A 57,671-nucleotide genomic window follows, 5' to 3' on the forward strand; every position below is an offset into this window, starting at 1 on the left:
AGAACTCGACGTTGGTTTTTGGAAGCGGCAGGAGACAATGGGGGCAGCGATGCCAGAAGCAGCCGTTCACAAAAATGGCAACCTGCCTGCCGGGAAAGCAGATATCAGGCTTGCCTGGCGCCTTCTTCCAGTGCAGCCTGTAGCCGGTGTAGCCGGCCTCGCGAAGCCTTGCCCGCACGAGAAGTTCTGGCTTGGTGTTCTTGCTCCTGTTCGCCTGCATCACATGGCGCGTAGCCTCACTCGTCAAGACGCCGCAGCCTCCGTGCCATGAGACAAGGGGAAACTCTCCTCGTCTCGCGCACCCCCGAAGTTGATGTTGCCTGTGAGCGCGTACGACGCCGCACTGTCAAAGCCGGGAGAGAGCACGGACGCAACCACCGAGGTCGCGCGATCGAGAGCGCGTTCGTAGAGGTTCGCAAACGATTCCCTGCTCACAATGCCAGTCGCGGGGTTGGTCCATGCACGGTGCTCAGAGTTGTCAAACTCCGAGGAGGCAGACGCCCGCACGCGATGCGAAAGGGCGCTGTAGGTGGAGTAAGGGGCACCGGAAATAGCACGCTCAAGAGCAGCGATCGCGCTGCGATGGTGCTCGCGCGTGGCATAGAGCAGGCGCATCATGGTTCGATAACATCCCACCGAAGCCGAGAACGTCGTGGGGTCGATGGGCCTGCCATAGGTCCACAGGGCAGCATAGAAGTAGAGCTTGTCGATAATGGCAAGCGCCTCTCGCGAAGCCCGCAGGGTATTTGCAAACGGGCGGTACTCGGCAATCGTCTTGCCGGTCTTACGGAAAAGCACAGCCTCGTCGAGGTCACGCTCGACCTCCATGTGGACCTTGCTGTCACACTCCGGTCCTAGCCCGGCAACCCCCGCGTGCGTCAGGTCATAGGCCCAGGCGTTGATAAAAGGGTGGACCGTCGAGTCCAAGAGCCAATGGCACGAGAAGCCCGCCAGATATGCTGCACCAACCGCCCTCTCGCGCTTGGACAGGCGGTCAACGGCCTCGCGCATGGCTGCAAGGAGCCTGGCGGGGCGCTTGTCGTGCATGAGGCCTCCCATCTCGGCCCACTTCGCCATGAGGGGGTACAGCTCGATGTAGAAGAGCGGATCGGGGCCTTGGCTCCCCAAGAGGAAGGCGTCGCGCTCGTCCAGGGTTGCCAGGGGAAGCTCCGCCTTCGCGCACTCGGCAACGTCGCGTGCAAAGAAGTCGTGCGTGAGAATGGCCGGCATCGTAACCCCTTTCTGGTTCCGGTGAGCGGCGCGAGAGGCGCCGTTGTGCCGCTCCGCCATTATGCCCCATCCAAGGGACATCTGGCGCACACGCGCCGAGGCGACGCCATCTCTTGCACGTCTACGGTTGCGGTGCGGCCGCACGGCGGCGCATGGATGACGCATCGGGCAAGCCATTACATAATCCTGACAGAAGCCGGGAGTTTCGCCGCCATTCCAGCGATACCGTTTTGGTTTGTCTGAGCGCGATTCCAGGAGGGCCAACGGAGAGGATTGCTATGTCTTTTAAGATGACGAAGGCCGAGAAAAGCTGGGTTATGTATGACGTGGGTAACTCCGCGCTGGTGCTTCTCGCCACGAGCGTCATTCCCATCTACTTCAAGTCGCTGGCAGATGGCCCCGCTCTTGTCGCGTGGAGCTATGCAGAGACGGTTGCATCGCTGGTCATCGCACTGCTCATGCCCATCCTCGGCTCCATTGCCGACCAGCAGGGCATGAAGAAGAAGTTCGTCATCGGCTCCGTAGGAACGGGTGCCGTGGCTTGCGTGGCCATGGGCTTCCCCACAAACGCCATGGCGTTTCTCGTGATCTACGTCATCTCCTCCGTGGCGCTCAACACGTCGTTCGTGTTCTATGACGCGCTGCTTGTGGACGCCACGACGGATGACCGCATGGATGACGTTTCCAGTCGGGGGTATGCGTGGGGCTACATTGGTAGCTGCGTGCCGTTCCTCGCTTGCCTTGCCTTTGTACTGGCAAGGCCCTTTGGCATGAGCCTGCAGGTGGCCATGCAGATTTCATTTTTCATTACGGCTGCCTGGTGGGTGGCGTTTACGATCCCCATGCTCAAGAACGTCGAACAGACCCACTACAAGCCGCGCGAGAAGCACGCCCTTGCCAACGCAGTGCGCGGCATCGGAGCCACGGCGGGGCGCATCTGGCGCGACCCGTCCATCAGGAACTACATCATTGCGTACTTCTTCTACATCGACGGCGTACACACCATCATCAAGCTCTCGACCTCGTACGGAGCGGACCTTGGCATCGACGGTACGCAGCTGGTGCTGGCCTTGCTCGTCACGCAGTTTGTGGCGTTCCCCTCGGCGATCGCATACGGCAGGCTGGGACACAAGCTTGGCACGCGCACGATGATTCTTGTGGGTATCGCCGGCTACACCCTTATCACGCTGTTTGCTGCCTTCTTCCTGCGCTCCGCCGTCGAGTTCTGGATTCTGGCCATCATGGTCGGCCTCTTCCAGGGCGGACTGCAGGCGCTTTCGCGCTCCGAGTTTGGCAAGCTCTGCCCCAAGGAGCATGCAAACGAGTACTTTGGGTTCTTCGACATCTTTGGCAAGTACGCCGCCATTCTCGGCACCCTTATCGTGGGCACCATGACGGCCATCACGAGCAACGGCTCGCTGGGCGTGCTTTCGATCGTGGTGCTGTTCGTGATTGGCTTCGTGGTCATGCTGCGCGTTCCAGAGCGCACGGGCGCCAAGTCGGAGCAATAGCATTCCCCATCGGCGAGGGGCGCAGTGCTAGGGTGGCCAAATCTGAGCCGCTGCCCTTCGCCGATGGCCGTGGCATTTTTTTCGCCACGCCTGAATGCCACGATTTCCACGATTTTGATGACAGCATCCATCGATACTTGTTCTTCGCAGTGCAACGAGCGTGGAATGCCGAGGGTTTTCTTCGGAGAAGCCGAAGTTACGGCTAACGGGGTAGCCCACAGTCAAATCGTCCTGCATGAAAACGCGATATCGTACGGTTTTCTAGCGGCCTCTGCATGAAATCGCGTTATCGCGGGGCCTCTTCCGCACCCCAAGATAAAAGTTACAACTATATTTGCATATATTTCTATATTTCACAACAAATATGCATAAATGTGCAAATATACTTCAATGTTTTATGTCGGAACGCCAAAACCACCCCGCGATAGCGCGATTTCATGCAGCGAAGAGCAAAAAGCCGTACGATATCGCGTTTTCATGCAACAGAACTCCGACTGGGGCATTGAGGCCAGCCCGCTTCAATGCCCCCGGTCTGTAGCTAATCGAGAAGTTCGAAAAGCCTGTCGCAGACCTCGTCCACCTGCTCCTCGGTAATCACCAGCGGAGGAAGGAAGCGCAGGATCGAATCACCTATGTGGTTGAGAACGAGTCCCTGCTCAAGGCCCTTGTCGACAAGTTCGTTGGCCATGGGCACGTCAAGCTGCGCGCCAAGGAGGAGCCCGTGCCCACGCACTTCGGTCACGTGCGGCAGCGCTTCAAGGCGCTGGCGCAGGCGTGCGCCGCAGGCAATAACGTGCTCCCCTATCCCCTCGGAGACCAGCACCTCCACCGTGACGCGGCCGGCAGCCGCCGCAAGTGCGTTGCCCCCAAAGGTAGAGCCGTGATCCCCCAGCCCCATGAGGTCCGCAACCTCAGCCTTTGCCGCAACGGCTCCCATGGGAAAGCCATCTGCGATGCCCTTGGCCATACTCACCACATCCGGCTCGATGCCGGCAAGCTGGTAGCAGAACGGCGCCCCGCAACGGAAGAAGCCGGTCTGGACCTCGTCAATGATGAGAAGCACGCCGCGCCTCTCACACTCCGCAGAAACAAAGCGCAGGTAGTCGTAGTCGGCAGGCCACACGCCGCCCTCGCCCTGCACGCACTCGAGCATCACGGCGCACACGGGACCGCATGACGCCGGCGGGTTGTCCAACGCCGCCACAAGTGCGTCCGCGTCGTTCAGGGGAACCGCTGCAAAGCCGGCGGGCATGGGGAGGAATGCCTTGTGGAAAACAGCCTGACCGGTCGCCGCCAGCGTCGCAAGCGTACGGCCGTGGAAGCTCTTCTGCGCCGTGATGATGCCGGACGCGCCACCAAGCCTCTTCTCACCCCAACGTCTTGCAACCTTGATGGCTCCCTCGTTTGCCTCGGCACCCGAGTTCGCAAAGAAGGTCTTCCACGCAGAGCCCGTGGAGCCAACCACATGGCCCTCCTCGTCGCACGTGGATGAGAGAAACCCCGAGAGGTCACGGGCGAGCTCGCCGCGGTTCTCGACGTAGAAGTAGTTGCCAACCTGCCATACCCTGTCGACCTGCGCGTGAAGTGCCGCTGCCACCACGGGGTTGCGGTGTCCCAGGCTCACGGAGCCAATGCCGCCCAGGCAGTCGATGTAGGCCTTGCCGGTCGAGTCGGTAAGCGTCGCCCCCTCGCCCGAGACAAACTCAACGGGGAGACGCCCGTAGGTATGCATCACATACGTATCATCAAGGGCCTTGGCGCTCTCGAAGCTGGTGTCTGCCATGTTGCTCTCCTTGTTCTAGTCCTGGGTGAAAAGGGTGCCCACACCGGTGTCAGTGAAGATTTCGACGAGGAGCGAATGCGGTGTCTTGCCGTTGAGAATGACAACCTCATGGACGCCGTTCTCCATTGCCTCCTCAATCGAGCGAATCTTTGGAATCATGCCGCCGTCCAACTCTCCAGAGGCAAGGACCTCTTTTGTCTCAGATAGCGTAAGTGACGAGATAAGGCTGTCCTTGTCGCGATAGTCACCAAAGAGTCCATCAACATCCGTGAGGTAGATGAGCTTGTCGGCATGGAGCGCTTCCGCCACCTTGCCCGCAGCGATGTCGGCATTGATGTTGTAGAACCCATCGGGGCCACAACCAACGCTTGCAACCACGGGGGTGTATCCGTCATCAAGGATGGAATTGATGAGCTCCGGGCTCACTTCGCGAATGCGGCCAACACGGCCAAGCTCGGCCGAGACGGGCTCGCTCTTGAAGGTCTTCCCGTCGGCACCCGAAATGCCCACCGCGTTGTGACCGTATTCGTTCAACGCCCACACCAGTTGCTGGTTCACCTTGCCGACGAGCACTTCCTGTACGGCCTCCATTGTGGCGTCATCCGTCACGCGCAGGCCATCCTTGAACTTTGTGGGAATGCCCAGCTTGCCGAGAAGCGCACTTATCGCCTTCCCACCACCGTGCACGAGAACAACGCGCATGCCCATGAGCTTGAGAAGCTCGATGTCCCCGACCACCTGGACCATGAGCTCAAGATCTTCCATGGCAGATCCGCCGTACTTCACAACGATGGTCTTCCCGCGCATCCTGTTGATCCACGGGAGCGCCTCGGTGAGAACCTCTGCCTTCTTCTGGGCAAGCTCGAGCTCGCCTTCCTCGCGACCTTGCATGTGTACCTCCTGCCGTGGGTTTTGTTGGTCATGGGCCGCGGACGCACGTGGCCGGGCAATACGAAGCCCTAGGTTCGGTACTCTCCGTTGATTTTGACGTAGTCGTGCGTGAGATCGCAGGTCCACACCCGCGAGCATGCCTTTCCCGCACCAAGCGAGATGGCAATGTCTATCTCGGGCTGCTCAAAGCGGCGTAGCATGTCGTCCTCGTCCATGGGAACGGGAAGCCCCGCACGGAGCACAGGCACGCCCATGAAGTCGATGTCGACGGCTTCCTGCGAGAAGGGCACGCCGCACTTGCCGGCAGCCGCAGCCACGCGGCCCCAGTTGGCATCGTGTCCAAAGATGGCGGTCTTGACCAACGGCGAGTTTGCAATGGCAAAGGCAACCTTATCGGCGTCCTCCTGGCTGGTCGCTCCAAGGACGTCCACGGTCACGAGTTTGGTCGAGCCCTCGCCGTCCGCAGCAATCTGCCGGGCAAGGTTGGTGCAGACGCCCCTGATGGCCGCAGCGACAGCCGGATACGCAGGCGAGCCCTCGTCGATGGCGGCGCCACCGGCGGCACCCGTGGCAAAAAGGATGCAGGTGTCGTTGGTGGAAGTGTCAGAGTCCACCGTCACCTTGTTGAAGGTCTGGCGAACGGCTGAGAGGAGCGCGGCATGCGCGGCCTCGGGCGTAAGCGGGGCATCGGTCGAGAGCACGCAGAGCATGGTCGCCATGTTTGGCTGAATCATGCCCGAGCCCTTCACAAAGCCGCCCACATGCACCGTGACAGAGCCGCCGTCCGCCTGATGGGCGGGCCCCACAAGGGCCGCCTCTTTGGGGTGCGTGTCTGTGGTCATGACCGCACAGGCAGCGTCATGGGCGGCCTCGGGCGTCGCCGCAAGCGCTTCGACGGCAGCTGGCACGCCTGTCACGTAGGGCTCGAGGGGGAGCCGCACGCCGATGACGCCTGTCGACGCCACAAGCACGTCCTTCTCGTCACAGCCCAGAGCCTGGGCGACAAGGGCGCAGGCCTTCTCGGCACAGCGCAGGCCCGGCTCACCGGTGGCCGCATTGGCGTTGCCGGAGTTGAGAACCACGGCCCGGGCGTGGCCCGAGGCGGCACGCGCTCTGCTCACCTGCACCGGCGCGGCGCAGAAGCGGTTCTGCGTGAACGTTGCCGCGCAGACGCAGGTCTTATCGGCAACGACAAGCGCCATGTCCTTGCGCTCGGGATTCTTGCGAAATCCTGCAGAGATTCCGGCGGCACGCATGCCTGGGGCCGCGCAGACTCCTCCCTCGCAGGGGGCAAAGCCGAACGACTGGGGAGCGTCATCCTGCAAGGGGATGGCGAGAGGCTTGATGCTTGTCATGAAAGGACCCTTCTGGACGGGGACGCGCCGCATGCGCGTCCGGAATGGACAACGCGGTGGTCCTGCGCCAGCCGACGGACTCGGCCATGAGCCTAGATGAGCGGGGCGGTAGCCCCAATGCCTTGGGTCTCCGGAAGCCCCAGCACCAGGTTTGCACATTGCATGGCCTGGGCAGCAGCCCCCTTGCCGAGGTTGTCGATCGCGCAGGACGCGATGATGACCCTATGTCGTCGGTCATCAAGGGCCACGCCAACCTGGGCACGAGCGGTCGCCGCAACAGACGAGGTCTGTGGCATGCGCCCGGAGGGAAGCGTTGAGACCAGCGCCTCGTTGGCATAGCGACGCTCGTAGGCGCCCTGCACGTCATGTGCGGTGACGCCGTCTGCCGCCGTCATGTACACGGTGGCGAGAAGGCCTCGGGTGAGCGGGGCAAGGTGCGGCGTAAACACGACGTTCATCTCGCGATTCGCTGCCTGGGTGAGCGTCTGCTCGATCTCGGGGGTATGGCGGTGGCGCGCCACGCCGTAAGCCTCGACGGACTCGTTGGCGTGGCAGAAGTGCGTGCGCGCATTGGCCGCGCGACCTGCGCCAGAGACGCCGGAGATGGCGTCAGAGATTACGAGGTCCCCTGTGGCAAGGCCCGCCTCGAGCGCCGGGATGGCGGCAAGCGCCGTGGCCGTGGGATAGCAGCCCGGTACGGCAACAAGCACTGGCTCATCCTTCGCGTGCCGCTCCCCCAAGGCGAGAAGCTCAGAGCGATTGAGCTCGGGCAGGCCATAGGCCGTCTGGTTGAGAAGCTCAGGGCTCGTGTGCGGCGTGCCGTACCACTGCTCGTAGACGGCCGCGTCATGCAGGCGATAGTCCGCCGAGAGGTCGATCACGGTAACGCCCAGCGCAAGAAGCTGCGGCGTGATGGCAAGCGAGGCCGTATGGGGCACGGCGAGAAAGGCGACGTCCGCATTCTGGGCGATTGCCTCCGGCTCGGGAAGCGAGAGGACGATGTTGGTTGCACCCTCGAACGCAGGGTACACGTCGGCCAGCCTGGCACCAGCGGCCTTGCGGTCCGTTGCCATGACAAGCTCCATGGAGGGGTGCCCCAGGACAATGCGGCAGACCTCGACCCCGGCAAAGCCGGTTGCCCCCACGACACAGGCCCTTATGCGCTCCATTCCCTCAATCACCCCAGAATAATGCATAAACATAATCTAGTATGCAAAATTGCTTTTGTTTATTGGGTGCAGGATAGCACAGGCGCGCAGGGCTGCACCGCAAGGGGCAATCTGTTTTTCTCCCTGACACAATTGGAGATGACCGCCCGCCGCCCTAGCTCCGGCCGCGAAGCCCACGGCCAATCGACTTGAGCACCTCCCGGCGCGTGCTTCCCACAGGCGCGAGGGGGTCAACAATCTGACGGAGGGGGTTGTCCTCACCTACCGCGCGCTCGTGCCCTCCCATCCTTGTGCACTCGTTGTTGATGTAGTCCATCACCTGGGACTCCGCCTGGCGGACGTCGGCCCTGTGCAGCCCTGCAATGATGGCCTCATAGAACGGCGTCTCGCGGGCATAGTTCCAGAAGTGCTCGGAAAGGTCAATCCACCCATGGGTCCAAGGCTTTACGGCACCAGCAAAGTGGACGACCCTGGGATTGCTGCGCGACGCCAGGTAGGCATCGTAGGCAGCGGCGGGAGCGTTGGGGTAGAGCGCGGTTGTCCGGTGGAAGATGTCGTTTGTGACATTCCACGAGGCGTCGAGGTAGGTAGCTCTCCCCTCGCACTCGGTATTGAGGATGTCCTGGTCGTTATAGATGAAGTCAGAACGCTGAGAAACCTCCAGCCACTCCTGAACCGTATGCAGTTCTCGCATGGCACGCGTGTTGAGCACGAGCACACCAGCCTGGAAATAGTCGTACGGGCTCTTCATCTTGAGGACGCCGCGTGTGTAGCGCATGCGCTTGCCGTCTGGGAGATTAAGGTTGGCAAGGTAGTCGACATCGCGCGTTGCAGCAACCAGGTTGTCGCCCAGATCGGTATCGAAAAGCTGCGCAACGTCGCCCTCGACCACAAGGTCCGAGTCGAGATAGACCACCTTGTTGTAGGCCGAAAGGACATCCTGCACGAGGAAGCGATAGTAGGTCTCAACCGAGATGTGCTCATTGTTGGTATCGAGTTCAAAGCCTTCAACCATGCGCCATACGTCAAAGAAGGTGATGCGGACGTTCTCGTGGCGGCCAAGGAAGGCGCGCATGGCGGCTTGGTGGTCACCAGAGATGTCGCGCGTGAGCACCACAACGTCATAGAAGCGCTCGGGGCTGGCGTTTCTCAGCATCGACTCGATGGCAACCGTGAGCACCGGAACATAGGCGTCGTCGGAGGCGAAGACCACCGGCACCACCTTAGAAGCCTCAACGGATTCACGGTCGAGAAAGACCGGGGTGAACGTCTGTGCCGGCTCGGGATTTGTGAAGTGGACGCACTGGAGCTGCTTGGTCTTCCACGAAGCTCCCTCGCCTGCGCGCATGGCATGCAGGTACCACACGTTGAAGAGACGCTCTGCCAGGTGCCCGGGAGTACGAACCGCCTCGCGACTGTAGGTGGACATGTCCGTCTCGCGGACAAACTCGTCAAGGACGGGGAACAGGAACTCGCAGTAGGACGAGAAGAGCTCACGCCTCATGATGTACATGTTGCAGAAGCAGGACTTCTCGCCCCCAAGGAAGGCGTCGAAGTCCGGGGCATAATCGGGAAACAGACGGTGGACGATTGCCACGCAGCGGTTGAGGTCCTCGATGTGGAGTGACGGCGCAGCGGCATAGTGCTCTCGGGGCGTAGAGAAGTCACCGGGGAAGTCTGCCAGGCGCTTGAAGCCCGTGGTAACGAGGTCGTAACCCTCAATGCAGCGGCGGATGCTGGCGTCGTCCAGGCCGTAGAGCCTCACCGCATCGGCGTCGATGAAGTCATCCATGACCTCACCATAGGGGTTCTCCTCGTACGCGGTATCCGTGAAGTTGAAATAGCGTCGATAGTGGCAGAAGCCCACGTATGGGGAGGTGGTGTTCTTCCACGCCCAGTACTGGGTGGTGAGTTCGCAGTACATGGGATTCCTAGGCGAGATGTTATCCCCCTCGTCGTCGTGAAGAGCCCAGATAAAGCGGTTGGCCCTGTTGCCTGGCCCAACCTGGATGGGCTGAAGGATGTTGCTCTTTGGAACGTCAACGTCCTTGTGGGTGGTCACGAGTATGCGGATGTCCTGAGCGGAGAAGTCCGCTACATGCAGCTGAGAAAGGTGAATGTGCGCCTTCTCGCACATGGCGCGAGCACGGAGGAGGTCGGTCTGATTGGACGTGGCGACATCAATCTTTGAATCTACGCGCTCGGCAAGCGGGAGGAGCAGGTGCAGCTGGTCGTCCTCGGAGGGAAGCGCGCCCGCATCCACAAACGAGTACGCGCGGTCGCGCACGAGGCGCCAGAGCTCGCGGGCACAGGCGGCAGGCCCAAACGTGCGCGAAAGATGCAGGGCGGCACCGGGCTTCTCGTCATCTGGAACACGAACGAGCAGGTCATTCGAGAGAAGCTCGAGCATCTTGTGACGCATGCCCACAAAGGACGAAAAGAGCGCTGCCGTCTCGTGCCCATGGACGTAGTCGCCCGCCGCCTCAACGCAGGCGAGGAACTGGTCACAGAATGCTCCGAAGCGAGCGGAAGTGATAGGGCTCACTCCTGTAATCCCCTCGCCGTAGTGGTAGATGTAGCCCCGGTTCTCCTCGATGCCGACACTGCGTTCGGCAAGGTCGGAGATGACGAATACCTCGTAGCCGTCCTCCGCACGCTCCAGTCGCTCAGAGGTCATCGCTGCAAACGCACGCCTCAAAAGCTCGGTGCGATAGAGGCGCTGGGTCGCACGCCAGTCAACAAGCTGTCCGTGCTTCTCGTCAAAGATGTCGAGGAGCACATCATCACCCTCGGCCACACCGCTTGGCCTGTTGACAAAGCCTGCAAACCCCTGAGCGCCTTGGTCCGTCACACCGTTTTCGGCAATGACGGTAATGCCTACATGAAAGACGTCGGCCTTGGGGTCTTGCTCGGCGGCACGGGCAATCCCCTCGAGAAAATCGGGCGCAAAGGAGTCGTCGCCGTCAAGGAAGAACGAATACTCTCCCCTCACAGCCTCGACACCCGTCTTGCGCGCAAGGTGAAGTCCCTTGTTCTCCTCGTGGCGGATCACGCGGAAGCGCGAGTCGCTTGACGCAAAGCGCTCAGCGATGCTGCCAGACTGGTCCGGCGAGCAGTCATCCACCACGATTGCCTCCCAGTCCTTGAAGGACTGCCCCTCCACGCTGGCAAGGCAGCGCTCAAGGTAGGCATCCACATTGTAGGCCGGGATGATCACGGAGATTCTGGGCATGATGCCTCCCAAGGGCATATTGCTGGACGGTGTTCGCTAACGGCATAATGATACCAGCCCAGGGCATGCGCCCCGACTCCTTCACATCACGGGTGGCCGCGTCATGCCGCAGGACCCATCCCGCATTCCTAGTCAACGCTCTTCAGGCTCTCGACCATGTCAACGGTATCGAGGCGCCGACGCATGGCAAGCATCACCAGAAGTGCGAATGCCATCGTGAGCGCAAACGCCGCACCGTAGCTTGCCGCATGGATGGTGCGGCCAAACATCACATAGTCCACCTCGGCCGTCGTGACCACGAAGCTCTCGAGCCATGTGCCCAAGGCAAGCCCCACCGCATCGCCAAGGAGTGCGGTGATCACTATCTCGCGTAAGATGTAGGCGTGTATTTCTCGGCGAGTAAAGCCGAGCACCTTGAGGCTTGCGATCTCACGCATGCGCTCGGAGACGTTGATGTTCGTGAGGTTGTACAGCACGATGAAGGCAAGTGCGGCGGCAGACACCACGAGCACCACCACAACGGCATCAACGACCGAGAGCATGGAGCGGTACTGCTCGATGGTCGCTGTCGAGAAGGACACCGTCGAGACCGCGCCCCCGTCGTGGAGGGCCTCGGAGACCTGCAAGCGGCCCTCCTCGTCAAGTGAGGTCTGGGCGAGAAGCGTGGAGAAGGCCGGCGTGGCATCGTCCACCTGGGCCCAGGCGTTGCGCCCCACGTAGACACTATTGCCTACGTAGTTCTCGCAGACGCCGGTCACCGTGAGGGCATGCCCCTCCCCTGTCGAGTTGCCCACATCGTCAACGTCAAAGAGCACCACCTCGTCACCCACGCCGATCTTCAGGCGCACTGAGAGCTTCTCGGTGATAACCACGGCATTGTCGCCAAAGGCAACCTGCTGGTGCGTGACCCTGTCGCGCAGCGTTACGGCACCGTCAAACGACGAGGAGTCCTGTGGTACCACGGTACTCACGTGGAGCGTGTCCGACGTGTTCCGGGAGCCCGCACGCATGGTCACCTGCTGCACTCGTTCGATGCGCCACACCTCGCCGGTGGCCTCAAGCGCATCCTCAGCCGCCTTGACGTCACCTTCCGTCGAGCCGTCCTTGAGGCCCACCGCAGCGTCGTAGTGGACGATTGGCCCGTACTGGCAGTCGATGATGTCCCAGATGGCATCGTGCAGGCCAAACCCCACAAGAAGCAGCGCCGTGCAGCCGGCAACGCCCGCGACCGTCATGGCGAGGCGCCGCTTGTAGCGGAAGAGGTTCCTGCACGTGACCTTCCACGAGAACGAGAGCCGCCGCCAAACAGGGCCAATATGCTCCAGGAGGATGCGCTTGCCCGGTCTGGGCGCAAGCGGCAGCATGAGGCTTGCCGGCGTCTCTCGAAGGCTTGACGCAACGGCACCCCACGTGGCAACGAGCGTGACACCCACGCCCGCGCCGCCGGCAACGAGCGCGACCGCAGGCTCAATGGGCAGTGGGAAGGGCATGGCGGGGACCGCGTAGATTACGCTGTAGGAGGACATGATGATACGTGGCAGCGCCTGCGAGAGCACGGCTATGCCGAGAACCGCACCACTCACGCTTGCGATGGCCGCATACGTGAGGTAGCGAGAGGCGATGCGCGCCTTGGAGTAGCCAAGGGCCTTGAGCGTGCCGATGAGCACGCGGTCATCGTCCACCATGCGCGTCATGGTGGTGAGCGCCACGAGCGCTGCCACGAGGAAGAAGAAGACAGGGAACACGTTGGCGATGCCGTCCATGCGCCGCGTGTCTTGCATGTAGGTCTCCACGCCCTCGTCCTGCGTGCGGTCGAGGAGATACACGTCGGGCTTCTCGAGGGCGTCTACCTGCGCCTGTGCGTCGTCAATCTGTGCCTGGGCGTCTGCCAGCTCGGAGTTGGCCTGTGCCTCCTGCTCCTGGTACTGGGCAAGACCGTCCTCGTAGCTTTCCTTCGCATCCGCAAGCTGGGCCTCGGCATCTGCGAGTTGGGCCGCACTCTCGTCGAGTGTGGCCTGGGCAGATGCCAGCTCTGACTCGGCGCTCGCGCGGCTCTGCGAAAGCTCGTCCTTGGCGTCATCGAGCTGCGCCTGGCCGTCCGCAAGCTGCTGCTCCGCAGCCTGGAGCTGGGCAACGCCGTCCGCGGCGGCCTGCAGCTGCGCCAACGCGGTCTGTGCCTGGGCAAGCTGCTCGCGTGCTGCAGCAAGTTGCGCCGGGTCCACCGCATCCCCCGCTGCCTCGAGGGCGGCCACCTGCTGTGCAAGCGCATCGGCCGCGGCACTTGTCTGCTCGAGCTGCGAGGCCAGCGTAGAGGCAGCCTCGTCAAGCGACGTGGCACCCAGGCCCTCGAGCGTCGAGGCCACAGACTCGTCAATCTGAGCAGACTGCGCATCAAGGTCTTGCTGCTTTGAGTCAAGCCGCTCCTGGGCAGATGCCAGCTCTGACTCGGCGCTCGCGCGGCTCTGCGCAAGCTCTTCCCTGCCCGCCTGAAGCTGTGACTTGCCGGACGAGACGTCGTCCTCGGCCTCCGCGATCTGAGCCGCAGCATCATCGAGCTGCGCCCTTGCGTCAGCAAGCCCAGAGTCTGCATCAGCGCGCTTCTCGTCGAGCGTTGCCTGGGCATTGTCCACCTTGGCCTGCGCGTCCGCGCGGAGGTCATCAAGGCGCGCCTCGGCAAGCTCGTCCAGGCTTGCAGAGAGCGCGTCTTTCACCGGGGCAACGGCGTCGTCGTATTCCGTCGTGCCATCCGTCTTCTCTGCTGCGCCGTCAACGGTGATGTAGAGCTCCGTCCACGGGTAGTCGTCCGCGAACGCGGAAGGCAACGCGTAGGCCACCTGCCTCATGGAGCCATCGCCCAGACTCGTTGTGCCAAAGGTGCCTGTGTAGGGATAGCTGGGAGAACTGACGAGCCCCACGACCGTGAACGTGCGAACGCCGAGCGCGTCACCCACGTCACTCGTACCGTAGAGGACCTCGACGGTGCCGCCTATCCCTAGGCCGGGCGTCACGGCATCCCCGTCGAGCACACACTCGTCTGACGACTCCGGCCAGCGACCCGACAGCAGCCGCACGCGGTTTTCGTAGTCCTTATCCGCGGAGTCAAACTCCTCGGAGGAGGCCACCGTTGCCGCGCGCGCCGCATCCACGTCAAGCGATGACACGCGCACGGCCATCTGCTCGTCACCAAGGCGAGCCATCACGTCCGCTGTCGCGGAAGGCATGACGGCCGTGACGCCCCCCTGGGCACCCACGCGCTCAACATCATTCTCGCCAAAGCCCTTTGTGGAAACAAGTCGCAGGTCATAGAGGTTGCAGCCATCAAACCAACGGTCTGCCGCCGTGCGCATGTCTCGCCCGCTCATCTGAAGGCCGGCGAGAAAACCGCAGCCCAAAGCTACGATGCCGGTGATGGCCAGGAAGCGACCGAGCGACCCCTTGATGGAGCGCCAGACCCCCTTCGAGAAGGCGGAGCGAGCGGCCATTGCTACCACTCGACTTCTGTGGCGGCAAGCGGACGTGCGTTTTTCTCAACGCTCTCGGCGCGGCCCTCGCGCACGCGAATCACGCGGTCGGCAATCTGGGTGAACGCCGTGTTGTGAGTCACGATGGCCACGGTGCGGCCATGCTCGTTGCACGTCTTCTGGAGAAGGCCGAGGACCTGCTTGCCCGTCACGTAGTCAAGGGCGCCCGTCGGCTCGTCGCAGAGCAGGAGCTTGGGGTTCTTGGCAAGCGCACGTGCAATGGCCACGCGCTGCTGCTCGCCACCGGAGAGCTGTGCGGGGAAGTTGGCCTTGCGCGAGGAGAGCCCCACCTCGTCCAAGACCTCGGCTGCGGGCAGTGGGTCATCGCAAATCTGGCTTGCCAGCTCGACGTTCTCGATAGCGGTGAGGTTCTGGACCAGGTTGTAGAACTGGAACACAAAGCCTATGTCATGGCGACGGTAAAGCGTGAGCTCGCGCTCCGAGAGGCCCGAGACCTCGTGGCCAGCCAGCATGATGGTACCCGACGTGCACGAGTCCATGCCGCCAAGCATGTTGAGCACAGTGGTCTTGCCAGCGCCGGAGGGTCCCACGATAACGCAGAGCTCACCCTCCTCGATGTCGAAGGTCATGCCGTCTACCGCATGGACCTCGACCGAGCCCATGCGGTAGACCTTGCCGACGTCTCTGAACTCAACAAATGCCATGTCATGTGCCCAATCTTCCGGGCGAGCTCCCGTTTGCGCCTACCTCTCCATTATGCCCGGGCCCGCGGTGTATTGCAGGGGGAGCTGGGTGAGGCCACGGTAAAGGCCCATGGACGTGCCCCTCCTCCTGCTGGCGCTCTCGTTCGACGAGCATGGCACGGTACCCCTTAAGCGGGTCGAACGGCATAAAGATCTTTGCGCGCTCTGAGAGGGGCATGGGCTGGCGCGCCGTGGGCACGTCGCCTGCAGGTGTGGGCGGCGTGCGAGGGCCGTCACTCTCCACTGCGATGGCCTCCAATCTGGAGGTTGCGCTCGCGCGTGGTGGCCTCGGGGAGAAGGTCCACGCCCTTGAGCAGAGAGTTCTTGCCAAACTTGCGCTTCACGGCGCTGATGGCCTCCTGACGGCGGCGTTCACGGGCATCTGCCTCGGGCGTGGCGAAGAGGCTGCCCTGTACGCCCGATGCATCCTCCGGCAGCACGGCCACTGCGGTAAGGCCCAGGCGATGGACCTTGCGCGAGGCATCAACGTTGGCATCGAAGAGCCGTGTTGTTGCCGCAAGAACCTGCTCGCGGGAGTTCGTAGGCACGAGGAATCGCTCAATGCCGCCCGTAGAGGCCACGGCACGATACCATGCACGCGGGTCCGAGCGGTCGCTGATGCCCGCGCGCTCCTCGGGCGAGAGGTCGTATCCAGCAAAGAGGCTCACGCCACTGGCAACGAGCCTCTGCTCAACGAGGTCAAGGGCGAGGGCATCGGCCATCGCACGACAGATGATGCGCGCGCCATCGAAGCCCCTGCTGCACCCTAGGACCTGAGCCGTCGAGACGGAATGCGAGCCCGAGCGGTAGGCCTTGATGTCTGCCATGGTCACAGGCTCAACACCCCAGGCGTGATCGATGAGAATCTCTGCGTCCACGCCGAACTCCTGGTAGAGAGGCTCCTGTGGGTAGGTGGCAACCTGTCCCATCGTATGGATGCCCATGGCCGAGAGCCTCTCGGCAATGCCAGGCCCCACGCGCCAGAAGTCCGTGATGGGGCGGTGGTCCCAAAGCGTAGCCCGGTAGGTCTCCTCGTCGAGCTCTCCAAAGAAGCCCGGACTGTGCTTGGCCGTGATGTCGAGCGCGGTCTTTGCTAGGTAGAGGTTGGTGCCAAGGCCGCACGTGGCAGGGATGCCCGTGGTTCTCACCACATCCTCGCGGATACGCTCGCCAAGCTCACGGGCCGAGCAGCCATAAAGGTCGAGATACCCCGTAACGTCCATGAAGGCTTCGTCTATCGAGTAGACGTGGATGTCTTCTGGGGCAATCCACCGCAGGTAGACGGCATATATGTCGCACGAACGCTCCATGTAGAGCGCCATCCTGGGAGGAACCATCACGTAGTCGATGGTCTGGGGAATCTCAAAGACGCGACAGCGGTTGCGCACCCCAAGCGCCTTCATGGCCGGCGAGACCGCCAGGCAGATGGTCTTCTCCGTGCGCGTTGGGTCCGCCACCACGAGGCGTGCGGCGAGCGGGTCAAGCCCACGCTCCACGCACTCGACGCTGGCATAGAAGCTCTTGAGGTCTATGCAGAGGTACTGGCGCTGAGAGGTGCGCGCCACAGGGGCATCTGCCACGCTAGTCCTCAAGCACGATGCGAGGCCTTAGGTCCTCGACAGCGGCATCCCCTAGGAACCAGCGGACGATCTCCAGGCCAAACGCGATGGCCGTTCCCATGCCCTTGCTCGTGATCACGTTGCCGTCCACAACGGCGGGCTCCTCCGAGAGGATGGCGCCGTTCTCGACAAGCACGTGCTGGAAGCTGGGGTTCGAGGTGGCAGGACGGTTGGAGAGCATGCCCAGCTCCGCCAGGATGGACGGGGCGGCGCAGATGGCAGCCACGCCCTTGCCAGCCCGGTCAAAGGCCTTGACGGCAGCGATGAGAGGCTCGCAGGCCCTGAGGTTGAGCGTCCCCGGCATGCCACCGGGAAGCACGAGCATGTCGTAGTCGTCGAAGGAGAAGTCCCCATCTGCAATCGAGCGATCGCACGTGATGGTGACCTGGTGTGAGGAGGTCACGGTGTGCTCGGGAGTGATGGATACGGTGTCTGCGGGAATGCCGGCTCGATAGAGCAGGTCCACCACCGTAAGACCCTCGATCTCCTCGAGGCCGTTTGCAATGAACACTGCAACGCGCTTGTCGGTCGACTGCCTGAACATGGCATGCTCCTCCCGGGGGGGCGGCGCCCCGCCACGATGCGAACCTTATCTCAACGCGTGGACGAAACGGGGACGGCCTACCGTATGCGACCGTCCCTCCAAAACACTGTGGCTGCAGGCACATTGGGCCAAGCTCGCGGAGCTAGCTCTGTTCGTCAATGCCCTTGTTGATGGCATCGGCGATGACCTGGGGATCATCGGAGTTGCGGACGAGGCTCTTGAAGTCGTCCTTCATGAGGAGCACGGCAGTCTTGGAGAGCAGCTTGATGTGGGTGGTACCCGCCTCGCCGGCAGGGACCAGGAGCGAGATTGCGATGTCGATGGGCTTCTCGTCGAAGGAGGGCCAATCGAGGGCGTGGTCGTTCTTGAAGACGATAACGGCAGCCTGCTTGATGGAGGCGTCCTTGGCGTGCGGCACCGCAAAGCCGTCGGTCATGCCCGTCTCGCCCATGTCCTCACGGGCGATGAAAGCCTTGTAAACGGCGTCGGCATCATCGGCGACGCCAAGCTCGACTGCCTTCTGGGAGATGAAGCGCAGCACCTCGTCGCGACTCTTGGCGTGCTGGTTAACAAAAACGTCATTGGAAGTTACGAAATCGCTCACTGGTGCTCCTTTGTGACGTAGGAAGACATAGACTCTTGCGCGTGGGCACAATATCCCTTGCTCCATAATAGTAGCAGGGAGACGCGCCGCAATGAGGCAAGGGCACTCCCCTTGTCTCATTGCACATAGCGGCGAGACCCGGCTGGCGAGAAGCGTCGCTCGTGCGTACGCATACGTGCAAACTTCTACCACGACCCCTCTTGACAACTGGGCAAACTTGAAAGCACTGTCAAATCTCGTTGGTCGTGCGTACGCAGAAGGGAAACTCCTTGCCGGCGGAGGCCGCCGAGGCCCGCTTTTGGGCAGAAACCCACACGTGTGCGTACGCACGACGGACAGTCCCTGCCGCACTCGTAGCCTGCCACCACAATCAATCCGAGAGGCGCTGCCCCAGGGCCATTAGCGAGAAGACCCTTGCCGCGGCAAGGCGGTAGTTCCTCTCGGCATGAGCAAGCGCCTCTGCCACGTCACCGCAGTCGATGACCGTAGGCACAAGCACATCCACCCCAAGGTCAACGAGGCCAAGGGCACCGGAATCCATGCCGCCCACAACGGCAACGCAGGGCACGCCAGCCCGCTTGCAATGTGACGCCACGCCCGACACCACCTTGCCGTGGGCCGACTGCGCGTCTGCGTGCCCCTCTCCCGTGACGCAGAGATCTGCGCCGAGAAGTGCCTGGTCAAGCCCAACGACATCGAGAACCCAGTCAATCCCCCGAACCGACGTGGCGCCCAAGAAGAGGCGAACTGCCACACCAAGGCCGCCTGCGGCTCCGTCTCCCGGCTGGTCTGCGGCACGCCCAAAGGTGCGCTCGAGCACGCGGGCATACGACTCCATGCCCCGCTCAAGCCCCTCGACCTGCTGCGGCGTGGCCCCCTTCTGTGGGGCAAATACGCGGGTTGCGCCGCGAGGTCCAAGGAGGGGGTTGTCGACGTCGCACAAGAGGCGAAAGCTTGCGCGCGTGGCGAGAGGATCGAGCCCAGAGAGGTCAATGCGACCAACCCTCCCGAGGTCCGCACCCGTCCCTTCGAGTTCCCCTCCCGTCGAATCCAGGAATCGGACGCCCAGCGCACGCATGGCCCCCATGCCACCATCATTCGTTGCGCTTCCGCCAATGGCAAGCGTGACCTCGGTGGCACCGTTGTGAAGCGCATGGAAAACGAGCTGGCCCGTGCCATAGGTGCTGGTGAGAGCCGGATTGCGCTCTGCATGCATGAGCAGGGGCAGTCCAGAGGCGGCGGCCATCTCGATGACGGCGCGGTTCCCCGGCAACATGCCGTAGGACGCCTCGACCGGCCTGCCGAGAGGATCAGCCACACTGGCTTCGATACGTGTTCCGCCGAGGGAGGCAACCACGGCATCGACGGTCCCCTCGCCCCCGTCGGCAACGGCCAGCCGAGCACATTCGACGCGGGGAAACACGCGCATCGCCTCTTCTTCGAGAATGCTGGCCGCACGAGTCGAGCTGATGGTGCCCTTGAGCGTGTCGGACGCGAAGACGAACTTCATGTGCGCTCCCCTCTCTGCACGCAAATACAACAACGTGACCCCCTAGGAAGAAACCCGAGGTTACCTCTCATCCAGAGGCTCTCTCGTACATCTTCCCATTCTTGCCACAAGAAAGCGGGCCACCCGGGAATCCGGGCAGCCCACGCCTTTTAGCGTGCGTTCTTGAGGATGTTCACAATGTCGTCGACATGGAGTTGCATGAAGTTGCCGGCGTGATCGCCGCCACGTGCCTCCACGGCACCCTCGGCCATCTCCTTGATCTGCTCGTCCGTAGGATCAACCCCCAGCTCGTAGAGGCTCGTGGGCATCCCGATGGAATGGCACCACTGATCCCACGCCTCGATGCCCCGCAGGCCAGTTGACATGGGGTCATGGAAGTCATTCTGGACGCCCCATACATTGACAGCGAACTGCGCGAAGCGCTCGGGGTCGACGTGAATGACGTACTTAGCCCAACTGGACCAGATGGCCGTGAGGCCAGCTCCATGAGCAACGTCGAACATAGCACCGATTTCATGCTCGATGGCATGGCAGGCGAAGTCCCCCACCCTGCCGAGTCCAGTGAGCCCATCATGAGACTTGGCACCTGCCAAAAGCAGGTTTGCACGAGCGGTATAGCTCGTTGGATGGGCGAGCGCCTCGGGAACCATGGTCTTGACGGTGCGGAGAAGCCCCTCGGCAATCCCGTCAGTAAGCTCAACGTCACGCTCGGTCGTGAAGTAGCGCTCCATGGTGTGCATCATGATATCGGCACCTGGCGCGGCTGTCTGGAAGGGAGGCAGCGAGTAGGTGAGCTCGGGGTTCATGATGGCAAAGAGCGGGCGCGCGCATTCATGGTTGTAGGAGCGCTTGAGAATCTTGGGACCCATCGTATCGATGTCGATCACGGCCGAGTTGGAGGTCTCGGAGCCAGTACCCGCCAGGGTGGAGATTGCGCCAATCTTTGCGATCTTGTCAGTCGAGACCTTTCCGAGGAAGAGGTCCTCGAGATCGAAGTCATTGGCAAGGCCGTAGGCTATTGCCTTCGAGGAATCGATGGCAGAGCCACCGCCAATGGCCAGGACAAAGTCGACGCCCTCCTTCTTGCAGAGCCCGACACCCTTCTTGACAAGGGAGAGACGTGGGTTGGGGACAACGCCGTCGAGGTCAACGTACACAATGCCCTCAGCCTCGAGACCCTTGTGCACGCGATCGAGAAGCCCCGTGGTGCGCACGTAATCCCCACCCCAGTGGATAAGGGCCTTGTGGCCCCCAAACTCCTTGATGAGCCTGCCGGCCTCGTTTTCGGTCCCCTTGCCGAAGAGAATCTTCGTGGGGACGAGATACTCGAAGTTGACCATAGCGGTTCTCCTTTCGCTTCTCGCGATTTGTGGCTAGTCCTTCGTGAAGTACATCGAGATGCCCTGACCGCCGCCGATGCACATGGAGACCATCGCATCTCGCTTGTCGGTACGGGCGAGCTCGTAGGCGCACTTGATAACGAGAATGGCGCCGGTGGCTCCAATGGGGTGACCAAGGGAGATGCCACCACCGTAGATGTTGAGCTTCTCGGGATCGAGGCCGAGGTCACGGCTCACGGCAACCGACTGGGAGGCAAATGCCTCGTTGAGCTCGAACATGTCGATTGCCTGTACGTCGAGCCCAAGTTGGTTGCACAGCTGAACCGTGGAGAAGTAGGGGCTGTAGCCCATGAGCGTGGCATCGTAGCCCGCAACTGCCCATCCGCGGATGGCGAGCATGGGGGTGCACCCGAGCTCCTCCGCCTTGGAGCGCGTCATCATCACCACGGCAGCGGCGGCATCGTTCAGGCTCGAGGAGTTGCCCGCGGTCACGGTGCCCGTACCGTCCGTCACGAAGCAGGGCTTGAGCTTCGCGAGGCTCTCGGCGGTCGCGCCCTCGCGCGGACCCTCGTCGGTGTCGAAGACCGTCACGGCCCCATGGCGCCCCTTGATCTCGACGGGAACGATCTCGGGCTTGAACACGCCGGACGCGACTGCCGCGCAGGCACGCTGCTGCGAGCGGGCGGCAAAGGCGTCCTGCTCCTCGCGGCTCACGCCGAACTTCTTGGCGACGTTCTCGGCAGTGATGCCGTTGTGGTTGCCGTCGAGCGGCCAGACGAGGGCGTCGATGACCCCGTCCTCGAACTGCTTGTGGCCCATGCGGGCGCCCCAGCGCGCCGACGGAACGTAGTAAGGGAGCGTCGAGAGGGACTCGGCGCCGCCAGCGACGACGACGTCGCGAAAGCCCGTCTGGATCTCCTGCAGGCCGTCGGCGATTGCCTGGACGGACGACCCGCACTGACGGTTCACCGAGTATGCGGTGCACTCGTTGGGCATCCCTGCCTTGAGGGAGATCACACGGGCCAGAAAGCCGTTGGGTCCCCAGCCGCCAACGTTTCCGATGATGACCTCGCCCACCTCGCTCGGATTGACACCCGAGCGCTTGACCGCCTCCTTGACGGCAATGGCTCCCAGGTCAATCGTGGGGACACGGTCTTGAGGCTTCCGCCAAACTTGCCGATTGCGGTACGCGCGCCGGCAACGATTACGACGTCATCGGGGCTCTTCTCAAACTGCCTGTTGCTCATGAACTTTCCCTTCGTAGTGTCCGGATGGTCTTGGATTGATTGCGGCAGCTTCCGCTCCTCGCTACTCGTAGTCGTAGAAGCCGTGGCCGGTCTTGCGGCCAAGCTTGCCCGAGTCGAGCAGCTCCTTGAATATGGGGGCGGGCCGATACAGGTCATCATGGTCGTAGCCCTCGTAGAGGTTCATGAGCGAGGCGTACACCACGTCGATCCCCGAGAAGTCCATGAGCTCGCAGGGGCCCATCGGGTGGTTGCATGCAAGCTTCATCGCAGTGTCGACGTCCTTGGGAGAGACTCCCTCGGAGACGAGCCACGCGCCCATGTTCTCGTAGGGGTTGATGATGCGGTTGACGATGAAGCCGGGGGTGTTGGGGGCGTCGACGGTCGTCTTCCCAATCGCCTCCGCAAGCTCCTTTGCCTTCTCATGGGCCTCATCAGAGGTCTTCTCGCCGCGGACGAGCTCGACGAGCTTCATCACGGGGGCGGGATAGAAGAAGTGCATCCCCATGACCGACGCGTGACGCTTGGTCGCCGAGGCGATCTGGTCGATGTCGATGCCGGACGTGTTGGTGAGAAGCACCGCATCCGCGTCGGCGAGCTCGTCGACCTTCTCGAACGTCGACTGCTTGAAGTCTAGGCGCTCGGGGACGGCCTCGATCACGTACTTGGCACCTGCCAGCTCGCCGTAGTCGGTGGAGTACGTGAGGTTGCCCAGGATGGCGTCGCACTCCTCCTGCGTGATCTTGCCCTTCGTCACCTTCTTCTGCACGAGCTTGCCGACAAGCGCCTTTGCCTTGTCCAGTGGCTCCTGGGCGATGTCGATGTTCACGACCGGAAAGCCGGCGGTGGCGCACGCCTGGGCGATGCCTGCTCCCATGAGGCCCGAGCCGATGACCGCAACCTTGACCTTTTCCATGTTCTTGATCCTTTCCATGAGTATCTGCTGGGTGACGAAGCGTCCGGGAAATCTACTTTTTGCCGAAGCCTTCCAGGAGCCCGCAGGGGCCGTCCTGGGCAAAGAGGCTTGGGCTCATGGTCTTGAGGTCGTCTGCGACGATGGGCGTGAAGTCCATCATGTCGAGCACCTGCGTCTTGAGGTCGACGCCCGGCGCGATCTCGACGAGCTTGACCCCTACAGGCACCAGTTCGAACACGGCTCGCTCGGTCACCACGACGACGCGCTGACCGCTCTTGCGGGCCTGCGGGCCGCTGAAGGATATCTGGCGCACGTGGCTGACCATCTTCCTCACGGCGCCCTCCTTGAGGATGTGCAGCTCGTTGCCGTCGAAGCTGTACTCGGCGCCCTTGGCCGTGAACGTGCCTAGGTAGACGACGCACTTCGCGTTCTGGGTGATGTCGACGAAGCCACCAGCGCCCGTGCACCTCTCGCCCATCTTGGTGGAGTTGACGTTTCCCTCACCGTCGAGCTCGCCGAGCCCCATGTACGTGACGTCGACGCCGGCCCCGTCGTAGTAGTCGAACTGCTCGGGATGGCTCACCATCGCGTAGAGGTTCTGGCCGATTCCAAAGTCGATGCCGCCGAGCTGCACGCCGCCGTAGATGCCGCTCTCCACCGTGATCATGACCTTATCGGAGAGGCCCTCCTCCGCGCAGACACGTCCCACCATGTCATTGGGGATGCCCGTGCCGAGGTTGACGACACAACCGGGATAAAGCTCCTGGCAGCCACGACGTGCGATGAACTTGCGCACGTTGAACGGGGCCGGGTCGATGGCGGCCATGGGACGCCTGAGCTTACCGACGTATGAGGGGTCGAAGTAGATCGAGGAGGTCATGCGGTGGTCCTCCTCGGGGTTGGGGCAGACGACCACCTTGTCGATGAACACACCCGGCACCGTCACGTCCTTGGGGTTGAGCGTGCCGGTCTGCGCGACGTCTCGCACCTGGGCTATGACCTGTCCGCCGTAGCGTTTGGTGGCGAGGACCGCGTTGAAGACCTCGAGCTTCATCGCCTCATCCGTCGTGGTCATGTTCCCCATCTCGTCGCAGGTGGTGCCGCGGATGAGGAGGGTGTCGATGGGCACCTCGTTGTACATCATGTATTCCTCGCCGTGGTAGGTGACGATCTCCACGATGTCCGGCTCGCCTTGGGTGCGCTCGTTCATCTTGCCGCCCTCGATGCGCGGGTCGATGAAGGTGCCGAGGCCGACCTTGCTCATCTTCCCAGGCAGCCCGCAGGCCATAGCCCGGTAGAGCTGAGCGATTTGTCCCTGCGGAAGGCAGTACGCAATCACCTTGTTGTTGGCGATCATGTCCATCCACTTGGGCTGGAGACCCCAGTGGGAGCCGATGATGCGCGTCACCAGCCCCTCGTGAGCCAGGTGCTGTATGCCGCGCGCCCTGTCTGACTGGCCACACGAGTGAAGGAGCGTGAGTCCGCATGGGTGCCCCGTCTCGAGGAAGCGCCTCTCTATTGCCTTGAGGTTGGACTCCGAGGCAGAGACGAGCGTCATGCCGATGGTGCAGATGGCCGTTCCGTCAGCGATGGACGCAGCCGCCTCCTCCGGGGTCACGAAGTTTGCCTGAAGGTCCCTGCTAGCCATGAGTCAAGCCTCTCTCGGTGTCTTGTCTGAAAGGGATTGGCGAACGAGCTCGAGCGCGGCACGCCTGTCGGGCTTCTCGCCTCTCGTCTGGGGAATCTTTTCCGCAAAAGCGACGTGGACGGGAATCTTGAAGTGCGCGAGCCGCCCCTTGAGCGCGGCCTTGACGTCGTCCTCCGTGACATGCGAGCCCGCCTGTCTCACGCAGAGGGCGACGGGAACCTCGCCGTACAGGTCATCCGGCATCCCACAGGCGCAGGCCTCGCTGATGCCCGGGGTCTCGCAGAGCACCTCTTCGAGCGCGGAGCACCACACCTTCTCGCCGCCGCGGTTGATCATGTCCTTCTTGCGGTCGACGATCCAGACCATGCCCTCGTCGTTCGCATAGCCCATGTCGCCCGTGAGCAGCCACCCGCCAGGAAGCAGGTCGCCCGAGTCGTGGTGGAAGTAGCCTTCGGTCACGCAGGTGCCACGAAGGGCGAGCTCCCCCACCTCCCCCGTGGGAACCTCGTGGTGCTCCTCGTCGAGAAGGACGGCATCCACTCCGGGAACCGGCTTTCCCGTGGCACCCGCGTAGATGGAGGTGGCGGAGTCCCAGGGAAAGAGGAGCGCCGGGGAGCTCGTCTCGGTCATGCCATAGACCACCTGGAACGTGGCCGTTGGCATCCACTCGTGGAAGGCCCTCATCTTCGACACCGGCTCGTAGCTCGAGCCGGAAAGCATCGCGCGCACGCTTGGAAGCGAGGGGAACTCCTCCCGCAGTGGCAGGAGCTCGGCAAAGCTGGTGGGCGAGCCGTGCAGGTAGGTTATCCCCTCGTCCCGGACGCACTGGAGGACCCTTCTCGCATCGAACCTGCGATGGAGGTATACCGTCCCTCCAACGAAGACGAACTGCGCAAGGAGGGCCACCAGGCCCGTGACGTGGTAGATGGGGATGGGCACCAGGCAGGAGTCGTCCACCGTCGTCCCCATGAGACGCTGGTAGATCATGGTGGCAAAGACGAGGTTGTAGTTTCTCAGCACCACGCCCTTGGCAGCGGATGTGGTGCCGCTGGTGAACATCATTATGGCGGGGTCGCTGGCACTTCCGGAGGCACGTACCGCAGGGTAGGTGTAGCCGCAGACCCCGTCAAAGCCATAGCCGTCCTCGACCCCTCGAGACCAGACGCACATTTTGGGGTCAACGGGAAAGTCCGATGCCCAGTCCTCGAACTCCTCGCCAGCAATAACGGCGTCGGGCTTGGCGATGTCCAGAAGCGACGTCACCTCACGCTCGCGATACTTTGTCGGTATGGGCACGCACACAGCCCCAAGCTTTGAGATTGCATAGAGGGCAACCACGAACTCGAGGTCGGCGTGCATGATAAGGGCAACGAGGGAACCGTGCCCAAGCCCCTTCTCGGTAGCCAGGAAGGCTGCGAAGTCATCCGTCAGGGAGAGGAGACGCTCGTAGGTCGTTGGGCGGCCCCAGTCGTCGACAATGGCTGTCAGCTGGGGATATGAGGATGCCGTCTGCGCAAGCTGGTGGTAGAGGCTGGGCGCCATGTCGTCGAAGGCATACAGCTCCTTGCCCGACACGTATCGCGTCGACATCCCTCGCTGGAGCGATGGGCTCCAGCAGTTCTTTCCGGAAATCATCTTCTATCACCTCCGCGACGCATCTGCGCTCCAACGATCCAACCTGGGTTTCTGAGGGACATGGGCAGGGCTAGTCAGTCGCCTCCACCGTCTCCTCGCCAAACTGGTAGCGGCCCGAAGAGCCGAACAGCCGCATGTAGTGCCTGAGCCAATCGGAGGCCTTGCTCTCGACGGCACGGGAGAGAAGCATGTAGTCGGGCTTCTCCTGGCCAGCAAGCTCCTCGCGCAAGCCGCGAACGTACGCGGCGGAGTAGTCAGTCCAAAGGTTCACCTTGTTGATGCCGCCTTCGACGGCCTTCTTGAAGTTCTCGTCACCCGAGCCAGAGCCGCCATGCAGCACCAGCGGGTAGTCCCCCACCGCCTGCTTGATCTCGCGCAGGCGCTCGAAGTCGAGCTTGGGGACAAAGTCCTTGGGATAGTTGCCGTGCGCGGTACCAATGGCAACCGCCAGGGCATCGCACCCGGTCCTCTCGATGAACTCGACAGCCATGTCCACCTTGGTGTACATGTCCGCGCTGCGGCCGTCGCCAGCCGCAGCCTGGCCGACGTGGCCGAGCTCCGCCTCGACGCTCACGCCGTGGGCGTGCGCGAGGGAGACGATCTGGGACACGCGGCGAACGTTCTCCTCGAACGGCAGGCTCGAGGAATCCACCATGACCGACGTGTAGCCGGCCTTGATGCAGCGGCAGATGTCCTCGAACTCTGTGCCGTGGTCAAGCTGTAGGGCGACAGGCACGTCGAGGGGCTCTGCGGCGGCACGGACCATCGCCGCCGCGACCTCGGGAGCGATGTGCATGTGCATCTGCCTTGGCGAGATGTCGATGAGGACGGCAGAGCGCTCCTCCTGCGCCGCCATGAGGGCGGCCCTCATGGTGTTGAAGTCCGGGCAGTTGGGAGCGGGAACCGCGTAGTTGTTGGTGCTCGCGTGCTTGAGCATTTCGGAAACTGAGACGTACATGGAACTTTCCTTCCAGTGTTTGGATCAGCCTGTCTCTCCGGCTGCTCGCCAGCGAATGTGGGATGCCCCGAAAGAATGGAGGCGCCCGCAGGCGCCTCCATCAAACCGCTCTTGGTTAGCCCAACAGCTTGTCGAGGACGCCGTTCTGCCCCATCTCCTGCTCTTCGGCAACGGGCCTGCGAAGGAGGAAGTACAGGACACCTGTTACCAGCGCGCCAATGAACCAGAACAGGATGAACTGGAGGGGGTTGCTCATAAGGGCAATGACGAATACGCCGCCGTGAGGAGAGGGGGACCCCAGACCGGTCATGCCGCAGAGGCCACCAGAGATTGCGCCACCAATCATGCAAGGGACGAGACAACGCCAGGTATCCTGCACGAGGAACGGGATGACATATTCCTGAATGTAGCAGCAAGCAAGGACAAGGCCGGAGATGGTGGTATCACGCTCCTTCTGGGTGAACTTCTTCCTACCAGTGAAGCGGTCGATAATCTGGGCAATGCAGACGCCGAGCGGGTTTTGCATGCCACCGCACATCTTGCATGCGGTCGGTCCATAGATGCCGTCGGCGTTAAGGCCGTTCGTCACAAGAGCAACTGCCTTGGAGATAGGTCCGCCCTGGTCAATGGACATACCCACACCGATGGCAGCACCAAAGACAAAGCCGCCAACACCCTGCAGGTTGGTGAGAGCAGATGTGATGATGCCCATAAGCCAGCTGATGGGGACTCCTACCACATACCACATGAGCAAAGATGTCACCACAGTTGCAACCACAGGGATAACGAGGATTGGGAAAATAGACTGCAGCGAATCAGGTGCGTTCTTGGATAGTCCCTTGAGCCAGATGACAATATACCCGGCAATAATGCCACCGAGAACAGCCCCGAGAAAGCCCGCCTTAATGGTGTTGGAAATGACACCCACGGCGAAGCCAGGCGCCAGGCCAGGTTTGTCCGCCATTGCATAGGCAATGTAGGCACCGATAATTGGTACGCAGACATTGAAGATGGCGCTACCAATGGCATAAACAACCATTGCCGGAGTGTACTCGGTGTAGGCGAGGTTTGCCATCTCGTTGCCGACGTTGTAGCCACCCATCGCCTTTGCAATGCCCCAAAGGACGCCTCCTCCGACGATGAATGGAATCATGTAGGATATGCCTGTCAGCACCGCGTCCCACACGAACGCGTCCTGGGACTGCTTCTTGGCACCTTTGCGCTGAATCTCGGCCATCTAGCCAATCGCCTCCAATAGCTCCGCCACGACTTCCGCGGCCTTGTCCTTTGTCATGACTTCCTTGGTCTTGCAGCTGAGCGTGGGAACAGGATCAAAGCGCTCCTTGCCCTTGATCTTGATATCTGCGGCAATGATTGCGCCATCCGCGCGGGCAATGTCCCCGTCAGTGATGACGTCCTCGGCGCCGGTTGCCCCCTGCGTCTCAATCTTTGCCTCGCAGCCTGCTTCCTCGAGAGCTGCGCGCAGGGCGTCTGCCGCCATAAAGGTATGAGCGATACCAATCTGACAAGCCGTGATCCCACGATGTACATCTTCTTTGACATCTGTCTTTCCTCCTCTCCCAAATTCCTTGTACCGGCCGTCCCCTATCTGCTTGTGGTGGCTACACGCTGAGGGACGGTGTCGTATGGCTGAATCATATTTTCTTCATAGTAGTTTGCCTGTCATATTGCTGATTTGACCTCTATTCCATTATTTAAACATTTTTTGTTCTTATATTTGTTCGTATTAGTAGGGTTTTTATAAAATAACTAGATTTATAATACATATTTTTTACATATTTAATTGCTTGCAGTCACCAAAGGAGCTGGACATGTTTAGAATGCGGACCGTGGCATGCAGATTCGTCAGAAGGAGGCAACGTTGAGGGTCGAGGCGCGAGTTACGGACGAGAGCTTCACAGTGAACAATGGCGTCGTCATTCATCTGCTGCTTATATTCATGGGCGTCTGCATCTTGGTTGCGGCAATACTTGCTGCCACTCAGAGCCTTCCCTATGCCCCCAACCCAGCCCTCATGAAGTACACCACGGGTTACCTTGGCGTTCCCTTCGCGATACTCTTTGTCGCCTACAACGTGCATCGAATCGTCAACCGACGCAATGCCATCCTCATCGACGAGAAAGGCGTGACCGACCACACGACATCATTCTCAGCAGGGTTTATCGCTTGGGAAGATATCCAGGAGGTATATCTTCTTCGTCTCCACAACGATGACTACATGTGCGTTGTCCCCACCGATATCGACGGGTGGTATGCGGCGCTTAACAAGCGCCAGCAGCGTCTAGCAAAAGCGAACATGGATGCCGACTTTGCCCCCATCCGAATCCAATTCAAAAAAGTGACTGAGAAGGTCAAATCAAAGGAGGGTGTGGCCTTCTGCAAGAAGATTCGGCCGAAGAAGGTAACCCATGTCAGAAAGCCTCGGTACTGATGGAGGAAGCACTGCTCGGGGTACCGTCATTTGCTCCTGCTACCTGCCTTGGCGTCTTGCGTTGGCGGTTTCCTGAAGAAGGGCGCGGGGGGAAGCGCACATCCTGTGGAAACCCTCCTTCTCCCCCATCGCCTTTGATGCAATTGCCGTGTTACTATCTTTTCAGTCTCCCCGCTCCTGCCTTTTAGGCGATGAGACCCGCACTGTTCTCACAATTCTTGCGTGGGCACCTATCCCCTCCACCAAGCCAGTGCATACGCTTTGGTGTGGCGGAAACGAAGGGACAGCAGACATGGCAAACGCCGTCAGCGTGCTCATAGGGATTGTGGCCACCACGACTATCATCACGTCAACAAGGAGTTCTCGGTTGAATATTCTTTGCTTTGGCGAGCCCCTCATAAGACTGGCGACCATGGGCTACGAACGCCTCGAGGATGCCCATGCACTCGAAGTCACCTATGGCGGCAGCGAGGCAGTTGTGGCCGCCTCGTTGGCCTCCCAAGGGGAAAGCGTTGCTTTTGCTTCGAAGGTATCTGCAAATCGTCTAGGGACAAACTCCCTCATGATGCTTGCTCGCTGTGGAGTAGACACATCACGCGTCATTAGGTCGAGCGAACGAATGGGCCTCTACTATTCCGAGCGTGGGCGCTCAATTAGGCCTTCCATTGTCACGTATGACCGCAGCGGCACTGCCATGGCCATGGCTTCGCGCACCGATTTCAACTGGGATCGCATGCTCAACGGCGTCGACTTGCTATTCTTCTCCGGTGTGACACCTGCCATTTCAGAGGAGATGTTCGCTGCGTGCAAAGAAGGCTTGTACGCCTGCCGAGGTCGCGGAATCCATGTAGTGTGCGACCTAAATTACCGCAGCACAATGCTGGAGCCAAGCGTCGCTATGGAACGTATGCACCAGCTTCTCCCAAACATTGACGAACTCATTGCGTCTGAAGATGACATACTCTCAATAACGAGCGCCAACATTCCGAAGAACGAGACCTTTGACTACTGCCTCTCGGTGTTCAAGGGTCTTCTCCTTGATTATCCGCTCCATGAAGCTTGTTTTGTCGTAAGGCAGAGCGACCGCTATGACTTTGGCAGCTTCCGAGGCGCACTTCTCACCCGTGATGGAGAGTATCTCTCAAAGACACAGAGGGCTGCGGTAACAGACCTCTCCAGCAGCGGGACCATTTTTGCTGCAAGCATGGTTCACGCACAGAGCTGCAAATGGGACCCGCAGTTCTGCATCGATTATGCGGCCATGGCCAGCGCCTACAAGGCCACTGTGGCAGGAGACCTCTGCTTCGCAACCGAAACCGAGCTCGCAAGCCTCCTGGCAGATACCGCTCAGCCATCAATTCGCCAGTAGGCCCCTATTCGCTCCTCAGCGCCTCGACCGGGTCCTCGCGCGACGCCTTGGCCGCAGGGATAAGCCCCGCGATAAAGGTGAGCGCCACGGATATCGCGATGAGCCCCACCGCTGCCTGGGGTGGGAGCTGCGCGAGGTTGGACACGTCGAAGTTGTTCTCGATGATGGAGTTGGCAGGTATGAGCAGCATCAGCGTAATGCCAATACCCATTACACCTGCCATCAGCCCCTCGATGATGGTCTCGGCGTTGAACACCTCAGAGATGTTGAGCTTGCTCGCACCAATCGAGCGTAGGATGCCAATCTCCTTCTTGCGCTCGAGCACCGAGATGTATGTGACGATGCCGATCATGATCGACGAGACGACAAGCGAAATGGACACAAACGCCACAAGCATGGCAGTCACCATGTTGAGGATGTCCGAGACTGAGCTCATCATGGTGCCAACCATGTCGGACCAGGTCACGACCTTGTCTTCCTCCCCTGCTTGCCTCTGCATGTCGTTGTAGTCGTTGAGGATCGAGATGACTTTGTCCTTGGCGGTAAAGTCTGTGGGGTAGATGTCAATCTCTGAGGGCTTGTCCAGGTCACTGTACCCAAGCTTGGAGAGGTTGCCGTCGTAGGTCGCGCTGCCAGAGCCCAGAAGCGAGCTCATGATGGCCTTGAGGTCGTCCTCGGTAAGGTTGAACTGGAACGCACTTGCCAGCTTCGACTCGTCTACCTGCATCGCACTTGCCATGTTACCCATGAAGCTCTCCATGGAGGCCGTGAGCGCATCCTCGAGGCCCGCTTCGATCTGGCTGGCCGCCTGGGTCATGACCTGCGCCATGGCAGATTGCACGTACTGGCTCACCGCCGACGTGATTGCCGTGGTGAGGCTGTCCGCAACCTTCTCCTGGTAGAGTGCGACCACCTTGTTCACGACGTCTGTCATAACGCCCTCAGGCGTAGTCGCGCCGGAGCCTGCAAGCTTGCCCACGGCCTCGGCAAGCTGCTGCTTGAGGTCGTCGGTGTCGATGGAATCCACCACGGCGGTGCGGATCTTCTCGCTCACCGCATCCGAGGCGAGGTAGTCCGCAACGCTCCCGCTGGGGTTCTCCTGCTGCCAAGCCACCCATCCCTGCGCCACCTGGGTAAGGGCCTCGGCAAGGCGCTCCTGCCCACCGTCCTTGAACTTGATGCTCACGCCCGAGAGTGCCTCTCTGACCTGGCCTTCCGTGAGGTCGGGGAAGACCTGCCTGAGGTCATCGGCACTCAGCTGCGGCAAGTCGGGCGAGTCAAGCTGCAGCTCCGAGGGGTCCATCGCGGGCACAGTGATAGACGAGAGGTCCATGGGGGAGACGTCGAGCCCCGAGAGGTCAAGGCTAGAGGCGCTTGCCGCAAGTGCCGCGCTGTCAAACGAGAAGGCCGATTGGAACTTGGTCCCATCGATGGTGATGAACGAGGAGAAGTCGATGCTGTCCGTGTTGCCCGCCGCCTCGTCGGCAAAGGTCTCACCGGTGAAGACGTCCACATCGGGATTGGCAATCTGGTCCTGGACGATCTGCGACTGCGCAGCGTCAGAGATGACCTGCTCGGTCAGCGCCTTGGTGTAGTAGATGCCCGAGGAGAGCGTGTGCGCGCGGCTGGACTCCTTGGGCTGCACAACGCCCACGATGTGGAGTTTGGTGCCATTCTCAACCAGCGACCTCATGTATTCCTCGTCGTCGGAGCGGTCGGACCACACGCCTAGACTTTGCTCGTAGGAATACATGTCGCTGGCGTTGACCAGCGAGAACGTCGGCGACATAAGCTGGTCTGTGGTATAGGTTGCCGAGGCGTCGGCATCCTCCACAGCCTCCCCCGAGACAAACTCGCTCACCATCGTCTCGAGCTCGCTGTGGTCACGAAGGCCCATGTCGTAGGCGAGAAGGTCGAGCAGCCTCCCCTTGGAGTCAAGCACGAGCACCAGCTCGTCGGCCGTCTCGGGCCAACGGCCTGCCTTCACGTCGTACTGGTCCTCGAAGAGCGACAGCGTGCCAGGAAGCTGGGAGAACACATCGGTCGACATCCCCAAGGAAGAGGAGCCGGAGCCCATGCCAAGCGACGAGAAGGCTGACTCCGGATTCACTTGGACAACGCCCTCGGAGGTATCTGCGAGAAAGATCTGGGGTGTGACATCGTACTTGTAGTCAATCGCCGAGACCTGGCTTTCAATGTCACCACCATTGCCATCCAGGTACCCCTTGAGTGACGCGGTGTCGTTTGACCCGACGCTTGCCGCCATGTTCGAAATCATGGGCGCCGTGCTCACCGTCCCGTCACCCGTATCAGCACCGCCATCGTCGGAGGCATCACTCTTGTCCGCGCTCGCCGAGGAGAGCATCGACGCCATGTCCACGCTCTGCTCGGATATCTGGACCGGGTAGGCCGAGAGGGTCTCCTCCTCCACCGAGTTGATGTAGTTGTTGACACCGTTTGCAAGCGAGAGGATCGCGGCGATGCCGATAATGCCAATCGACCCCGCGAACGCTGTCATGATCGTGCGGCCCTTCTTGGTCATGAGGTTGTTGAACGAGAGGCCCATGGCGGTAAGGAATGACATCGAGGTCTTGCGCGTGGGCTTAGCAGGGCGTCGCTCCTCCTCCGGCCCAAGCTCGAAGGGCGCGGAATCGCTCGTGATGTGGCCGTCGCGCAGCTCGACGATGCGCGTGGCGTACCGTCGAGCAAGGTCTGGGTTGTGAGTGACCATCACGACGAGCCGCTCGCGCGAGACCTCTTTGAGAAGGTCCATGACCTGCACGGATGTGGTCGAGTCAAGAGCTCCTGTGGGCTCATCGGCGAGAAGGATCTCGGGATCGTTGATGAGAGCGCGAGCGATGGCCACGCGCTGCATCTGCCCGCCGGAGAGTTGCGTCGGCCTCTTGTCCACATGGTCTGCCAGGCCCACGTCGGCAAGCGCCTTGAGGGCACGCTCGCGGCGTTCCGAGCGAGAGACGCCGGAGAGTGTGAGCGCCAGCTCGACGTTTGCAAGGACGGTCTGGTGTGGGATGAGGTTGTAGCTCTGGAACACGAATCCGATGCGATTGTTGCGGTAGGCGTCCCAGTCACGGTCGCGAAAGCGCTGCGTAGAGATGCCGTCGACGAGAAGGTCTCCGGAGTCAAAGTGGTCAAGGCCGCCCACGACGTTGAGCATCGTGGTCTTGCCCGAGCCCGAGGGGCCGAGAACCGCCACGAACTCCGAGTCCCTAAAGGCCACGCTCACGTGGTCAAGCGCCACCTGCGTGAAGTTCTCCGTCACGTACTTCTTGGAGATGTCCCTGAGTTCGAGCATGCGGTTCCTGTCAGTTGGGTTGCCTTGACTCTCTCCAGCTTACCCAAGGTAGCCTTTCGGGATCACACCCAAAGCCCTCCGTCCACGAAAGCGAGACCAAGTTTGAACGCCACGACGCGACGCCCGCCGGCGAGCGGCCATCCCGTGACCCTCTCGCATGCTGCGCCCTTGGGTAGAATTGAGCGTGCAACACACGCGCCGCTCGGCGGCGAGACGGAGAGGAACACCATGGCAGACGCCAACGAAGAGAAGATCAGGCAGGAGATGGACGAAGTCCTGCACGGCCACTCGAAGGCAACACAGGGCCCAGCCGGCTTCAAGCAGAACGAGTACACCAAGATTCACCACGTAATTGGGGTTATCTCTGGCAAGGGCGGCGTGGGCAAGTCGTTTGTCTGCGGCGGCGTTGCCATCACGCTCGCACGTGCCGGTGCGCGCGTGGGCATTCTGGACGCAGACATCACCGGCCCCTCAATCCCTAAGATGCTGGGCCTTGCCGGGAAGCGCGCCACCGCCGTGGACGACATGCTGATCCCCGCCGCCACCAAGGGCGGCATCAAGGTCATGAGCGCCAACCTCGTCCTCGAGAACGAGACCGACCCCATCGTGTGGCGCGGACCTGTCATTGCTGGCGCCTTGAGGCAGTTCTTCGAGGAGTGCGCCTGGGGCGAGCTGGACTACCTTTTCGTCGACATGCCCCCGGGAACCGGTGACGTGCCGCTCACCGTGTTCCAGTCGCTGCCCATCGAGGGCGTTGTGGTGGTCTCCTCGCCGCAGGACCTCGTGCAGATGGTCGTGGGCAAGGCGTTCAACATGGCGTCCATGATGCACGTGCCCGTGCTTGGCCTGGTCGAGAACATGGCCTACGTCACCTGCCCACACTGCGGCGAGAAGATCTGGCCATACGGGCCCAGCCGCCTCTCGCAGACGTCCGACGAGTACGGCATCGACGCACTGGGCGAGCTGCCCATCGACCCCACCCTGGCCGCCGCATGCGACCACGGCGCGCTCGAGGACGAGCTGCCGCAGGACTTCTTGTCCAAGGCCGTCCAGGCCGTGACCTCCGCCTGCGAGCCCGATGACGCAAAGGCGTCATCGGGGGCAACGGAGTAGCGCATGTCCTCTCGGCCGAGAAGCGCACCGCATACGGGCCGTGGGTCATCGCGCCTTGCGCGGGAGCGCGAGCTTGTCGCACGAGCGCGGGGGCTCGCGATGCCCAGCCAGGTAGACGTGGCTGTTGTCGGGGCCGGTGCCGCTGGCCTCGTGGCCTCCATCGCAGCTGCCGAGGCAGGTGCGCAGGTGGTTGCCATCGAGCGCGGGCTCGAGTGCGGGCGCAGCATCCTCGCCACCGGCGGTGGCCGCTGCAACCTTGCGAATGCGAGCCTCTCGATCGAGAGATACCGGCACCCGGGGTTTGTGTCCGCTGTCTCAGGGACGAGCTTCCTCGAGGACGTGCTTGGCTTCTTCTCGGCATGTGGGCTGGCCGTGGCCGAGGAAGAAGGCGGCAGACTCTACCCAGTGACTCGCGAGGCGGCTTCTGTGCGAGAGGTGCTTCTCGCGCGTGCCCTCAAGGCCGGCGCGGTACTGGCGTGCGGGCGTGAGGCAACCGACGTTGCGCGGACGGATGGCGGTTTCCGACTTGAGCTGCTGCCTGTCTTCGAAGGCGGTAGGAAAGAGACGCTTGCCGCATGTACGGTCGTGATTGCCACGGGAGGCAACGATGGCTCGCTTGCCGGCTCCTTGGGGCTTCCCCGGGTGCCCGCACGGCCTGTGCTCTGCCCGCTTGCGTGCGAGGGACTCGCCTTCGCTGCGCTCGACGGACGGCGCACGCGCGTCTCGGCGGTCCTTGTGCGGGATGGGGTGACGGTTGCGCGGGAGGCCGGCGAACTTCTCTTCAGGCCCTATGGGATCTCGGGCATCGTAAGCTTTGACCTCTCACGCACTGCACTGCCGGGAGACAAGCTGGTGCTCGACCTGTTGCCTGAGGTCGATGAGCACACCGCCCACGAGCTTGCCTCACGCGGAGGCACGGCAGGGCTTCTCGACGATGCGCTTGCTGCCCAGCTCGCACAGCGCGGCAGCTCACGCGCGGAGGATGTGGTGGCGCGGGCAAAGGCGGTCGAGCTTACTGTCACCGGTACCGCAGACGAGAAGCGCGCGCAGGTCATGGCAGGTGGCATCGACGTTGACGCGCTTGATCCCGCAACACTTGGCTGCCAAGACGTGCCTGGGGCGTTTGCCTGCGGCGAGGCCGTGGACGTAGACGGGGCCTGCGGGGGCTACAACCTCGCGTGGGCATGGAAGAGCGGCATGGTGGCAGGCACTTCGGCTGCCCGCTTCGTGCGGAGGGACTAGCATGATAGAGGTGTCCGGTATACGTGTGTCGCTCTCGCAGCTGGACGGCACAGACGTCCGTGAGCTGGCCGTCCTCCGCAAGGCGCTCGCCCGCCATCTGCGCCTGCGTCCAGAGGAGCTTGTCCACGTCACACGGCGCAAGCGCTCCGTCGATGCGAGGAAAAAGGGCGACGTCCAGCTCATCTTCACCCTGCGTGCGGAGCTTCCTGGCGGAGTGGCGGCAGAGAGGGCCCTTCTCGAGAGGCTCTCTTCTGCTCGCAAGGCAAACGGGGTGCATATGGTTGACGCCGCCGACAAGGAATTCCCTGCGCCGCTCGACCGCACGCCACGCGACCAAGGCCCCATCGTTGTTGTGGGCGCGGGGTGCGCCGGCCTCTTCTGCGCACTCTCGCTTGCGCGTGCCGGACTGGCACCCCTCCTCGTTGAGCGTGGCGACGGCGTCGCGCGGCGCGCGCAGGCAGTTCGCCATCATAACGAGACGGGCCAGCTTGACCCCGAGAGCAACATTCAGTTTGGCGTTGGCGGAGCCGGGACCTTCTCCGACGGAAAGCTGCAGACGGGCACGAAGAGCCCCTTCCATCGGCTTGTACTCAAGACCTTTGCGGAGGCCGGTGCCCAGCAGCGCATCCTCTGGGACGCGAAGCCCCACATTGGAAGCGACGTCCTTCCTGGCGTGGTGACCCGCATCATCGAGATGGTCGAGGAGGCGGGCGGTACCGTGCGGTACCGTTGCCGCCTGGTCGACCTTGAGATTGGTGACGGGCACGTACGCGCGGTGGCGCTGCGCTCCGAGAATCCGGAGACCGGGATTGCCACCGAGGAGCGCGTGCCGTGCTCGAGGGTGGTGTTGGCGTGTGGGCACTCGGCCCGCGACATCTTCGAGCTGCTGCGCGAGCGCGAGGTTCCCATGGAGCGCAAGACCTTCGCGATGGGCGTGCGCATCGAGCATCTCCAGGCAGACATTGACCGAGCGCTCTACGGACCATCGGCAGGCAACCCCACGCTGGGCGCCGCACCGTACAGCCTTGCCGTGCACCTGCCCTCGGGACGCTCGGCCTTCTCGTTCTGCATGTGCCCTGGCGGATATGTGGTCTCTGCCGCGAGCGAGCAGGGCGGCGTTGTCACCAACGGCATGAGCTACTCCGACCGTGCGGGCGACAACGCGAACTCGGGCCTGCTTGCCAACGTGTTCCCGGAAGACCTCCCCGGTGACGACGTCCTTGCCGGCATTGAGCTGCAGCGCGCGTGCGAACGGACAGCGTTCGGGGCCGGCGGCGGCGCCTTCGTTGCCCCAGCGCAGCTCGTGGGAGACTTTCTGCATGGCAGGCCGTCCCCTGCGGCAGGGGGCATCGAGCCAACCTATCCTCGGGGCGTTGCCTGGGGAGACGTCTCAGCCTGCCTCCCCTCCTACATCACCGAAACCCTGCGCGCCGCCGTCCCCGAGATGGGGCGCAAGCTCCGCGGGTTCGACCGACCGGACGCCGTGCTTACCGGCGTGGAGACAAGGTCGAGCTCTCCTGTGCGCGTGACGCGAGGTGATGACCTGCAAAGCGTGGGTATCCGCGGCCTTTGGCCTGTTGGCGAGGGTGCCGGCTATGCGGGAGGCATCATGAGCGCGGCCACCGACGGCCTGCGCGTGGCCGAGGCCGTTGTCACCAACGTAGCAGAAGGACTACACCGCTAGGAGGGAAGACCGCATCGCACGCTATCTCTGCCCAAACGTCACCCTCCTGTTGAGCAAGAACTGCATAAGCCCCGCTGACACGAGGGCGACAAGCTTCGCCACGAGCGACGTGGAGAAGGGCGCGGGAGCGCAGTTGGTAAAGGCGCCGATGACCAACTCCTGCACGCCCATGCCGCAGAGTCCCACGCCGATGAAGACCATGTAGCGCCGTGCCGGCCTGTCCGTCACATGGAAGGTGTGCCGCCGGTTGAGAACAAAGCTCAACGTAAGGCCGGCGGTCACGCTCGCCACGTTCGCGGCGAGCGGATTCCAGCCGCCCGCCGACGTAAGGGCGAGAAAGACGAGCATGTCGACGGTCGAGCAGACGCACCCAAAAAGCGCGTATGAGATGAGCTGTCTGAGTGCCTCGCGCATATCCCCGCAGATGCCCTATGGTTTCTTACTTGTCCCTAACCGCATCGGCAAGGCGCTTGAGCTCCTCGTCCTGGTTCATGCCGGTGAGGAACGCGACGCCGTTAAAGACGGGAACGTCGAACTCACGCTCGGGGCGGACCACGGCAACGTATGCGTCCGCGTCCTTGAGAGCCTCGTCGAGGTCGGAGACGGCAACCGCCTCAACGTCTGCGACAATCCCCTCGTCAGCCAGCAGCTTCTTGACCTTGTAGGCCACGGTCGCAGAGGTTGCGACCCCGGAACCACACGCAACAACAATCCTTGCAGCCATGATGCCTCCTCAGTGGGTTGGAAACCCGTCACGCAACCGCCACACAACACAAACCTGCTGTCCACATCATACTCCAGACCCGTCGTTAGGCCTCGGACTTGCTAGTGCTTCCCGCGGTACTTGCGCCTCGTGGCATGCGTGCTTCCCTTTCTCGCACCAGCCTTGAGCCGCTTCATGACTTCCTCCTCGCTCGTCCCCTCAAACTGGCTCTTAAGTTCGACGAGCTGGTCGCGAATGCGGGCCGCCTGTTCGTACTCCATCGCCTCGGACGCCGAGGCCAGCACCGCCTATATGCCATGCAGGAACGTCGTCCTCTTCATCGGACAGTCCCTTGAATGGAACGACCTGTTCAAGGACAGAAGGGCCAGGTTTGGGCGCGGCAACGGCTCCGTGCCGGACCCCAAGACCTACCAGACGGACGAACAGGACGTCTTCGTGTGAGGCGGTTTGACGCGAGCCACCTTTCGCGCGATGGACCCGAGACGTCCACCATGTACACCGCCGAGGACAAGATGAAGACCATAACGCCTTATCAGGCCAAGCGCGCCGCCAGGATCGTGCGCAATGAGGCTCGTGGGCGATAAGAACGAGGGCAGGAGGTAGAAGCGGAGCCGCTCATACACCACGAACAGGGGCACGGGATTCCGTAGCGAGATACGCTTCGCAATATATCGCCTTAGGAACCCTGAGCCCCTTACGTCACAAATGGCAGACTCGCAGACCGGTTCTGTCATCGACATTCCAGATGCCTACTCGCCCATGACCTCGACGTACACCATGCGACGCTGCGGCCCATCGAACTCGGCGAGGTACACGTCCTGGGCACCGCCCAGGAGCGCATTCCCCTCAGTTACGGGGAACATGCAATTGTTGCCCACGAGCGTCTGTTTGAGGTGTCCCTGTGAGTTATTGCCCGTAGCCCCATAGCTTGGCAGGAAGTGCGCGTGTGCATACGGGACGTCCAGCGGGACCATGCGCTCTAGCATCTCCTGCAGGTCGCGCTTCACGCAGGGCAGCCCCTCGTTCACGACGACGCCGCAGGTGGTGTGCACAGACATCACGGCAACGAGCCCCTCGCCCACGCCAGACTCCTCAACCTCGCGCCGCACGTCCTCCGTGATCTTGACGAGCTGCGTGGGTTCGCTCGTGAGGTACGAGAGCTTCCTCAGTACAACCATCGCTATTCGCCTCCCAGGTACTCGAGGGCGTTCGCGGTGAGAAGCGCCTCGCGCGCGTAGTCGGGAAGCCCCAGCGCATCGACGGCGCGTATCAGCTTGAAGGCCCGAAAGCGCGGCGTGTTACTGCCGAACATCACCTGGTGCAACAGACTGCGTTGGAACCACCGCGGTCCCATGTCCCGCTTGAAGAGGCGCTCGATCGACTCCTCCGGGGAGTCCAGGTAGAGCACGGAGCACTCCGTGTAGCAGTTGGGGTACTTCAGCATCAGCATCACCGTCTCCCTCACCCACGGCCACGCAAAGTGCGACAGGCACATGCGTACCTTCGGATGGTTCATGATGGCCTCCTCTATAGCGAGGGGATGGCCGTATTTCGTAGGCGCGTTCGGCTCCCACGAGAGTCCGGCGTCTACCATCATCGGTCGATCGTACTTCTGGCACAGCTCGAAGAGCGGCTCCGTGCAGGCATCGGTCATCCAGAAGCACTGTTTTGCAGGATGAAGTGACAGGCCACGCGCACCCAGTTCCATAAAGGCGCGCTCGAGCACCTCGGGCGCATCGGGGCGGTTGGGATCCACGCTCGCAAACCCGACGAACCGGTCCGGATAATCTGCGACGATGCTTGCCATCTGCTCGTTCGTAGCAATCCAGCCACCTGCCGTCGTGGTGAGGTCAAGCGGGAGGAGCACGCTCTTCTCGATGCCCCCGTAGTCAAGCTCAGCAAACACCTCGTCGTACTCCATGGGACCCATGTGCCCCATGCCAAACTCGCGCTCCCAGAATGCGAAGTCATCCTCGCTGTAGATCGACTTGTACAGAAGCGGATGGACGTTGACGTCAATTGCCACGGCACGCCTCCTAGTAGGGTTCGAACTTCGTGATGACCTGGCTTGCCAGCTCGGCACCGCGGCGCTGGCAGGCGGGTATGTCCCAGCCGTTTATGAGACCGAAGGTGAAGCCCGCGATATAGGAGTCTCCCGCGCCGACGGTGTTGACGATCTTGGGCGGCACGGCAATGCCTCCCTCGTAGTAGCGGCTGCCGTCATAGCTGAGTGACCCCCGCTCCCCCATCGTAGCGGTCACGATGCGCGGCCCAAAGCCCTGCACATGGCGTATCCAATCTCGGATGTGGCCCATGTCGTCTCCGTCGTAGCTCATGAAGGCGTAGTCGACGTAGGGGAAGTAGTCCTCGCAGTGGTGGGCAGGGTCTTCCGAGAAGACCGAGAAGTCCATCACGCCCATGATTCCGGCTTCGTGCCAAGGCTTTAGGTGGTCGAGCACGTTGCCGAAGAGATCCGTATGGAACATCTGGTGCGACCGCACGAAGGCATCGTCCTCCGGAGTGAGCGCATAGCCCGCCATCACGCCCTCGACCTCCTTAAAGTGCACCCGGTCGACGCCGTTCCTGAGGCCCATCAGCATCACGCAGGTATCGCCGTCCTCGATGCGCATGTGAGAGATGTCGATCTTCTCGCCCGCGAGGGCCTTTCGCATCCCCACTCCGTACTCATCCGTCCCGACGACGCTCACGACCGAGACGAGCACGCCCATGCGCGAAAGGTGGACGCCCCAGTCGACGCCGTTACCCGTTGGATAGAACCTCTCAAGGTCCTGGTACACGTCAGCGCAGCAGAATCCCACCGCCACGACGCTCCTCACATCCGTCGGCTCCATGATTGCCTCCAAAAGGCGGGCCCGCACGGGACCCGCCATCAGCTGCCGCTAGTACTTGAGACCGTGACCCCAGCTGCCATCCTGGGCGCAGCACACGTCGGAGGCGAACTCCGCCGCAAACGCGAGTCCAGCCGTGTACGCCTCCTGCCGCGAGGCGCCCCTCTTGATGCTGTCCACGGACTTGACCAGGAACGACGTCAGGAACGAGTCTCCCGCACCCATCGCGTCGCGCATGTGCTCGACGGGCTTGGACTCCTGGCGGTAGTAGCGCTCGCCGTCGTAGGCGTAGCACCCGTCCACGCCGCGAGTGGCAGAGACCCAGTTCGGCCCCAGCTCGTGAACCTTGCGCAGGCGCTCGCGCGTCTCGTCTACCGTGAGGTCGGAGGCCGAGAAGAACGCGTAGGTCACATTTGGCGCCACCTCCTGGAAGTACTCCCATGTGGAGTCGTCAGAGAAGTCGAACGAGAGCGGTATGCCGGCGTCGTGGATTTTGTGGAGCTGACGCTCCGTGTAGCAGTAGTTGCCAGAGTGGATGACGTCGAACTGGCGCAGATATTCGATGTCGAAGCGGTCGAGGACGTAGCTCGTCTCGCCCCTTATGCCGCCCTTGTTGTAGTCGCCCCAGATGCGGTCGCCGTCCGGCGCTATCGACACGCAGCTGTAGCCGTTCTCCCCCAGAAGCTGCTTGCACTTGACGGTTTCGACGTCCTCCTCGTGAAGGCTGCGAATGACGTGCTCCGCGCGGTCATCGCTCCCGAAGTAGCCCATGTAGGCAGCCCTGCACACGCCCGCCTTCTTCGCGTACACCGCGAAGTTGACGCAGTTGCCTCCCGGATACATGGTCCTCACATGCTCGTACACGTCCACCACGTTGTCACCAAAGCCGCACACGGCGACGTCGAGGTCCTGCTTCTGCATTACGCTGCCCCTTTCCCGCGTCCACGTGGGCGCGTCCTCATTCCCAATCGGGTCGAAGTCCCGAGTATCAGTTTTTCTTGCCTAGTACTCGACGACGCCCATATAGCGACGGACGTCGGGGTCGTGGTCGAACGCTTTACCACGCACGCCGCGTAGGGAGACGTTCATCTCGTAGAAGAAGATCGGGTCGAGGTAGGTGCGGACGGAGGCGTCCATGTCAGCCATGCCGTACTCGGCGGAGTCGAGCACCATGAGGGTGTCCGTGTGGGTCTTGAGGAAGCGCTCCGCGCGCTCGTCGATGGGACGGTTTACGCCGGACCCCTTCTGCAGGAAGTAGAAGACGCCGTCCTCGGTGCACTCGAAGGGACCATGGAAGTACTCGGCCGAGTTGATGTAGGAGCAGTTCTGCCACTGCATCTCCATGAGCGAGCAGATCGCGAAGCCGTAGGTCTGGCAGAAGTTCGGGCCGGAGCCAAGGACATAAAAGAAGTCATGCTTCTTGCAGAGCTCCGCAAAGCGGGGACCGAGTTCGGACTCGATGCGCGGCTTGGCTGCCGCGATGATGCTGTCGAGCTGGCCGATGCCCTTCACGAGCGCGTCGGTGTCGGCGTAGCCGTCCTGAGCCGCCATGAGGTCTGCCGCCAGAGTAAGCGAGAAGCCCGCGGGACGGGCGGACTGGGGCGTGTCGTCCTCCCACTCGTACACCCAGCAAGGCCATTCGCCGTTGTCAATCTTGGAACCAGCGCGGTTGGTCATGGTAACCACGCGAGCGCCTCGCTCCTTGGCCAGGGCGGTTGCCTCGATGGTCTCGGCCGTACCACCGGAGTGACTGCAGGTGACAACCAGGCTCGAGGGGCCAAGCTGTGCGGGCGGGAAGGTGTTGAACTCCGCCGCCGTGTGAATGGCGCTCATTATGCTCTTGCTGTTGGCGTTGATGAGGCAGTTGGCAGGATAGAGGTCGATGACCGACCCGCCGCAAGCCACCCAGTACACCTGGGACACGTCCCCATCGGCCAGGACCTGCTTTGCGAAATCATGTGCGTTCATGTTTTTCTCCTATTCCGTAACACACGGTTTTATGCCATTTACCTGCAATGATGCGTAGGCTCTGTTCGCCTTCGGCACGCCACGCCTAAAGCTCGTCTTCGAAGTAGCGTTCGAGATTGTGGAAGTTCCTGAAATCTGCCGCCGCGGGATCGATGAGATACCGTTCGTCCGTGATCTCCTGCCCCAGGAAGCCTGAGTAGCCATATTTGTCGAGTGTGGTCACCCAATCCCCTAGGTTGCGATTCCCATCGCCCCAAACGAAATGGCCGTAGGGATTGCAGTCCACAAAGTGCATGTTCCTGATATCGCTGCCCAGCGACTCAAACCATTGCTCGAGCGTCTCACCCGACACGCTCATGGCAACCGTGTCTACCATCGCCTTAAGGTTGGGATGTCCGACTTCCTCAAGCATGCGTTTCTCATCCTCAAGGGTGACGACGAGTTGGCTTTCCTGGGGCCTGAGAGTCTCGAGCGTCAGGACGATGCCCTCTTGCTCTGCAACCTCCGCAAGCGAACGGAGCATGTCTCGACTTCTCTTCCATGCCTCCTCGCGGCTCTCGTTCCAATAGCCCCATCCGGAGTTGATCGAAAGGTACGTGCAGCCCAGTTCGGCGGCACACCGTATTGCGTTGGCAAAGTAGTCATGACAACGTGATACATAGAGTTCCTCCTGCGGGTTCACCTGGTAGGGAGAAATAACGTTCTCGGAACAGAGGACGTTTGCCGTAAGCCCGCGCGACTCAATCTTGTGACGAATAGCCTTGGCATCGTAATAGCCTAGGCAGTCAATCCACAGGTGGGGCATGGCACCCCAGAGCTCGATTCCCGTGAAGCCAAGCCTTTCCTGACAATCAAGGAAGGCGTCCAGTGACCATTGGGACCAGTGGATGTTCATGCCGTCAATCTGGTCACGGCGAATGGTCGGCGCACTCATTCCGTTGCCTCCCCCACAATGAAGCGGCTAAGGGACTGGTAGTTACGGCGATCAGCCTCCTTGGGATTGTCAAGGTAACGGCCGTCCGTTATCTCCTGGCCGAGCAGCCCCTCGTATCCAAACTCGTTGAGCACGTCGATGTATCGCTCGAGCGGAAAGAGCCCATCGCCCCAGACGAGATGGCCGTAAGGCCGACCGTCCGCAAAATGGCAGTGCATGATCTTCTCACCCAGACGTTCGAACCACTGGCGAGGAGTCTCGCCCGCAACGCCCATGGCGACGGTATCGAGCGCGGCACCAAGGTTGGGATTCCTCACTGCGCCGACGAGTGTCGCCACATCATCCAGCGTGTTACAGACCTTGGACTCCTCCGGGCGGACAGACTCAAGCGCAATCGTCACCCCTGCCTCCCGGGCGTAAGAAGCAATTTGCTCGAAGTGCCTGACCGCACGGTCGAAGGCCACATCGTGATCCTCGTCCAGCGTCCCGCCGCAGGCATTTGTGAGCATCATGTCCGCGCCGAGCTTCCTGCACACGTCCATCGCTCGTTTGAGAAACTCCATCGAGCGCTCGTGCGCCGCCTCGTCTGCATAGTTGTTACGCCACTGCATGCAGGAGCACTCTGGGGTGAAGAGTGCAACCCTCATGCCTCGCGCCTCGACCTTGCGACGCACTTCGTCTGGATCCTGGTTCCAGGACTCATCCATGTAGAAGTGCGGTGCCTCTCCTACCAGCTCGATTGCCTCGTAGCCCGCCTCAGCATGTCCGTCCAGCATATAGTCGAGCGGGTACATGATGTAGTGAATTCCCAGCGCGCAAAGCTGGCTTCGCTTGATGTGCGCCATGGCCTCTACCCCAGCTCGTCGTACACGACGCAACCGTCGCTCACGGTGAGGGCGGCGTTCACGTCACGCGCATCCGCGGGATCCATGTGAAGCACATCACCCTGCAGCACAACTACGTCCGCGAGCTTGCCTGGCTCAAGCGTGCCCAGCCTGTCCTCCGAGTAGCAGTCATAGGCGCCGTTGGCGGTCCAGACCGTGAGCATCTGTGGAACGGAGAGCATGTTCTCGAGACGGGCGGTCCCGCCATCGTCGAAATACCCGCCACAGCCGCAGTAGATTGACTCCCCAATGGACGGCAGCATGAGCGGCAGGTCCGTGTCACCCACGACAACGCAGCCCGACTCCCACATCTTGCGGCGCATCCAGTAGTGGCGGTAGCGCTCTGAGCCAAGCTGCACCATCACCATCGACTCGAGGTCTCCCTTGCGGTCGAGCGACTGTATCTGCGGGTAGACCTCGCAGATTCCGCCCAGCGCACCGAGCCTCTCGATGTCCTCGGGGTCGCTGAACTCCATGTCCGTGATGGCGTGGCGCATCACGAGACGGCCACGGTCATCGCGGCGGCACTTCTCGTAGAGGTCCACGACATGCGCTACTGCAGCATTGCCCTGACAGTGCAGGGAGAACCTGAATCCCGCCTCGTCAGCCGCAAAGAGCTCGCGTTCGATGAGGTCCCACTCCACGGGAACGGCGCAGCGACTCGTCGGGTCCGAGAGGTACGGCTCCTTGAGTTCGGCCATGCCGGAGGCGATGGACCTGTCCGTCATGCGGTTGAACCCCGAGAAGGACAGGAAGTCTCCGTCCAGGCGTTTCCTCATCCTGCACCCATAATCCAGATCCATGCCGCGGCCTACGGGCTGGCTCATCAGCCTGACGCGCACGGTAAGCTCGTCGGACGCAGCCATTCGTTCCATGACGTCCACGAAGCCATAGTAGTCGTCGAACGACATCTCCTTTATCTGCGTGACGCCGCGGGCATTGAGCATGCGCATGTAATCGCGGTAGAGACCAGGCATCTCGGGCAGCGTGAGGTAGTCGCGCATCATGCGCCATATCTTCTCTGCGTAGCACTCCTCCGGTGTGAAGCCATATCGCTCGCGAGCCGCCGAGTTCATCCAACACGTGTCGCGATCCGACGTGAAGGCAACCACCGGCCTCTTGGGGAACGCAGCGTCCAGGGCGTCTTCCGCATCGTCACCGAACTCGTCCGCATTCCAACCGTGGCCGAACATCGGGGAATCCGCCGAAAGAGTCTCCGCATATGACGCAAGTGCCGCAATACCTGACTGTGTGTCATGGGCGTCGGAGAGGACGCATCCCAAGCGCTGGAGTGCCCAGCCAGTAAAGAAGGTGTGGTTGTCCGTCATGCCAGGGATAACTGTACGATTACCGGCATCGATTACGCGGGTCGCGTCGCACAAGTAGGCATCTGCGCCTGCCCTGTCACCCGACGCCACGATTCGGTCACCATTTGTTGCCACGAAGCCGTCGAAGGGTTCCGCTCCCGTCGCATCGAATACGTTCTTCGAGAGGATAACGAGCCTATCGGGTCTTTCCGTCATCGCCTTGCCTTTCGCCTCGTTGCGTCGTTTCACCCTGCCCTCTTCCGCATCACTCAAACCGCGAGGCTACGCAGGAAGAAGACCGGAGACTGCCGTCACCACAATGCCCAGAACCGCGATGAGCAGGATAAACTTCCAGCAGGTCTTCCACCACTGGCCAAAGCTGATCTTGGAGACCGAGAGGCCAGCAACTGTCATGCCTGCGGTGGGGCTGATGGAGTTGGTGGTCTGGTTAGCAAGGCAGAGCGCCGTGACCGCCGCCTCGGGGTTCACGCCCATGAGTTGGGTGAGGGGCCCAAGGATCGGCATCGTAAGCGCAGCGAGGCCAGAGGAACTGGGGACCAGGAACGAGAGCAGACCGAGCACGATGTAGAGGAGCGTTGTGTAGACGGGCGTCGGGACACCGGCAAGCGCAGTGGCCATGGCGTTGAGAATCGTGTCGATGATCATTCCATTCTCGGCGATGACGAGGATGGAGCGAGCAAGTCCGATGATGATGGCCGCATACGCAAAGTCCGCGAGACCCTTGACGAACTCCTCCGCTATCTCGCGCTCGCCGAGGCCGCCGACGATGCCTGAGAGGACGCCCATACCAAAGAAGACGGCACTGATCTCGTCCATGTACCAGCCCTGCGTGACAAGTCCCCAGATGATGATGCCCATGCCAACCGTAAACACGATGAGGACACCCTTCTGGCGTGCGGAGAACGGCTGCTGGATGGCATCGTCCTGAACGGAGAACTCGACGCGCTTGGCGATATCATCCTTGTAGGTAATGGAGCCCTGCGGGTCCTTCTTGACCTTCTTCGCATAGCGCATGACCCAGATGATTGCCAGGATGGTGAACACGACCCAGACGATGGCACGCAGCCACAGCTGGGGGTTGCCCTTGATGCCAACGATGCCCTGGGCGATGAGGACGTTGAACGGGTTGACGGTCGAGGCGATGTAGCCGATGTTGGGACCCATGAAGCAGATCAGGAAAGCCGTCATGGAGTCGTAGCCCAATGCCATCATGATGGGTATGAAGATCGCGTAGAACGGCAGCGCCTCCTCGGACATGCCGAACGTCGTTCCGCAGATGGAGAGCAGTACCATCACGACTGGGATTATGAGGATGTCCTTGTCCTTGAACTTGCCGATTACATGGCTGAGGCCTGCGTTGATTGCGTTTGTCTTCGTGATGATGGCAAAGGATCCGCCGATGAGAAGGACGAAGGCCACGACGTCGGCAGCTGCCTGGATACCCTGAGTCGGTGCCTCAAGCAACTGCATGACGCTGCAGCGGAGGTCGACCGTCTCGCCCGTCTCCTTATCTGTATAGACCTTGCTCGTAGGCTTGTAGGTACCTGCAACGGCGACTTCCTTTTCGCCCGCCGCGGTCTGCACCGTCTTGCGCTCATACGAGCCCGAGGGGATTATCCAGGTGAGAACCGCGAAGATAATCATGAGAAGGAACACAATCGTGTACACGTGCGGCAAGCGGAACTGATGCTTCTTCTTGGGTGAAGCGACCTCTTCTGCCATACGAGCCTCCCAAATGTCCTTGTTGCCACCCTTGTGCTGACAACTCGTTATATAAGGTTATAGTACGTCCTATAACGTGTTACAAATGAGACTCACGAAGTTTCGCCCGCTGAAACGTATCCTGCGGCGAGCGGTAGAAAATAGCGGCCGGATTGCGTCCAGCCGCCTTGTTACGCTATATGCGATTGTCCATTTGTCCTAAATGTTAAAGACGTATAAGCTGCACACGATGTACTGCTTGCCTATTAGGAACGGTTTACCGTCCTGGTCCGTAAAGTTGATCTTCTCGTAGAAGAGCGGCTCTCCCACGGCCACGTTCAGCTCAGACGCCTTGTCGGGGCTTGCCCGAACAACCTCGAGCGTGCAGAGGTCGTCCCCACGGGGTCTCCGGCCGCTCTTCGCCTCGACGTAATCGAAGATCGACGTATTGGACAGGTCAGCGTCGAGCAGGAACTCGAATCCCTCGAGTGGGAAGTAGTTATTCTCTAACATGATGGGCACGCCATCGGCAGTGCGAAGTCGTCTCACGTGAACGAGCTCAGCACCTTCCCTCAAGCCAAGAAACGATGCCTCGCTCTCGTGGGCCTTTACGATCTCGATGCCCAGGACCTTTGCGCCCGCCACACGACCGTCCTCGGCACAGGTATCGGTAAAGCTCTGGACCTCGCTCTTCTGAAAGATTTTCCTGGTCAACTTACGCTGGCACACAAAGGTACCCTTGCCCTGGCGCTTTATGAGGTAACCGTCGTCCACGAGCTCGGACACCGCGCGCCTGATGGTAATCCTGCTGACGGAGTACATCTCGGAGAGTTCCGACTCCGAGGGAATCATATCGCCCGCAGAAAACTTTCCACTGTCAACCTTGTCGCGTATGTCCTCCATTACTTGCTGGTAAAGCGGGGTAAGAGACCCCTCCTCGATTTTCATGTACTCATCCTTCAGCCTGCTTGCGCGCCTGCGCAACGAAATATCTGCACTTGCATTATAGATGGGCGTCGAACGGGATTGCCTATCACGCAATCCGCAACTGACGCCGAACCTCCTACCTACACTGCCGTAATCCGTGCCTCGCTCACAGTCAGTTGATACTGCTACAATATAACGTAATATAATGTTCTATTGTATCCGAATAAAGATGCCGACAGCGTCGCATGTCATTCTACGAGTGGAGGCCAGTCCGGTGAAGCTATCGAACCTGCGAAACAAGCGAGGACGAACCAAGGAGGTATATGCAGACGCTTCCGTCAAGAAGCCGCTGGACGAAAAGGATTGCATCGTCTGTGGGCAGCATACCAATCATGTTGCCACTGTCTATCTCGGCAGGCAGGAGACATCCGCAGATGACGCATCCAGCATCGAATGGCAGCCCTGCACAATGGCTCTCTGCCCCGATTGCGCTGCGCAAGAGCTCGACAGTCGCGGCTTTGGCGTCCTGGTCTACGTGGCATTGCAGGTCTGCTGGATCCCGCTGTTCACGCATGGAATCTCCGGACTGGGGCTGGGTGGCGCGGCGATTGCAGCTTGGGCACTCGTGTGCCTGGCAAGAACCGCAGGCCAAACCATGTGGTGCCGGATACACGCGGGCGACGGAATGCCCCTGCCGGAATGGATACGCACCGAGAGTGCAGAGGAGAGGGACAGCCGAGCTCTGCGCGATGTTCTTCAATCGAGCGCACCGGGCACCGGACTCTTCGTGGATACGCTGGCGGAGCATCGTAGGAGAGAGAAATGAGGTGCGCCTAGCAAGGGACACGGCCATCGGGGCCGCCTGCCGACCCTAGTGCTTCCCGCGGTACTTGCGCCTCGTGGCATGCGTGCTTCCCTTTCTCGCACCAGCCTTGAGCCGCTTCATGACTTCCTCCTCGCTCGTCCCCTCAAACTGGCTCTTGAGTTCGACGAGCTGGTCGCGAATGCGCGCGGCCTGTTCGTAGTCCATGTTCGCCGACGCGCTGGCCATCTCCTCCTCGAGCGACGCGATGACGCGCACGGCCTCTTCGCGCGGGAGCTTCGAGAGCTCGGCGGCAACCGCTTCGGCCGTTGACAGCTCCGCAGGCGCGCCCTGCTCGGACGCCCCCTCCCCCGATGCCGTATAGAACGCGCCATCCTTGCGTTGGCGCTTGCCCACGTTGGCCTGTGCCTCGGCGAGAAAGCCCGAGATGTCGTTTATTGCCTTGCGCACCGTCTTTGGCTCGATGTGGTGCTCCTCGTTGAACTTCTCCTGGAGCGCACGGCGACGACGGGTCTCGTCGATGGCCTCACGCATGGAGTCCGTGACCTCGTCGGCATACATGATGACCTCACCCGAGACGTTACGAGCCGCACGACCCATGGTCTGGATGAGCGAGCGCCTGTTCCTGAGGAAGCCCTCCTTGTCCGCATCCAAAATGGCAACGAGCGAGACCTCGGGGATATCGAGACCCTCGCGCAGGAGGTTGATGCCCACAAGTACGTCAATCTTGCCTTCTCGCAGGTCACGAATGATATCCACGCGGTCGAGCGTAGCGGTGTCCGAGTGCATGTAGTTGACACGGAACCCCTCGTCCAGAAGGTGGTCTGTGAGGTCCTCTGCCATGCGCTTGGTGAGCGTGGTCACCAGCACACGCTCGCGCTTGCTCACGCGCTCTCGGATCTCGGATATGAGGTCATCTATCTGACCGTGCACCGGCCGTACCTCAATCTTGGGGTCGAGAAGGCCTGTGGGGCGAATTATCTGCTCGACCTCCTGCTGCGTCACCGACTCCTCGTAGTCTCCCGGCGTGGCCGAGACATAGATGAACTGGGGAATGCGGGACTCAAACTCGTCAAAGCGCAATGGTCTGTTATCAAGTGCCGAAGGCAGGCGGAAGCCATGCTCTACCAGAGTCACCTTGCGAGAACGGTCGCCCTCGTGCATGCCGCGAATCTGCGGGACCGTTACGTGGCTCTCATCGATGATGCAGAGCATGTCCTTAGGGAAGTAGTCGATGAGCGTATAGGGCGGCTCGCCGGGTGCGCGCCCGTCCAGGTGTCGCGAGTAGTTCTCGATGCCGTTGCAGTAGCCCATGTTCTCGAGCATCTCGAGGTCATAGGCAGTGCGCTGAGAGAGCCTCTCTGCCTCGAGCAGCATGTTGTTGGCCTTGAGCTCGACCACGCGCCGCTCGAGCTCCTCCGAGATGGTCTTCAGGGCATGAGTGATCTTGGGGCGCTCGGTAACGTAGTGCGAGGCGGGCCAGATGGGTATGGCGTCATACTCGCGTATGACCTCCCCTGTCATGTTGTCCACCTCGGCAATCTGCTCGACCTCGTCACCAAAGAACGCGATGCGCAAGGGATTCTCGGCGTAGGGTGGGAAAACGTCCACGGTATCCCCACGAACGCGGAAGGTACCGCGCTGGAGGTCATAGTCGTTCCGGTCGTACTGGATATCGATGAGGTCCTTTATGAGATCATCCCGCTCGAGGGGGACCCCCTTGTCCACGTTGGGCGCAAGGCCGGCGTAGTCCTGGGGGCTACCGATGCCGTAGATGCACGAGACGGACGCCACCACAATCACGTCACGCCGCGAAAGCAGGCTCGATGTTGCCTGATGGCGCAGCTTCTCGACCTCCTCGTTGATTGAGGCGTCCTTCTCGATGTATGTGTCACTCTGGGGAACGTAGGCCTCTGGCTGATAGTAGTCGTAGTAGCTCACGAAGTAGACTACGGCATTGTCGGGAAAAAGCTCGCGCATCTCGCTTGCCACCTGTGCTGCAAGCGTCTTGTTTGGCTCCATGATGAGCGTGGGGCGCTGCACGGCCTCTATGGTCTTTGCCATGGTGAACGTCTTGCCAGAGCCGGTGACACCCATGAGGGTTTGGTAGCGCAGGCGCTCCTCCACGCCATGCGCAAGCTTCTCTATAGCCTGTGGTTGGTCTCCCGCAGGCTCAAAGGGCGAGACGACCCTGAACGGCGTACCAGCACGCTCAACGCCAAAGCGCTTGAGTTCTCCGCCGAAGCGCTCCCCTGTATTCAAAGGCACCGCCATAGACCTCCTCCTTTCCCCTGAAGCCAGAGTATAACAGAACGCATGTTCTATTTCTAGGACACGCCCGTGTTTCTTGGCCGGTCCCTTCTGTCGCCCGCTAGGCTACCGCATTTGCTGCTCTGGCCAGCCTACTGGTCAACGACCAGACCCGTGGGATAGCTCTCTTTGTAGCCTTGGTATGCATCGTTCACGCGCCGCAGGTACTCGCGCGTCTCCGTATAGGTGATGTTGTCGGCAAGCTCGCCCGGCTGTGCAAGCCATTCCTCGACCTTTCCCATCCCCGCGTTGTATGCGGCAATCACCTCATCCGTCGAAGAGAGGTTGCCTTCGAGAAATGCCAGGTAGGCAGTACCGTATTCGATGTTTGTTGCCGGGTCGGTGAGGTTGGACGGATCATATGCGCTCGAATCGACCAGCCCCATGCGCGCAAGCTCCGAAGAGGTCTGCGGCATCACCTGCATGAGACCGACCGCACCGGCCGAGGAATAGGCATTCTCGTCCCAGCCGGACTCGCACTTTATGATGGCGGCAATCAGCAGGGGGTCGACGCCGTGGCGTTCCGAAGACACCTGGATGTCCTGCGCATGGCTCACGGGATAGAGGGTTCGGCGGGCCAGCGAGGTGGGCGTTGCCGCAAGGATGGCGCACGCGATGATCACCACGCACACAAGCGCAAGCGGAACCACGCGATACCAGCACCAGAATCGGTGCCCCCGCGCACGACTGCGTCGCTTGTGGGGCTTGTATCCCTTTGTGCGAGAGGAACGTGCGCTCATCGGCTTGCTCCCACCGCGGGGGCCTTACGTTTAGCAAGACGTTTCCAGCCAGCCCGGTCACGTGCATCCCACCAGGCGTGAACCTGGGCTACCAGGTCCTTCTCGTCATTGGCGTTGTCAAACACCATGTCTGCATGGGAACGCAGGTACTCGTCAGGGGGCTGCAAGGCCACGCGACGGTCGAAGTCCGCGGGATCCATGCCGCGTCCCTGAGCGCGCACACGGCGCACGTCGAGTGGGGCCACAACGCAGAGCACCTCGTCTACCTGGGAGAGCATGGCCTCCACGCGATCGAGCAGCGGAACTTCCACCACGCAAACGGTGGCCTTGCCTGCACGGTCCTCCTCGTCCAGCGCGTCTGCAAGGGCCCTCGAGATATGCGGCAGCTCTATGGCCTCCAGCCGCGCTCCCCCCTCGGACGTGGAAAAGGCCCTGCGTGCGAGCAGCGTGCGGTTCAACTCGCCTGTCGTGGGGTCGGCCAGGTCTGCTCCAAAGGCCTGGCAGACAGCATCGGAGCAGGCGCTTCTCGGCGAGAGGACGCTGCGGGAAATCTGGTCGAGGTCTATGCGAGCAGCCCCAAGGCCCTCCAGAATCCGGGCTACAGTCGATTTGCCCGAGGCAATGCCTCCGGCGAGAAACACCTTATACACGAGTCGCCTCCTGCTGTGGTTATGCCGCGGTCGCGGGTGGTGGCGCACCGGCTACGACTTAACCTCGAACTTCTCATGGCACTTAGGACATGTCACGCGAAGCCTGCCCTTCCCTCGTGGCACGCGGACTTTCTGTCCGCACGAGGAGCACTTCACATGCTTGTAGGTGCGTGCCTCCTGCGCCGCGCGACGGGGACTCTGCAGCCATGGCCTCATGGGGCCAAGGGCCTTGAGGAACGCATCGTTCTCGCTTATGCGGGCATAGACGTTCTTGGAGCACATGCGCCAGACCGCATAAATCACGAGTGCCATGGAAATCCAGCTGAGCCAGCCAGTGTGAACGAAAAAATCGATGATGACGAGAACGACCGCTACCCAGACAGAGAGACTGGCAAGGTCGTCCGGTCCGCGGCGACCGCTCATGAACTCCTGCGCCTTGCGGTTGAAGTCACCCTGTGTCATGTCTCCCCCATCATCTATGCCGCTGTCCTGGCGATTTTGGCCTGCGAGCAGTGTGCTGATGCGTTCATGTCTACCCAAACGACGACGGAGTTGCGGGCAGCGACCTCTTCTCCGCGGTTTCTCGACGTTTAGAAGTTTCTCGAACGTTTGGGGACGGTTAACCGGCGAGAATCCACGCCTCACCCGCCTCCCTAATGCCCCTTAATCGAGTCCAGGAATTCCCGTACGCGCTCGGAGGTGGGATGCTCGAAGAACTCGTCAGGCTTGCCCTCCTCGACAATGGCACCGTCGGCCATGAAGACCACACGGTCGCTCACGCGGCGCGCAAATCCCATCTCGTGCGTAACGACCACCATGGTCATACCGCCGCGGGCGAGCTCCACCATAACGTCCAGGACCTCGTTGATCATCTCGGGATCAAGCGCGGACGTGGGTTCGTCGAAGAGCATGGCCTTGGGGTGCATCGCCAACGACCTCGCAATAGCCACACGCTGTTGCTGGCCACCCGAGAGCTGGGCCGGCATCTTATCGGCCTGCTCAGCCACGCCCACACGACGCAGGAGCTCCATGCCCTCGGCACGCGCCTTGTCGCGCGACGCGCCCAGCACCTCGACAGGACCCATGGTCACATTGTCGATGATTGTCCGGTGGGCAAAGAGATTGAAGGACTGAAAGACCATGCCAATCTCGGCACGCGTGGCGGCAAGCTCGCTGCCCTCCTGCGGAAGCGGCTTTCCCCCAATGAAGATCTCGCCGGAATCGATGGTTTCAAGCCGGTTGATGGTTCGACACAGCGTGGACTTACCGGACCCAGAAGGGCCAATGACAACGACGACCTCTCCCTTCCCCACCTTGAGGTTGATGTCCTTGAGCACGTGAAGGCTGCCAAAGTGCTTGTCCACGTGACGGAGCTCGATGACGGGCATGCTCTCCGCAGCGGTCGCTTCGCCGGTTTGCGTCTGTGTCAACGTAGCCTCCTTTGGCTAGACGGGATTCTCGTTCGTACGAGAAATGATGTTCGTGCCGGAGCGGCGCGCCATCGAGACTGCAAGGTGGTTGATGGCGTAGTTCACAAGGATGTAGAGAATCGCCACCACAAAGTACACCGAAACGAGCGCATCGTAGTTGGTGATGAGTACGCGTGCGTTCTGTAGCATGTCGGGGAAGCTCACCACATAGGCAACCGTCGTGTCCTTCACAACGACCACAAGCTGCGAGATAAGCGAAGGAATCACGTAGCGTACGGCCTGCGGGAACACGATCTTCATCGTGACCTTCATCTTGCGCATGCCCAGCGAGTACGCAGCCTCGGACTGCCCCTTGGGAACGGCGTTCATGCCCCCGCGGAAAACCTCAGCAAGCACTCCGGAGGCAGCGAGGCCCACCGGCAGCGTAATCATCCAGAACGAACTCATCTTCACGCCATAGGTGGGAACCACCAGGAAGAAGAAGTAGATGAGAAGGAGGCTCGGCACGCCGCGGAAGAAGTTGATGATTACGCGGCAGATGCCCGAAAGCACGCGAGAGGAGCTCATGCGTCCCAGCATGAGAAGGAAGCCCAGCACGATGGCAATGAGACCTGCCGTGAGAGAGACCTCAATGGTGCCGAGAAACCCGCTGCCCAAGAATACCCACGTGGTGGGTCGTGCAAAGAGCTCCCAATAGCGTGGGGCAAGCTGTCCGGTAACGTAGAAGCGCCGGATGATAAGGCCAACGCCTACAACGACAAGCACCAGCGAGATGGCCGTCCAGAGCCAGATTCGTCCGCGCATGCGAGGACCGGGGGGCTCGTACAGCGCATCACGCATTGAAGTCGACTTGGTTGCGCTCATCGGGCGATCCTCACCTTCTTGTCAATGGCGTTGCCAATCACGCCGATCACGAATGCCGTACCCGCGTAGAGCACTGCCGAGATCACAAAGGGGAGAATGCCGCCGACGGTACGGGTGTTGATGTAGGAGACGAGGCCTGTGAGCTCGGGCGGTGACAGCGGGACCTGGGAGCCGAGGGCGGTGGTGAGCAGTACGGCAACGGCGAGGTTGGTCATGGGAAGCACGGCCGAGCGTAGAGCCTGCGGAATTACCACAAGGCGCAGCATCTTGCCAAACCCCATGCCAAGCGAGCGCGCGGCCTCGATCTGCCCCACGCCAATGGTGTTGATACCACTCATGAAGTTCTCCGACCCAAAGGCCGAGGCAACCAGAATCACCGTCACAATCACGCAGAGCCGGTAGTTCATCACGATCTTCAGGTACGGCAGGGCATACACCAGGATGATGAGGAGCGAGACGCCAGGGATGTTGCGAAATACCTGCACGTAGAGGTCGCCAACGACGCGCAGAGGCTTGATGGGGCATACGCGAAACACGGTCACTATGAGCGCCAGTAGCATGGCGAAGACAAACGATACAAGCGACATCCACCATGTGCCGAGAAGCGCTTGGACATACATGTCCCCATACTCAGACAGCAACTCCGAGATGCTCAAGGCTCCCCCTCTCCAAATACCAGCCAAGGCCCCCTGCGCCATGCGACGCAGAGGGCCCAGACCAGATGTTGCCTGGCGTTAGGCACCAATCGCAGGCGGCTCGGGAACGGCATCGATGCCCGTGCGGTCACCGATGCAAATCTTCCAGAGTTTAGCCCAGGTGCCCTCATCTTCGATCTTCTTGAGCCAGGTGTTTACGAAGGCGACCCCATCGGAGTCGAGCGGCAGACCAATGCCGTAGGGGTCCTCAGGACCAAAGGAATCGCCGACGAGACGGTACTTGCCAGGGTTCTTGA

At 61.4% G+C, this 57,671-nt stretch carries 50 protein-coding genes (2 of these 50 running past the window's edge); 7 read left to right on the forward strand and 43 right to left on the reverse strand.

Features of this window, described 5'->3' with window-relative positions:
* Both E0E00_RS10675 and E0E00_RS10680 read right to left on the reverse strand, forming a co-directional pair.
* Nucleotides 1-247, reverse strand: the beginning of a protein-coding gene (locus tag E0E00_RS10675; protein WP_130812478.1) for a very short patch repair endonuclease. Its footprint begins 266 nt before the window's first position; 247 of the gene's 513 nt are visible here — the first part of the coding sequence; it begins with the start codon at nucleotides 245-247; the stop codon falls past the left edge of the window.
* Nucleotides 244-1,230: a hypothetical protein gene (locus E0E00_RS10680; RefSeq protein ID WP_130812479.1), complete on the reverse strand. Its 987-nt coding sequence runs from the start codon at nucleotides 1,228-1,230 to the stop codon at nucleotides 244-246. The genes E0E00_RS10675 and E0E00_RS10680 overlap by 4 nt, the downstream gene beginning before the upstream one ends.
* A gap of 278 nt (nucleotides 1,231-1,508) precedes the next feature.
* Between E0E00_RS10680 and E0E00_RS10685 the strand changes: the two genes are divergently transcribed.
* Complete coding sequence (locus E0E00_RS10685; protein ID WP_130812480.1) at nucleotides 1,509-2,741, forward strand: MFS transporter; 1,233 nt, start codon at nucleotides 1,509-1,511, stop codon at nucleotides 2,739-2,741.
* A gap of 538 nt (nucleotides 2,742-3,279) precedes the next feature.
* Here E0E00_RS10685 and E0E00_RS10690 read toward each other — a convergent pair.
* The 19 genes from E0E00_RS10690 to E0E00_RS10785 all read right to left on the reverse strand — a co-directional run bounded on the left by E0E00_RS10690 (nucleotide 3,280) and on the right by E0E00_RS10785 (nucleotide 28,951).
* Complete coding sequence (locus E0E00_RS10690; RefSeq protein ID WP_130812481.1) at nucleotides 3,280-4,524, reverse strand: aspartate aminotransferase family protein; 1,245 nt, start codon at nucleotides 4,522-4,524, stop codon at nucleotides 3,280-3,282.
* A 15-nt stretch (nucleotides 4,525-4,539) separates the two neighbouring features.
* Nucleotides 4,540-5,415 (reverse strand): acetylglutamate kinase, encoded by an 876-nt coding sequence (argB, locus tag E0E00_RS10695; RefSeq protein ID WP_165443668.1) that lies wholly within the window; start codon nucleotides 5,413-5,415, stop codon nucleotides 4,540-4,542.
* A gap of 68 nt (nucleotides 5,416-5,483) precedes the next feature.
* Nucleotides 5,484-6,770 (reverse strand): bifunctional glutamate N-acetyltransferase/amino-acid acetyltransferase ArgJ, encoded by a 1,287-nt coding sequence (gene argJ / locus E0E00_RS10700; RefSeq protein ID WP_130812483.1) that lies wholly within the window; start codon nucleotides 6,768-6,770, stop codon nucleotides 5,484-5,486.
* Nucleotides 6,771-6,862: 92 nt separating this feature from the next.
* Nucleotides 6,863-7,939, reverse strand: coding sequence for an N-acetyl-gamma-glutamyl-phosphate reductase (gene argC, locus E0E00_RS10705; protein ID WP_130812484.1), 1,077 nt, complete (start codon nucleotides 7,937-7,939; stop codon nucleotides 6,863-6,865).
* Between the two features lie 154 nt (nucleotides 7,940-8,093).
* Nucleotides 8,094-11,171 carry a DUF4422 domain-containing protein gene (locus E0E00_RS10710; protein WP_130812485.1) on the reverse strand — a complete coding sequence of 1,026 codons (3,078 nt, stop codon included), beginning with the start codon at nucleotides 11,169-11,171 and terminating at the stop codon, nucleotides 8,094-8,096.
* A gap of 128 nt (nucleotides 11,172-11,299) precedes the next feature.
* Nucleotides 11,300-14,653: an FtsX-like permease family protein gene (locus E0E00_RS10715; RefSeq protein ID WP_130812486.1), complete on the reverse strand. Its 3,354-nt coding sequence runs from the start codon at nucleotides 14,651-14,653 to the stop codon at nucleotides 11,300-11,302.
* Between the two features lie 2 nt (nucleotides 14,654-14,655).
* On the reverse strand, nucleotides 14,656-15,357 hold the full coding sequence (locus tag E0E00_RS10720) for an ABC transporter ATP-binding protein (RefSeq protein WP_130812487.1): 702 nt from the start codon (nucleotides 15,355-15,357) through the stop codon (nucleotides 14,656-14,658).
* A 272-nt stretch (nucleotides 15,358-15,629) separates the two neighbouring features.
* Nucleotides 15,630-16,976: a DNA repair protein gene (locus E0E00_RS10730; RefSeq protein WP_130812489.1), complete on the reverse strand. Its 1,347-nt coding sequence runs from the start codon at nucleotides 16,974-16,976 to the stop codon at nucleotides 15,630-15,632.
* A gap of 1 nt (nucleotide 16,977) precedes the next feature.
* Nucleotides 16,978-17,559 carry a DJ-1 family glyoxalase III gene (locus tag E0E00_RS10735; RefSeq protein WP_130812490.1) on the reverse strand — a complete coding sequence of 194 codons (582 nt, stop codon included), beginning with the start codon at nucleotides 17,557-17,559 and terminating at the stop codon, nucleotides 16,978-16,980.
* Between the two features lie 142 nt (nucleotides 17,560-17,701).
* On the reverse strand, nucleotides 17,702-18,163 hold the full coding sequence (locus E0E00_RS10740; RefSeq protein WP_130812491.1) for a fructose PTS transporter subunit IIA: 462 nt from the start codon (nucleotides 18,161-18,163) through the stop codon (nucleotides 17,702-17,704).
* Nucleotides 18,164-18,533: 370 nt separating this feature from the next.
* Nucleotides 18,534-19,673, reverse strand: a complete 1,140-nt coding sequence (locus E0E00_RS10745) for a glycerate kinase (RefSeq protein ID WP_130812492.1) — start codon at nucleotides 19,671-19,673, stop codon at nucleotides 18,534-18,536.
* A 149-nt stretch (nucleotides 19,674-19,822) separates the two neighbouring features.
* Entirely contained in the window at nucleotides 19,823-21,013 is a 1,191-nt protein-coding gene (locus E0E00_RS10750) for an iron-containing alcohol dehydrogenase (protein ID WP_130812493.1), read from the reverse strand.
* Between the two features lie 33 nt (nucleotides 21,014-21,046).
* A complete protein-coding gene (locus E0E00_RS10755; protein WP_207302747.1) occupies nucleotides 21,047-22,153 on the reverse strand; it encodes a thiolase family protein in 1,107 nt (368 codons plus the stop codon).
* Between the two features lie 168 nt (nucleotides 22,154-22,321).
* On the reverse strand, nucleotides 22,322-23,191 hold the full coding sequence (locus tag E0E00_RS10760; protein WP_242622241.1) for a 3-hydroxyacyl-CoA dehydrogenase family protein: 870 nt from the start codon (nucleotides 23,189-23,191) through the stop codon (nucleotides 22,322-22,324).
* A 34-nt stretch (nucleotides 23,192-23,225) separates the two neighbouring features.
* Nucleotides 23,226-24,821, reverse strand: coding sequence for an acyl CoA:acetate/3-ketoacid CoA transferase (locus tag E0E00_RS10765; protein ID WP_130812494.1), 1,596 nt, complete (start codon nucleotides 24,819-24,821; stop codon nucleotides 23,226-23,228).
* A 3-nt stretch (nucleotides 24,822-24,824) separates the two neighbouring features.
* Complete coding sequence (locus E0E00_RS10770) at nucleotides 24,825-26,456, reverse strand: class I adenylate-forming enzyme family protein (protein WP_130812495.1); 1,632 nt, start codon at nucleotides 26,454-26,456, stop codon at nucleotides 24,825-24,827.
* A 70-nt stretch (nucleotides 26,457-26,526) separates the two neighbouring features.
* Nucleotides 26,527-27,414 carry a class II fructose-bisphosphate aldolase gene (locus E0E00_RS10775; RefSeq protein ID WP_130812496.1) on the reverse strand — a complete coding sequence of 296 codons (888 nt, stop codon included), beginning with the start codon at nucleotides 27,412-27,414 and terminating at the stop codon, nucleotides 26,527-26,529.
* 115 nt (nucleotides 27,415-27,529) lie between these two features.
* The gene (locus tag E0E00_RS10780) at nucleotides 27,530-28,651 is read right to left on the reverse strand and encodes a PTS fructose transporter subunit IIC (protein ID WP_130812497.1); all 1,122 of its coding nucleotides are present in this window, start codon (nucleotides 28,649-28,651) and stop codon (nucleotides 27,530-27,532) included.
* Nucleotides 28,652-28,951, reverse strand: coding sequence for a PTS fructose transporter subunit IIB (locus tag E0E00_RS10785; RefSeq protein ID WP_256386429.1), 300 nt, complete (start codon nucleotides 28,949-28,951; stop codon nucleotides 28,652-28,654).
* Nucleotides 28,952-29,296: 345 nt separating this feature from the next.
* On the opposite strand from E0E00_RS10785, the gene E0E00_RS10790 reads away from it, so the two are divergent.
* Entirely contained in the window at nucleotides 29,297-29,866 is a 570-nt protein-coding gene (locus E0E00_RS10790; RefSeq protein WP_130812499.1) for an STM3941 family protein, read from the forward strand.
* 292 nt (nucleotides 29,867-30,158) lie between these two features.
* Nucleotides 30,159-31,235, forward strand: coding sequence for a sugar kinase (locus tag E0E00_RS10795; RefSeq protein ID WP_130812500.1), 1,077 nt, complete (start codon nucleotides 30,159-30,161; stop codon nucleotides 31,233-31,235).
* Nucleotides 31,236-31,239: 4 nt separating this feature from the next.
* On the opposite strand, the gene E0E00_RS10800 is transcribed toward E0E00_RS10795, so the two are convergent.
* Nucleotides 31,240-34,548, reverse strand: coding sequence for an ABC transporter ATP-binding protein/permease (locus E0E00_RS10800; protein ID WP_130812501.1), 3,309 nt, complete (start codon nucleotides 34,546-34,548; stop codon nucleotides 31,240-31,242).
* A gap of 228 nt (nucleotides 34,549-34,776) precedes the next feature.
* Here E0E00_RS10800 and E0E00_RS10805 point away from each other — a divergent pair, with 228 nt between their 5' ends.
* Genes E0E00_RS10805 through E0E00_RS10815 form a run of 3 tightly spaced genes read left to right on the forward strand, consistent with a single transcriptional unit; the run spans nucleotide 34,777 to nucleotide 38,587 of the window.
* Nucleotides 34,777-35,661: an Mrp/NBP35 family ATP-binding protein gene (locus E0E00_RS10805; RefSeq protein WP_130812502.1), complete on the forward strand. Its 885-nt coding sequence runs from the start codon at nucleotides 34,777-34,779 to the stop codon at nucleotides 35,659-35,661.
* A 3-nt stretch (nucleotides 35,662-35,664) separates the two neighbouring features.
* Entirely contained in the window at nucleotides 35,665-36,903 is a 1,239-nt protein-coding gene (locus tag E0E00_RS10810) for an aminoacetone oxidase family FAD-binding enzyme (RefSeq protein ID WP_130812503.1), read from the forward strand.
* A gap of 1 nt (nucleotide 36,904) precedes the next feature.
* On the forward strand, nucleotides 36,905-38,587 hold the full coding sequence (locus tag E0E00_RS10815) for an NAD(P)/FAD-dependent oxidoreductase (protein WP_130812504.1): 1,683 nt from the start codon (nucleotides 36,905-36,907) through the stop codon (nucleotides 38,585-38,587).
* Nucleotides 38,588-38,608: 21 nt separating this feature from the next.
* On the opposite strand, the gene E0E00_RS10820 is transcribed toward E0E00_RS10815, so the two are convergent.
* From E0E00_RS10820 to E0E00_RS10830, 3 genes are all read right to left on the reverse strand, one after another.
* A complete protein-coding gene (locus tag E0E00_RS10820; RefSeq protein WP_130812505.1) occupies nucleotides 38,609-39,001 on the reverse strand; it encodes a GtrA family protein in 393 nt (130 codons plus the stop codon).
* A gap of 25 nt (nucleotides 39,002-39,026) precedes the next feature.
* Nucleotides 39,027-39,311, reverse strand: a complete 285-nt coding sequence (locus tag E0E00_RS10825) for a PTS sugar transporter subunit IIB (RefSeq protein WP_130812506.1) — start codon at nucleotides 39,309-39,311, stop codon at nucleotides 39,027-39,029.
* A gap of 101 nt (nucleotides 39,312-39,412) precedes the next feature.
* Nucleotides 39,413-39,595 carry a UvrB/UvrC motif-containing protein gene (locus E0E00_RS10830; RefSeq protein WP_371683394.1) on the reverse strand — a complete coding sequence of 61 codons (183 nt, stop codon included), beginning with the start codon at nucleotides 39,593-39,595 and terminating at the stop codon, nucleotides 39,413-39,415.
* A gap of 7 nt (nucleotides 39,596-39,602) precedes the next feature.
* On the opposite strand from E0E00_RS10830, the gene E0E00_RS14445 reads away from it, so the two are divergent.
* Complete coding sequence (locus E0E00_RS14445) at nucleotides 39,603-39,752, forward strand: hypothetical protein (protein ID WP_165443669.1); 150 nt, start codon at nucleotides 39,603-39,605, stop codon at nucleotides 39,750-39,752.
* Nucleotides 39,753-40,060: 308 nt separating this feature from the next.
* Here the strand turns inward: E0E00_RS14445 and E0E00_RS10835 are convergent, their stop codons facing one another.
* The 18 genes from E0E00_RS10835 to E0E00_RS10920 all read right to left on the reverse strand — a co-directional run.
* Nucleotides 40,061-40,489, reverse strand: a complete 429-nt coding sequence (locus E0E00_RS10835) for a secondary thiamine-phosphate synthase enzyme YjbQ (protein ID WP_130812508.1) — start codon at nucleotides 40,487-40,489, stop codon at nucleotides 40,061-40,063.
* A gap of 2 nt (nucleotides 40,490-40,491) precedes the next feature.
* Nucleotides 40,492-41,337 carry an amidohydrolase family protein gene (locus tag E0E00_RS10840; RefSeq protein WP_130812509.1) on the reverse strand — a complete coding sequence of 282 codons (846 nt, stop codon included), beginning with the start codon at nucleotides 41,335-41,337 and terminating at the stop codon, nucleotides 40,492-40,494.
* Between the two features lie 10 nt (nucleotides 41,338-41,347).
* Nucleotides 41,348-42,163, reverse strand: coding sequence for a PfkB family carbohydrate kinase (locus E0E00_RS10845; RefSeq protein WP_130812510.1), 816 nt, complete (start codon nucleotides 42,161-42,163; stop codon nucleotides 41,348-41,350).
* Nucleotides 42,164-42,211: 48 nt separating this feature from the next.
* Nucleotides 42,212-43,081 carry a PfkB family carbohydrate kinase gene (locus E0E00_RS10850; RefSeq protein WP_130812511.1) on the reverse strand — a complete coding sequence of 290 codons (870 nt, stop codon included), beginning with the start codon at nucleotides 43,079-43,081 and terminating at the stop codon, nucleotides 42,212-42,214.
* A gap of 81 nt (nucleotides 43,082-43,162) precedes the next feature.
* A complete protein-coding gene (locus E0E00_RS10855; RefSeq protein WP_130812512.1) occupies nucleotides 43,163-44,128 on the reverse strand; it encodes an SIS domain-containing protein in 966 nt (321 codons plus the stop codon).
* A gap of 85 nt (nucleotides 44,129-44,213) precedes the next feature.
* Nucleotides 44,214-45,062, reverse strand: coding sequence for a sugar phosphate isomerase/epimerase (locus tag E0E00_RS10860; protein WP_130812513.1), 849 nt, complete (start codon nucleotides 45,060-45,062; stop codon nucleotides 44,214-44,216).
* Nucleotides 45,059-45,907 (reverse strand): sugar phosphate isomerase/epimerase, encoded by an 849-nt coding sequence (locus tag E0E00_RS10865; RefSeq protein WP_130812514.1) that lies wholly within the window; start codon nucleotides 45,905-45,907, stop codon nucleotides 45,059-45,061. The genes E0E00_RS10860 and E0E00_RS10865 overlap by 4 nt, the downstream gene beginning before the upstream one ends.
* Nucleotides 45,908-45,912: 5 nt before the next feature.
* Complete coding sequence (locus E0E00_RS10870; RefSeq protein WP_130812515.1) at nucleotides 45,913-47,469, reverse strand: amidohydrolase; 1,557 nt, start codon at nucleotides 47,467-47,469, stop codon at nucleotides 45,913-45,915.
* 66 nt (nucleotides 47,470-47,535) lie between these two features.
* The gene (locus tag E0E00_RS10875; protein WP_130812516.1) at nucleotides 47,536-48,996 is read right to left on the reverse strand and encodes a YfcC family protein; all 1,461 of its coding nucleotides are present in this window, start codon (nucleotides 48,994-48,996) and stop codon (nucleotides 47,536-47,538) included.
* 198 nt (nucleotides 48,997-49,194) lie between these two features.
* Nucleotides 49,195-49,923 carry a GntR family transcriptional regulator gene (locus E0E00_RS10880; protein ID WP_130812517.1) on the reverse strand — a complete coding sequence of 243 codons (729 nt, stop codon included), beginning with the start codon at nucleotides 49,921-49,923 and terminating at the stop codon, nucleotides 49,195-49,197.
* 850 nt (nucleotides 49,924-50,773) lie between these two features.
* Nucleotides 50,774-52,993: an excinuclease ABC subunit UvrB gene (gene uvrB, locus E0E00_RS10885; RefSeq protein ID WP_371683395.1), complete on the reverse strand. Its 2,220-nt coding sequence runs from the start codon at nucleotides 52,991-52,993 to the stop codon at nucleotides 50,774-50,776.
* Nucleotides 52,994-53,127: 134 nt separating this feature from the next.
* Nucleotides 53,128-53,775, reverse strand: coding sequence for a lytic transglycosylase domain-containing protein (locus tag E0E00_RS10890; RefSeq protein WP_130812519.1), 648 nt, complete (start codon nucleotides 53,773-53,775; stop codon nucleotides 53,128-53,130).
* Nucleotides 53,772-54,425 carry a dephospho-CoA kinase gene (coaE, locus tag E0E00_RS10895; RefSeq protein ID WP_130812520.1) on the reverse strand — a complete coding sequence of 218 codons (654 nt, stop codon included), beginning with the start codon at nucleotides 54,423-54,425 and terminating at the stop codon, nucleotides 53,772-53,774. Before coaE ends, E0E00_RS10890 begins: the two co-directional genes overlap by 4 nt.
* A gap of 51 nt (nucleotides 54,426-54,476) precedes the next feature.
* A complete protein-coding gene (locus E0E00_RS10900; protein ID WP_130812521.1) occupies nucleotides 54,477-54,887 on the reverse strand; it encodes a zinc ribbon domain-containing protein in 411 nt (136 codons plus the stop codon).
* Nucleotides 54,888-55,078: 191 nt separating this feature from the next.
* The gene (locus E0E00_RS10905) at nucleotides 55,079-55,813 is read right to left on the reverse strand and encodes an amino acid ABC transporter ATP-binding protein (RefSeq protein ID WP_130812680.1); all 735 of its coding nucleotides are present in this window, start codon (nucleotides 55,811-55,813) and stop codon (nucleotides 55,079-55,081) included.
* A 57-nt stretch (nucleotides 55,814-55,870) separates the two neighbouring features.
* Nucleotides 55,871-56,719 carry an amino acid ABC transporter permease gene (locus E0E00_RS10910; RefSeq protein ID WP_130812522.1) on the reverse strand — a complete coding sequence of 283 codons (849 nt, stop codon included), beginning with the start codon at nucleotides 56,717-56,719 and terminating at the stop codon, nucleotides 55,871-55,873.
* The gene (locus E0E00_RS10915; protein WP_130812523.1) at nucleotides 56,716-57,375 is read right to left on the reverse strand and encodes an amino acid ABC transporter permease; all 660 of its coding nucleotides are present in this window, start codon (nucleotides 57,373-57,375) and stop codon (nucleotides 56,716-56,718) included. Before E0E00_RS10915 ends, E0E00_RS10910 begins: the two co-directional genes overlap by 4 nt.
* 78 nt (nucleotides 57,376-57,453) lie before the next feature.
* Nucleotides 57,454-57,671: the 3' portion of a glutamate ABC transporter substrate-binding protein gene (locus tag E0E00_RS10920; RefSeq protein WP_130812524.1), read on the reverse strand. It continues 778 nt past the right edge of the window; only the last 218 of its 996 coding nucleotides appear in the window; its start codon lies beyond the right edge, outside the window; its stop codon occupies nucleotides 57,454-57,456.

This window comes from Olsenella sp. Marseille-P4559 (assembly GCF_900605015.1).
Taxonomy (GTDB): Bacteria; Actinomycetota; Coriobacteriia; order Coriobacteriales; family Atopobiaceae; genus Tractidigestivibacter.

Excerpts from the sequence above, each read along its gene's own strand:
- E0E00_RS10680 (WP_130812479.1), bottom strand. The coding sequence starts at position 1,230 with ATGCCGGCCATTCTCACGCACGACTTCTTTGCACGCGACGTTGCCGAG.
- E0E00_RS10685 (WP_130812480.1), top strand. The coding sequence starts at position 1,509 with ATGTCTTTTAAGATGACGAAGGCCGAGAAAAGCTGGGTTATGTATGAC.
- E0E00_RS10690 (WP_130812481.1), bottom strand. The coding sequence starts at position 4,524 with ATGGCAGACACCAGCTTCGAGAGCGCCAAGGCCCTTGATGATACGTAT.
- argB (WP_165443668.1), bottom strand. The coding sequence starts at position 5,415 with ATGCAAGGTCGCGAGGAAGGCGAGCTCGAGCTTGCCCAGAAGAAGGCA.
- argJ (WP_130812483.1), bottom strand. The coding sequence starts at position 6,770 with ATGACAAGCATCAAGCCTCTCGCCATCCCCTTGCAGGATGACGCTCCC.
- argC (WP_130812484.1), bottom strand. The coding sequence starts at position 7,939 with ATGGAGCGCATAAGGGCCTGTGTCGTGGGGGCAACCGGCTTTGCCGGG.
- E0E00_RS10710 (WP_130812485.1), bottom strand. The coding sequence starts at position 11,171 with ATGCCCAGAATCTCCGTGATCATCCCGGCCTACAATGTGGATGCCTAC.
- E0E00_RS10715 (WP_130812486.1), bottom strand. The coding sequence starts at position 14,653 with ATGGCCGCTCGCTCCGCCTTCTCGAAGGGGGTCTGGCGCTCCATCAAG.
- E0E00_RS10720 (WP_130812487.1), bottom strand. The coding sequence starts at position 15,357 with ATGGCATTTGTTGAGTTCAGAGACGTCGGCAAGGTCTACCGCATGGGC.
- E0E00_RS10735 (WP_130812490.1), bottom strand. The coding sequence starts at position 17,559 with ATGTTCAGGCAGTCGACCGACAAGCGCGTTGCAGTGTTCATTGCAAAC.
- E0E00_RS10745 (WP_130812492.1), bottom strand. The coding sequence starts at position 19,673 with ATGAAGTTCGTCTTCGCGTCCGACACGCTCAAGGGCACCATCAGCTCG.
- E0E00_RS10750 (WP_130812493.1), bottom strand. The coding sequence starts at position 21,013 with ATGGTCAACTTCGAGTATCTCGTCCCCACGAAGATTCTCTTCGGCAAG.
- E0E00_RS10760 (WP_242622241.1), bottom strand. The coding sequence starts at position 23,191 with ATGGAAAGGATCAAGAACATGGAAAAGGTCAAGGTTGCGGTCATCGGC.
- E0E00_RS10765 (WP_130812494.1), bottom strand. The coding sequence starts at position 24,821 with ATGGCTAGCAGGGACCTTCAGGCAAACTTCGTGACCCCGGAGGAGGCG.
- E0E00_RS10770 (WP_130812495.1), bottom strand. The coding sequence starts at position 26,456 with ATGATTTCCGGAAAGAACTGCTGGAGCCCATCGCTCCAGCGAGGGATG.
- E0E00_RS10775 (WP_130812496.1), bottom strand. The coding sequence starts at position 27,414 with ATGTACGTCTCAGTTTCCGAAATGCTCAAGCACGCGAGCACCAACAAC.
- E0E00_RS10780 (WP_130812497.1), bottom strand. The coding sequence starts at position 28,651 with ATGGCCGAGATTCAGCGCAAAGGTGCCAAGAAGCAGTCCCAGGACGCG.
- E0E00_RS10795 (WP_130812500.1), top strand. The coding sequence starts at position 30,159 with ATGGCAAACGCCGTCAGCGTGCTCATAGGGATTGTGGCCACCACGACT.
- E0E00_RS10800 (WP_130812501.1), bottom strand. The coding sequence starts at position 34,548 with ATGCTCGAACTCAGGGACATCTCCAAGAAGTACGTGACGGAGAACTTC.
- E0E00_RS10805 (WP_130812502.1), top strand. The coding sequence starts at position 34,777 with ATGGCAGACGCCAACGAAGAGAAGATCAGGCAGGAGATGGACGAAGTC.
- E0E00_RS10810 (WP_130812503.1), top strand. The coding sequence starts at position 35,665 with ATGTCCTCTCGGCCGAGAAGCGCACCGCATACGGGCCGTGGGTCATCG.
- E0E00_RS10815 (WP_130812504.1), top strand. The coding sequence starts at position 36,905 with ATGATAGAGGTGTCCGGTATACGTGTGTCGCTCTCGCAGCTGGACGGC.
- E0E00_RS10820 (WP_130812505.1), bottom strand. The coding sequence starts at position 39,001 with ATGCGCGAGGCACTCAGACAGCTCATCTCATACGCGCTTTTTGGGTGC.
- E0E00_RS10825 (WP_130812506.1), bottom strand. The coding sequence starts at position 39,311 with ATGGCTGCAAGGATTGTTGTTGCGTGTGGTTCCGGGGTCGCAACCTCT.
- E0E00_RS14445 (WP_165443669.1), top strand. The coding sequence starts at position 39,603 with ATGCCATGCAGGAACGTCGTCCTCTTCATCGGACAGTCCCTTGAATGG.
- E0E00_RS10835 (WP_130812508.1), bottom strand. The coding sequence starts at position 40,489 with ATGGTTGTACTGAGGAAGCTCTCGTACCTCACGAGCGAACCCACGCAG.
- E0E00_RS10845 (WP_130812510.1), bottom strand. The coding sequence starts at position 42,163 with ATGGAGCCGACGGATGTGAGGAGCGTCGTGGCGGTGGGATTCTGCTGC.
- E0E00_RS10850 (WP_130812511.1), bottom strand. The coding sequence starts at position 43,081 with ATGCAGAAGCAGGACCTCGACGTCGCCGTGTGCGGCTTTGGTGACAAC.
- E0E00_RS10855 (WP_130812512.1), bottom strand. The coding sequence starts at position 44,128 with ATGAACGCACATGATTTCGCAAAGCAGGTCCTGGCCGATGGGGACGTG.
- E0E00_RS10860 (WP_130812513.1), bottom strand. The coding sequence starts at position 45,062 with ATGAGTGCGCCGACCATTCGCCGTGACCAGATTGACGGCATGAACATC.
- E0E00_RS10865 (WP_130812514.1), bottom strand. The coding sequence starts at position 45,907 with ATGGCGCACATCAAGCGAAGCCAGCTTTGCGCGCTGGGAATTCACTAC.
- E0E00_RS10870 (WP_130812515.1), bottom strand. The coding sequence starts at position 47,469 with ATGACGGAAAGACCCGATAGGCTCGTTATCCTCTCGAAGAACGTATTC.
- E0E00_RS10875 (WP_130812516.1), bottom strand. The coding sequence starts at position 48,996 with ATGGCAGAAGAGGTCGCTTCACCCAAGAAGAAGCATCAGTTCCGCTTG.
- E0E00_RS10880 (WP_130812517.1), bottom strand. The coding sequence starts at position 49,923 with ATGAAAATCGAGGAGGGGTCTCTTACCCCGCTTTACCAGCAAGTAATG.
- E0E00_RS10890 (WP_130812519.1), bottom strand. The coding sequence starts at position 53,775 with ATGAGCGCACGTTCCTCTCGCACAAAGGGATACAAGCCCCACAAGCGA.
- E0E00_RS10900 (WP_130812521.1), bottom strand. The coding sequence starts at position 54,887 with ATGACACAGGGTGACTTCAACCGCAAGGCGCAGGAGTTCATGAGCGGT.
- E0E00_RS10905 (WP_130812680.1), bottom strand. The coding sequence starts at position 55,813 with ATGCCCGTCATCGAGCTCCGTCACGTGGACAAGCACTTTGGCAGCCTT.
- E0E00_RS10910 (WP_130812522.1), bottom strand. The coding sequence starts at position 56,719 with ATGAGCGCAACCAAGTCGACTTCAATGCGTGATGCGCTGTACGAGCCC.